The 56,844-nt window shown below is 71.0% G+C and carries 53 protein-coding genes and 1 pseudogene (1 of these 54 only partly in view); 28 read left to right on the plus strand and 26 right to left on the minus strand.

The features are described from left to right. The first annotated feature begins 65 nt into the window (after positions 1-65). The 3 genes from DEJ03_RS14965 (at position 66) to DEJ03_RS14975 (ending at position 3,317) form a co-directional block, all read left to right on the plus strand. The gene (locus DEJ03_RS14965) at positions 66-1,472 is read left to right on the plus strand and encodes an APC family permease (RefSeq protein ID WP_071405068.1); all 1,407 of its coding nucleotides are present in this window, start codon (positions 66-68) and stop codon (positions 1,470-1,472) included. Next, positions 1,469-2,398: an acetamidase/formamidase family protein gene (locus DEJ03_RS14970; RefSeq protein ID WP_110865231.1), complete on the plus strand. Its 930-nt coding sequence runs from the start codon at positions 1,469-1,471 to the stop codon at positions 2,396-2,398. The genes DEJ03_RS14965 and DEJ03_RS14970 overlap by 4 nt, the downstream gene beginning before the upstream one ends. Before the next feature lie 151 nt (positions 2,399-2,549). Continuing rightward, complete coding sequence (locus tag DEJ03_RS14975; RefSeq protein WP_084740901.1) at positions 2,550-3,317, plus strand: SGNH/GDSL hydrolase family protein; 768 nt, start codon at positions 2,550-2,552, stop codon at positions 3,315-3,317. 6 nt (positions 3,318-3,323) lie between these two features. Here DEJ03_RS14975 and DEJ03_RS14980 read toward each other — a convergent pair whose 3' ends face one another. The 4 genes and pseudogenes from DEJ03_RS14980 to DEJ03_RS14990 form a co-directional block, all read right to left on the minus strand. Next, positions 3,324-3,815: a GNAT family N-acetyltransferase gene (locus DEJ03_RS14980; RefSeq protein WP_110862263.1), complete on the minus strand. Its 492-nt coding sequence runs from the start codon at positions 3,813-3,815 to the stop codon at positions 3,324-3,326. Positions 3,816-3,819: 4 nt separating this feature from the next. Further along, positions 3,820-4,725, minus strand: a complete 906-nt coding sequence (locus tag DEJ03_RS14985) for an NtaA/DmoA family FMN-dependent monooxygenase (RefSeq protein WP_375342298.1) — start codon at positions 4,723-4,725, stop codon at positions 3,820-3,822. Beyond that, positions 4,707-5,204 (minus strand): annotated as a pseudogene (locus DEJ03_RS18390) (LLM class flavin-dependent oxidoreductase); the annotation flags it as partial. The pseudogene DEJ03_RS18390 and the gene DEJ03_RS14985, both read right to left, overlap by 19 nt. A 185-nt stretch (positions 5,205-5,389) precedes the next feature. Beyond that, positions 5,390-5,758 carry a VOC family protein gene (locus DEJ03_RS14990; RefSeq protein WP_110865232.1) on the minus strand — a complete coding sequence of 123 codons (369 nt, stop codon included), beginning with the start codon at positions 5,756-5,758 and terminating at the stop codon, positions 5,390-5,392. A 62-nt stretch (positions 5,759-5,820) separates the two neighbouring features. On the opposite strand from DEJ03_RS14990, the gene DEJ03_RS14995 reads away from it, so the two are divergent. Beyond that, entirely contained in the window at positions 5,821-6,273 is a 453-nt protein-coding gene (locus DEJ03_RS14995) for a MarR family winged helix-turn-helix transcriptional regulator (RefSeq protein WP_110865233.1), read from the plus strand. Here DEJ03_RS14995 and DEJ03_RS15000 read toward each other — a convergent pair. Continuing rightward, positions 6,261-6,830, minus strand: a complete 570-nt coding sequence (locus DEJ03_RS15000) for a uridine kinase (RefSeq protein WP_110865234.1) — start codon at positions 6,828-6,830, stop codon at positions 6,261-6,263. The genes DEJ03_RS14995 and DEJ03_RS15000 overlap by 13 nt on opposite strands. Positions 6,831-6,883: 53 nt before the next feature. On the opposite strand from DEJ03_RS15000, the gene DEJ03_RS15005 reads away from it, so the two are divergent. Next, on the plus strand, positions 6,884-7,339 hold the full coding sequence (locus DEJ03_RS15005) for a GNAT family N-acetyltransferase (protein ID WP_110865235.1): 456 nt from the start codon (positions 6,884-6,886) through the stop codon (positions 7,337-7,339). On the opposite strand, the gene DEJ03_RS15010 is transcribed toward DEJ03_RS15005, so the two are convergent. Continuing rightward, positions 7,293-7,868 (minus strand): TetR family transcriptional regulator, encoded by a 576-nt coding sequence (locus DEJ03_RS15010; protein WP_110865236.1) that lies wholly within the window; start codon positions 7,866-7,868, stop codon positions 7,293-7,295. The two genes, DEJ03_RS15005 and DEJ03_RS15010, sit on opposite strands and share 47 nt — an antisense overlap. A 95-nt stretch (positions 7,869-7,963) precedes the next feature. On the opposite strand from DEJ03_RS15010, the gene DEJ03_RS15015 reads away from it, so the two are divergent. Together DEJ03_RS15015 and DEJ03_RS15020 are read left to right on the plus strand one after the other, a co-directional pair. Continuing rightward, positions 7,964-9,016, plus strand: coding sequence for a zinc-binding alcohol dehydrogenase family protein (locus DEJ03_RS15015; protein ID WP_110865237.1), 1,053 nt, complete (start codon positions 7,964-7,966; stop codon positions 9,014-9,016). 18 nt (positions 9,017-9,034) lie between these two features. Next, positions 9,035-9,844, plus strand: coding sequence for a hypothetical protein (locus DEJ03_RS15020; protein WP_146237754.1), 810 nt, complete (start codon positions 9,035-9,037; stop codon positions 9,842-9,844). Positions 9,845-9,847: 3 nt separating this feature from the next. Here DEJ03_RS15020 and DEJ03_RS15025 read toward each other — a convergent pair whose 3' ends face one another. From DEJ03_RS15025 to DEJ03_RS17750, 8 genes are all read right to left on the minus strand, one after another. After that, entirely contained in the window at positions 9,848-10,324 is a 477-nt protein-coding gene (locus DEJ03_RS15025) for a GNAT family N-acetyltransferase (protein ID WP_110865239.1), read from the minus strand. 27 nt (positions 10,325-10,351) lie between these two features. Then, on the minus strand, positions 10,352-10,801 hold the full coding sequence (gene sufU, locus DEJ03_RS15030; protein ID WP_071405057.1) for a Fe-S cluster assembly sulfur transfer protein SufU: 450 nt from the start codon (positions 10,799-10,801) through the stop codon (positions 10,352-10,354). Continuing rightward, on the minus strand, positions 10,798-12,090 hold the full coding sequence (locus DEJ03_RS15035; RefSeq protein WP_110865240.1) for an aminotransferase class V-fold PLP-dependent enzyme: 1,293 nt from the start codon (positions 12,088-12,090) through the stop codon (positions 10,798-10,800). Before DEJ03_RS15035 ends, sufU begins: the two co-directional genes overlap by 4 nt. A 135-nt stretch (positions 12,091-12,225) precedes the next feature. Next, the gene (locus tag DEJ03_RS15040; protein ID WP_110865241.1) at positions 12,226-12,438 is read right to left on the minus strand and encodes an Rv0909 family putative TA system antitoxin; all 213 of its coding nucleotides are present in this window, start codon (positions 12,436-12,438) and stop codon (positions 12,226-12,228) included. A 95-nt stretch (positions 12,439-12,533) separates the two neighbouring features. Further along, positions 12,534-13,817 (minus strand): chloride channel protein, encoded by a 1,284-nt coding sequence (locus tag DEJ03_RS15045; protein ID WP_071405054.1) that lies wholly within the window; start codon positions 13,815-13,817, stop codon positions 12,534-12,536. A 100-nt stretch (positions 13,818-13,917) separates the two neighbouring features. Next, complete coding sequence (locus tag DEJ03_RS15050; RefSeq protein WP_110865242.1) at positions 13,918-16,029, minus strand: alpha-galactosidase; 2,112 nt, start codon at positions 16,027-16,029, stop codon at positions 13,918-13,920. A gap of 125 nt (positions 16,030-16,154) precedes the next feature. Next, positions 16,155-17,138, minus strand: coding sequence for a magnesium and cobalt transport protein CorA (locus tag DEJ03_RS15055; protein ID WP_110865243.1), 984 nt, complete (start codon positions 17,136-17,138; stop codon positions 16,155-16,157). 20 nt (positions 17,139-17,158) lie between these two features. Beyond that, positions 17,159-18,118 carry a hypothetical protein gene (locus tag DEJ03_RS17750; RefSeq protein WP_146237755.1) on the minus strand — a complete coding sequence of 320 codons (960 nt, stop codon included), beginning with the start codon at positions 18,116-18,118 and terminating at the stop codon, positions 17,159-17,161. A gap of 162 nt (positions 18,119-18,280) precedes the next feature. Between DEJ03_RS17750 and DEJ03_RS15060 the strand changes: the two genes are divergently transcribed. Then, complete coding sequence (locus tag DEJ03_RS15060) at positions 18,281-19,090, plus strand: tryptophan-rich sensory protein (RefSeq protein WP_027466234.1); 810 nt, start codon at positions 18,281-18,283, stop codon at positions 19,088-19,090. Between the two features lie 153 nt (positions 19,091-19,243). On the opposite strand, the gene ald is transcribed toward DEJ03_RS15060, so the two are convergent. The 3 genes from ald to DEJ03_RS15075 form a co-directional block, all read right to left on the minus strand. Further along, the gene (gene ald, locus DEJ03_RS15065; protein ID WP_110865244.1) at positions 19,244-20,344 is read right to left on the minus strand and encodes an alanine dehydrogenase; all 1,101 of its coding nucleotides are present in this window, start codon (positions 20,342-20,344) and stop codon (positions 19,244-19,246) included. 141 nt (positions 20,345-20,485) lie between these two features. Further along, entirely contained in the window at positions 20,486-21,445 is a 960-nt protein-coding gene (locus tag DEJ03_RS15070; protein ID WP_110865245.1) for an AraC family transcriptional regulator, read from the minus strand. Positions 21,446-21,493: 48 nt separating this feature from the next. Further along, the gene (locus DEJ03_RS15075) at positions 21,494-22,456 is read right to left on the minus strand and encodes a sugar-binding transcriptional regulator (RefSeq protein ID WP_258370857.1); all 963 of its coding nucleotides are present in this window, start codon (positions 22,454-22,456) and stop codon (positions 21,494-21,496) included. Between the two features lie 192 nt (positions 22,457-22,648). Between DEJ03_RS15075 and DEJ03_RS15080 the strand changes: the two genes are divergently transcribed. Beyond that, the gene (locus tag DEJ03_RS15080) at positions 22,649-24,382 is read left to right on the plus strand and encodes a glycerol-3-phosphate dehydrogenase/oxidase (protein WP_110865247.1); all 1,734 of its coding nucleotides are present in this window, start codon (positions 22,649-22,651) and stop codon (positions 24,380-24,382) included. A 112-nt stretch (positions 24,383-24,494) separates the two neighbouring features. Here the strand turns inward: DEJ03_RS15080 and DEJ03_RS15085 are convergent, their stop codons facing one another. Together DEJ03_RS15085 and ykgO are read right to left on the minus strand one after the other, a co-directional pair. Next, a complete protein-coding gene (locus DEJ03_RS15085) occupies positions 24,495-25,151 on the minus strand; it encodes a histidine phosphatase family protein (RefSeq protein ID WP_042538188.1) in 657 nt (218 codons plus the stop codon). Positions 25,152-25,179: 28 nt separating this feature from the next. Beyond that, complete coding sequence (gene ykgO, locus DEJ03_RS15090) at positions 25,180-25,302, minus strand: type B 50S ribosomal protein L36 (protein WP_017888460.1); 123 nt, start codon at positions 25,300-25,302, stop codon at positions 25,180-25,182. A 45-nt stretch (positions 25,303-25,347) separates the two neighbouring features. Here ykgO and DEJ03_RS15095 point away from each other — a divergent pair, with 45 nt between their 5' ends. Next, positions 25,348-26,376 (plus strand): GTP-binding protein, encoded by a 1,029-nt coding sequence (locus DEJ03_RS15095; protein WP_110865248.1) that lies wholly within the window; start codon positions 25,348-25,350, stop codon positions 26,374-26,376. 230 nt (positions 26,377-26,606) lie between these two features. Here the strand turns inward: DEJ03_RS15095 and DEJ03_RS15100 are convergent, their stop codons facing one another. Beyond that, on the minus strand, positions 26,607-28,139 hold the full coding sequence (locus DEJ03_RS15100) for an MFS transporter (protein ID WP_110865249.1): 1,533 nt from the start codon (positions 28,137-28,139) through the stop codon (positions 26,607-26,609). A 191-nt stretch (positions 28,140-28,330) separates the two neighbouring features. Here DEJ03_RS15100 and DEJ03_RS15105 point away from each other — a divergent pair, with 191 nt between their 5' ends. Next, entirely contained in the window at positions 28,331-28,855 is a 525-nt protein-coding gene (locus tag DEJ03_RS15105; RefSeq protein WP_110865250.1) for a DinB family protein, read from the plus strand. Between the two features lie 210 nt (positions 28,856-29,065). On the opposite strand, the gene DEJ03_RS15110 is transcribed toward DEJ03_RS15105, so the two are convergent. After that, positions 29,066-30,028, minus strand: coding sequence for a sugar-binding transcriptional regulator (locus tag DEJ03_RS15110; protein WP_110865251.1), 963 nt, complete (start codon positions 30,026-30,028; stop codon positions 29,066-29,068). A gap of 115 nt (positions 30,029-30,143) precedes the next feature. On the opposite strand from DEJ03_RS15110, the gene DEJ03_RS15115 reads away from it, so the two are divergent. From DEJ03_RS15115 to DEJ03_RS15130, 4 genes are all read left to right on the plus strand, one after another. Beyond that, entirely contained in the window at positions 30,144-30,626 is a 483-nt protein-coding gene (locus tag DEJ03_RS15115; protein WP_110865252.1) for a ribose-5-phosphate isomerase, read from the plus strand. 80 nt (positions 30,627-30,706) lie between these two features. Beyond that, on the plus strand, positions 30,707-31,783 hold the full coding sequence (locus DEJ03_RS15120; protein ID WP_181422748.1) for an outer membrane lipoprotein carrier protein LolA: 1,077 nt from the start codon (positions 30,707-30,709) through the stop codon (positions 31,781-31,783). Between the two features lie 38 nt (positions 31,784-31,821). Next, complete coding sequence (locus DEJ03_RS15125) at positions 31,822-32,799, plus strand: ABC transporter ATP-binding protein (RefSeq protein WP_110865290.1); 978 nt, start codon at positions 31,822-31,824, stop codon at positions 32,797-32,799. Next, positions 32,786-33,646 carry an ABC transporter permease gene (locus tag DEJ03_RS15130; RefSeq protein ID WP_027466217.1) on the plus strand — a complete coding sequence of 287 codons (861 nt, stop codon included), beginning with the start codon at positions 32,786-32,788 and terminating at the stop codon, positions 33,644-33,646. The genes DEJ03_RS15125 and DEJ03_RS15130 overlap by 14 nt, the downstream gene beginning before the upstream one ends. A 52-nt stretch (positions 33,647-33,698) precedes the next feature. Here the strand turns inward: DEJ03_RS15130 and DEJ03_RS15135 are convergent, their stop codons facing one another. The 4 genes from DEJ03_RS15135 to DEJ03_RS15150 all read right to left on the minus strand — a co-directional run bounded on the left by DEJ03_RS15135 (position 33,699) and on the right by DEJ03_RS15150 (position 37,681). After that, complete coding sequence (locus tag DEJ03_RS15135) at positions 33,699-34,760, minus strand: NADP-dependent oxidoreductase (RefSeq protein WP_051596869.1); 1,062 nt, start codon at positions 34,758-34,760, stop codon at positions 33,699-33,701. 178 nt (positions 34,761-34,938) lie between these two features. After that, positions 34,939-35,871 carry a metallophosphoesterase gene (locus tag DEJ03_RS15140; RefSeq protein WP_110865291.1) on the minus strand — a complete coding sequence of 311 codons (933 nt, stop codon included), beginning with the start codon at positions 35,869-35,871 and terminating at the stop codon, positions 34,939-34,941. Positions 35,872-35,987: 116 nt separating this feature from the next. Next, positions 35,988-36,329, minus strand: a complete 342-nt coding sequence (locus DEJ03_RS15145) for an L-rhamnose mutarotase (RefSeq protein ID WP_110865254.1) — start codon at positions 36,327-36,329, stop codon at positions 35,988-35,990. Further along, on the minus strand, positions 36,326-37,681 hold the full coding sequence (locus DEJ03_RS15150; protein WP_220034149.1) for an MFS transporter: 1,356 nt from the start codon (positions 37,679-37,681) through the stop codon (positions 36,326-36,328). Before DEJ03_RS15150 ends, DEJ03_RS15145 begins: the two co-directional genes overlap by 4 nt. 434 nt (positions 37,682-38,115) lie before the next feature. On the opposite strand from DEJ03_RS15150, the gene DEJ03_RS15155 reads away from it, so the two are divergent. The 11 genes from DEJ03_RS15155 (at position 38,116) to DEJ03_RS18275 (ending at position 54,176) form a co-directional block, all read left to right on the plus strand. After that, on the plus strand, positions 38,116-39,126 hold the full coding sequence (locus DEJ03_RS15155; protein ID WP_110865255.1) for a LacI family DNA-binding transcriptional regulator: 1,011 nt from the start codon (positions 38,116-38,118) through the stop codon (positions 39,124-39,126). A gap of 43 nt (positions 39,127-39,169) precedes the next feature. Continuing rightward, positions 39,170-40,273 (plus strand): LacI family DNA-binding transcriptional regulator, encoded by a 1,104-nt coding sequence (locus DEJ03_RS15160; RefSeq protein ID WP_110865256.1) that lies wholly within the window; start codon positions 39,170-39,172, stop codon positions 40,271-40,273. 584 nt (positions 40,274-40,857) lie between these two features. Next, positions 40,858-42,177, plus strand: a complete 1,320-nt coding sequence (locus DEJ03_RS15165; RefSeq protein WP_110865257.1) for an ABC transporter substrate-binding protein — start codon at positions 40,858-40,860, stop codon at positions 42,175-42,177. A gap of 5 nt (positions 42,178-42,182) precedes the next feature. Continuing rightward, entirely contained in the window at positions 42,183-43,115 is a 933-nt protein-coding gene (locus DEJ03_RS15170) for a carbohydrate ABC transporter permease (protein WP_258370860.1), read from the plus strand. A 101-nt stretch (positions 43,116-43,216) separates the two neighbouring features. Next, entirely contained in the window at positions 43,217-44,023 is an 807-nt protein-coding gene (locus DEJ03_RS15175) for a carbohydrate ABC transporter permease (RefSeq protein ID WP_071405118.1), read from the plus strand. A gap of 119 nt (positions 44,024-44,142) precedes the next feature. After that, positions 44,143-46,461 (plus strand): family 78 glycoside hydrolase catalytic domain, encoded by a 2,319-nt coding sequence (locus tag DEJ03_RS15180; RefSeq protein ID WP_110865259.1) that lies wholly within the window; start codon positions 44,143-44,145, stop codon positions 46,459-46,461. A gap of 373 nt (positions 46,462-46,834) precedes the next feature. After that, complete coding sequence (gene rhaI, locus DEJ03_RS15185; RefSeq protein ID WP_110865260.1) at positions 46,835-48,007, plus strand: L-rhamnose isomerase; 1,173 nt, start codon at positions 46,835-46,837, stop codon at positions 48,005-48,007. A 4-nt stretch (positions 48,008-48,011) separates the two neighbouring features. After that, positions 48,012-50,096, plus strand: a complete 2,085-nt coding sequence (locus DEJ03_RS15190; RefSeq protein ID WP_110865261.1) for a bifunctional aldolase/short-chain dehydrogenase — start codon at positions 48,012-48,014, stop codon at positions 50,094-50,096. Positions 50,097-50,130: 34 nt separating this feature from the next. Beyond that, positions 50,131-51,618 carry a rhamnulokinase family protein gene (locus tag DEJ03_RS15195; protein ID WP_110865262.1) on the plus strand — a complete coding sequence of 496 codons (1,488 nt, stop codon included), beginning with the start codon at positions 50,131-50,133 and terminating at the stop codon, positions 51,616-51,618. Continuing rightward, the gene (locus DEJ03_RS15200) at positions 51,615-52,940 is read left to right on the plus strand and encodes an alpha-hydroxy acid oxidase (RefSeq protein WP_181422749.1); all 1,326 of its coding nucleotides are present in this window, start codon (positions 51,615-51,617) and stop codon (positions 52,938-52,940) included. The genes DEJ03_RS15195 and DEJ03_RS15200 overlap by 4 nt, the downstream gene beginning before the upstream one ends. Before the next feature lie 291 nt (positions 52,941-53,231). After that, entirely contained in the window at positions 53,232-54,176 is a 945-nt protein-coding gene (locus DEJ03_RS18275; RefSeq protein WP_258370862.1) for a family 16 glycosylhydrolase, read from the plus strand. A 115-nt stretch (positions 54,177-54,291) separates the two neighbouring features. On the opposite strand, the gene DEJ03_RS15210 is transcribed toward DEJ03_RS18275, so the two are convergent. Next, on the minus strand, positions 54,292-54,654 hold the full coding sequence (locus DEJ03_RS15210) for a hypothetical protein (protein WP_110865263.1): 363 nt from the start codon (positions 54,652-54,654) through the stop codon (positions 54,292-54,294). Positions 54,655-54,849: 195 nt separating this feature from the next. On the opposite strand from DEJ03_RS15210, the gene DEJ03_RS15215 reads away from it, so the two are divergent. Further along, positions 54,850-56,391 carry an MFS transporter gene (locus tag DEJ03_RS15215; RefSeq protein ID WP_309146897.1) on the plus strand — a complete coding sequence of 514 codons (1,542 nt, stop codon included), beginning with the start codon at positions 54,850-54,852 and terminating at the stop codon, positions 56,389-56,391. Continuing rightward, on the plus strand, positions 56,384-56,844 hold the beginning of the coding sequence (locus tag DEJ03_RS15220; RefSeq protein ID WP_110865265.1) for an alpha/beta hydrolase. 520 nt of this gene lie beyond the right edge of the window; the window shows 461 of its 981 coding nt (coding positions 1-461); it begins with the start codon at positions 56,384-56,386; the stop codon falls past the right edge of the window. Before DEJ03_RS15215 ends, DEJ03_RS15220 begins: the two co-directional genes overlap by 8 nt.

Here is a 56,844-nt window from a genome sequence, read left to right on the forward strand (position 1 = left end):
CCTCCAGGCAAGCAGTCCCCACCCCCACCGCCGCACCCGTCCCTCCACCCGAAACGGAACCCGACATGTCGCAGCAGCACAGCGAGCTCTCCGCACAGCAGCAGCTCGAGGCCTACGGCTACAAGCAGGAGCTCAAGCGCTCAGTCAGCACCACCGACCTGCTCATCTACGGGCTGGTCTTCATGGTCCCGATCGCCCCGTGGGCGATCTTCGGGACCGTCTACAACGCCTCCAGCGGCATGGTGCCGCTGGTGTACCTCGTCGGCCTCGTCGCGATGATCTTCACCGCCCTGGCCTACGCGCAGATGGCGAAGTCGATCCCCCTCGCCGGCAGCGTGTTCTCGTACGTCGGCCGCGGCATCCACCCCACCGCCGGGTTCTTCGCCGGCTGGGCGATCCTGCTCGACTACCTGCTCGTCCCGACGCTGCTCTACGTGTTCGCCGCGGAGAGCATGGTCGGCATCTTCCCGGGCACGCCCCGCTGGCTGTGGGCGCTCGTGTTCGTCGCGATCAACACGGTCATCAACCTGGCCGGGGTGTCCTCGCTCAAGCTCGCCAACCGCATCTTCCTGCTCATCGAGCTCGTCTTCGTCGCGATCTTCGTCGTCATCGCCATCGTCGCGCTGACCGGTGGCACGATCCCCGACGCGTCCTTCGGCACCGAGCAGATCTGGGACCCTGCCAAGGTGTCGGCGCCGCTCATCGCCTCGGCCCTGTCGATCGCGGTGCTGAGCTTCCTGGGCTTCGACGGCATCTCGACGCTGTCCGAGGAGTCCACCGGCCGTCGTGGCGGAGCCGGCACGGCGATGATCCTGGCGCTCGTGATCGTGGCGTTCCTGTTCATCCTGCAGACCTGGCTCGCGTCCGCCCTGGCCGCGGGGCGGGACTCGTTCTCGGACAGCGAGGCCGGCAACGCCTTCTTCACCATCGTCGAGCAGGCTTCGTCGAGCGGGTGGGCGACCGCGTTCTTCGCCGTCAACGTGCTCGCCGTCGGCATCGCGAACGCCATGGCCGCACAGGCCGCGACGAGCCGCCTGCTGTTCTCGATGAGCCGCGACCGTCAGCTGCCCGCGTTCCTGCACAAGCTCAACGGGCGCCAGGTGCCGCAGAACGCGATCATCGTCGTCTCGGTGCTCTCCGCGATCCTGGTGCTGTTCTTCGTCGGGCAGATCGACACGATCTCGTCGCTCGTGAACTTCGGCGCGCTGTTCGGCTTCATGCTCCTGCACGTGTCCGTCTTCGTGCACCACGTCGTCAAGGGCAAGTCGCGCAACTGGCTGCTGCACCTGGTCGTGCCGCTGGTCGGGTTCCTGATCATCGGGTACGTCCTGCTCAACGCCGCGGTCGAGGCGAAGGTCGGCGGGATCATCTGGCTGATCGTCGGCGCGGCCGTGTTCCTGTACTACCGACGCACCGGCCGTTCCACCGAGGTCGGCTCCGAAGCAGAACCGACGACGGAGGACGCCCGATGACCCCGGACCACTTCCTGCCGAACACCCTCGGCCGCCCCGGGTTCTCGGCCGACCGGGAGCCCGTGCTGCGGGTCCGTCCCGGCACCGGCGAGACGATCGGCTTCGAGACCACCGACGCCGTCTACGCCGAACTCGACCAGCACCACGACATGGCGCAGCTGCAGGCACCGATCAACCCGGTGACCGGCCCGGTGTTCGTCGAGGGGGCGGAACCCGGCGACACCCTCGTGGTGACCATCCACGCCATCGAGCTGACCACGCACGGGTGGTCGGTGTCCCTGCCCGGCTCCGGGGCCCTGCAGCACGTGATGGGCGACCGGGTCTTCGCCCGCCGCTGCCCGATCTCGGACGACATGGTGCAGGTGTCCGACCGGCACCGGTTCCCCGTCCGGCCGATGATCGGGTGCATCGGCACGGCGCCGGCCGAGGGTGAGAACTCGACGATCATGCCGGCCTACCCGGAGGGCGGCAACATGGACGTCACCGAGGCCCGCCCCGGCTCGACGGTGTCCCTGCCCGTCCGGGTCCCCGGTGCGCTGCTGTCGATCGGCGACATCCACGCGCTCATGGCCGAGGGCGAGTCGTCGTTCGTCGCCATCGAGGCCCAGGGCACCGCGATCGTCTCCGTCGACCTGGTCAAGGGCGGTCCGGTGCTCCGCGCGCCCCGCATCGAGACCGCCGACGACTGGCTGTTCGTCGGCCTCGGCGACCCCGTGCAGGAGAGCGTCCGGCGCGGGTACGAGGATGCCTTCGCGTTCCTGGTCGACGAGCACGGCTGGACCGCCGAGGACGCCTACGCGGTGCTCAGCGCGGTCGGTGACTCGAAGCTCGGCGGGCCGACCGGCTCCACCGCCCCGGACCCGTTGCACCCCTTCGCCGCCGTCGGCGCGGTCACCCTGCACCGGGTGCCGAAGGCGGTGCTGTGAGGGTTCGCTGAGGGTGACGAGCCCTTCGTGAGCAGAAATGGTCGGGTGCCGAACGGTGACCCGACCATTTCTGCTCACGAAGCCCACCAAACCCACGAAGCTCGCGCCGCCCACCGGGAACCTGCACAGGCATGTGCACGATGATGGGCGCATGCACGACACCATCCGCTACGTCGCGATCGGCGACAGCTTCTCGGAGGGCATCGGCGACGCCGGACCCGCTCCGTTCCCCGGCTGGACCGGACGACTCGCGAGCGCGATGGCGGGAGCCTCGGACGCCCACGTCTCGTACGCGAACCTCGCGGTGCGCGGCCGACTGCTCGCCGGGGTCCTCGACGGTCAACTCGAGGCCGCCCTCGCGCTCGACCCGGCGCCGACCCTCATCACCTTCTGCGCCGGCGGCAACGACCTGCTGCGCCCGCGCTTCGAGGTGGACGCGCTGATCGGGCAGGTCGAGGCCGCCGCCGACCGCGTCGAGGCCACCGGGGCGCGCCTGGCACTCCTCAGCCCGGCCGACCCGAGCGCCCGCCTGCCCCTCGGTTCACTCATCAACCGCCGCGGTGACGCCTGGGCCGAGGCGCTCGGCACCCTCGCCCGACGCCGCGGTCTGCCGTTCGTCGACGTCTCCCGCGACCCGCACCTGCGCCGTGCGGAGTTCTGGTCGGACGACCGGCTGCACATGAACGCCACCGGGCACCAGCGCGTCGCGGACCTGGCGCTGCACGCGGTCCTGGACGGCCCCGCGCCGGTCGAGCCCGCGGACCCCGGTGCCGCCCGGACCCGCCTGGGCGAGGAACTCCGTTACTACCGCGAGTACGTCCTGCCGTGGGTCCAGCGCCGGATCACCCGCACGTCGTCGGGCGACGGGCGCTCGGCGACCTACCCGACGTGGACGCCGGTGCGCGGTCAGGACGCGTAGCCAGCGTCAGCCCGCGACGTACACGCGGGTGGTGACCCCGCTCAGCGCGTGCGCGAACTCGTCGCCCGTCGCCACGAAGCCGCCCGCCTCGTACAGCCGCACCGCCCGGTCGTTGTCGCCGAGCACGTGCAGCACCACGCGGGGGTGCCCGGCGGCCCGGGCGTCGTGCACCGCCTCGGACAGCAGCGACCGTCCGACCCCGCGGGCCTGCACCCCGGGGCGCACCGCGAGCAACGACAGGTAGGCGGCGTCCGCCGGGTCCGTCGACCGACCGGTACCCGGTGCCGTCACGAGCACGAAGCCGTCGACCGCACCGTCCGGGCCGGGAGCCACCAGCCAGGCGACGTGCTCCGCCGCGAACTTCTGCCGCGCGCGCTCCCGCACCGCCGGGTCCTCGGCGGCACCGTCACGGGCAGCCACGGCCGCGGCCCACAGGTCGATGCAGGTGTCGGTCTCGTCCGGGGTCGCGGGACGCACGACCACGGACGACTCGATCACCCGATCAGCCTACGACCGCCCGGCTCCCGATCCTGAACGACGCCCCACGGTGCTCGTCGGGCAGCCGGTCCCCACGGCCGTGCAGCTTCTGGCGCAGCGATCCCGGCTCGTACTCCTCCGGGTAGGCCCCACGGGCGCGGAGCTCCGGGATGACGAACTCGATGACGTCCTCCCACGTGCCCGGGGTCACCGCGTACGCCAGGTTGAAGCCGTCGACGTCGGTCAGCTCCTGGATCTCCTGCAGCCGGTCGGCGATCGTCGCTCCCCCGCCGACCGCCACCGGGCCGAGCCCGCCGATCGCCGTCTGCCGCGCCAGGTCACGGATCGTCCACTTCGACCCGTCCTCCCCCGTCGCTGCCGCGATGTTCGCCGCCGCCGACTGGATCGCGTTCGACTCGACGTCGCCGAGGGGCTGGTCCGGGTCCCACTGCGACAGGTCGACGCCCATCCAGCCGGAGTTGAGCACCAGCGCGCCGAGCTCCGACGCGTACGACAGGTAGTCCTCGTACTTCGCCTGGGCCAGCTCGTCGGTGGCGTCCGTGATCACGGTGAGCAGCGTGTAGACGCGGGCGGCGTACCGGTCGCGACCAGCTGCCTCCAGGGCGTCCCGGACCTTCGCGACGGTCGACGCGAGCTGCTCGACGGTCGGTGCGCCCACGAAGACCGCTTCCGCGTTCTCCGCGGCGAAGCGGATGCCGCGCGGTGACGCGCCCGCCTGGTAGATGACGGGCGTGCGCTGCACGGACGGTTCGGACAGGTGGATGCCGGGCACGTCGAAGTGCGTGCCGTGGTGCTCGATCGGGTGCACCTTCGCCGGGTCCGTGAAGACCCCGGCTTCGCGGTCGGCGACGACGGCGTCGTCCTCCCACGAGCCCTCCCACAGCTTGTATCCTCCCACGAGCCCTCCCACAGCTTGTAGAGGACCTCGAGGTACTCGTCCGCCACGTCGTACCGGTCGTCGTGCGACAGCTGGTCGGTCTGGCCCATGTTCCGGGCGGCGCTCGGCAGGTACCCGGTGACGACGTTCCAGCCGACCCGCCCCTTGGTCAGGTGGTCGAGCGTCGACATGCGTCGGGCGAACGGGTACGGGTGCTCGTACGCCGTGCCGGCCGTGATGCCGAAGCCCAGGTGCTCGGTCACCGACGCCATCGCCGACACGAGCAGGATCGGGTCGTTCACCGGCACCTGCGACCCGGTGCGGAGCGCGGCCTCGTTCGAGCCGCCGTACACGTCGTAGGTGCCCAGGACGTCGGCGATGAAGATGCCGTCGAACGCCCCGCCCTCGAGCGTCTTCGCCAGGTCCGTCCAGTAGGTCAGGTCGCGGTAGTCCCGCGACCGGTCGCGGGGGTGCCGCCACAGTCCGGAGGACTGGTGCGCGACGCAGTTCATGTCGAACGCGTTGAAGCGGATCTGCCGGTGCTCGCTGCTGGTGGTCACGGGTCGAGACGCTACGTCGGACACCTGCGACCGTCACGGATCGTGACGAAGCGTGACGGTCGGCTCCGGCACCGGCCTGGAGGCCCGCCCCGCGTCCGCCACGACGCCCGCGCCGGGCGCGTGGCCGGCTCCAGGGCTCAGGCGCGGTCGTGGAGCGTGACGTGGTAGCCGTCGGGGTCGGCGAACGTGAACGTCCGACCGAAGGGACCGTCGATCGGCGCCGAGACGATGCGGTGGCCGTCGGCGACCAGCGCGTCGTGGATCGCCTGCACGTCCGTTGCGTGCAGCCAGACCGCGGCGCCGACGCCGGGCTGCGCCACCGCGTCGAGGTCCGTGCCGGGCACCAGGTCGCGCAGGGCGAAGGCGATCGGCGTGGTCTCGAACACGACGGCGTGCGGCGGACCGGCCTGCGAGCGGACGAGGCCGAGGTAGCGCTCGTAGAACGCCTGCGAGGCGTCGAGGTTCCTGGTCTGCAGGGAGATGAAGTCGGGGCCTGTGACGGGCATGTGGTGCTCCTTGAGTACGTGTCAGTCTTCTGACACAGGACAAGCTATGTCAGACTGCTGACATGCGTCAAGACGACACCGGCATCCACCTCGAGACGTCGATCGGCTACCTGCTCAAGGAGACCGCGAGCGCCCTCCGGGCGTCGATGGAAGCCGTGCTGCGCCCGCTCGGCATGACGGTGACGCACTACTCCTGCCTCGAGCTGCTCGCGCAGCGCCCCGGCCTGTCGAACTCCGAACTCGCGCGAGGCACGTTCGTGACCCGGCAGTCGATGAACGTGTTGCTGCAGACCCTGGAGCGCGACGGCTTCGTCACCCGTGCCACCGAACCGTCGGTCGGCAAGGCACTCCCCACGCAGCTGACCGACAGCGGGCGGCGGAGTCTGGCGCAGGCGAGTGCGGCGATCCGTGGGGTCGAGCAGCGGATGCTCGCCGATCTGACCGCAGACCAGCAGACCGAGGCCCGTCAGATCCTGCGGAGCATGGTGACGTCGCTACGGCGTCAGGGCGCGTAGCGCACCGAGGCGGCGTCCTTCGGTGCGTACCGTTCCTCGAAGTCACGCTCGTTGGGGACCCACACGTCCCGCCAGAGCGCATCGTGCCTGCGCCCGAGCGCGCGGTCACGAGCCGTGCCCCGACACACCGCCGTGTCGAGGTCGACGTCACACCAGATGCTGACGTCGAGGTGCGGGAGCGCGTCGGGGTGGAAGAGTCCGATCAGGTCGACGACCAGGACGTCCGTCCGCGGCAGCGGCTCGGCCGGGCCGAGGGCTCGCACCGACCAGTCGAACCGCTGGAACGTGCTCGCACGACCGGCTCGATGCGGTTCGAGCACCGACGACACCAGACGGGGACGATCGACGCCGTCCCAGTCGGCCGACCGCTGATGGGACCGAACGGGGTCGAGGAAGTCGTCGCCGCGGATGCGGACCGCGCCGGGGAGCCCCTCGACGAGGGTGCGCGTCAGCGTCGACTTGCCGGATCCGCAGTAGCCGGAGACACCGACGACGATCGGTGCACGGGCCGAGGCGCGGCGGGACGCGACAAGGTCGATGACGCCGTCGCGGTCCATCGGGCAAGCGTACGAGGTCGATGACGGTGCACCGGAGTTCGTAGGCTGAGCGGATGGACGTCGCACTGCGGGACAGCACCACCAAGGACCTCGAGTGGCTCGTCGAGCTCCGGGCCGTGGTGCTGCGCGACGACCTGACACGCCTCGGGGTGTTCGACGAGACGCGCGTCCGACATCGCCTCCGCGACGCGTTCCAGCCGGAGCTGACCCGCATCGTCGTGGTCGACGACCGCGACGTCGGGTCGATCACCGTGCGGGTCGAGGACGACGTCCGCTGGGTCGAGCACTTCTACCTCGCGCCCGACGTCCAGGGGCGTGGAGTCGGTTCGACCGTGCTGCGCGCCGTCCTCGACGAGCCCCACGAGGGTCCCACGCGGCTCAACGTGCTGGTGGGCAGCCCGGCTCGCCGACTCTACGAACGACACGGCTTCGTGCTCGACACCGACGACGGCGTCGACGTGTTCATGACGCTGCGGGCCGCCGATCGAGCACCCCACGGAGTGCGCTGAGCTGCTCGTCGACCACGTCGGCCATCCGGCGCTCGGCCGGTCCGGTGAGCCAGGCCTCGAGGGCCAGGTGGAACAGCATCACGGTCGTCTCGGCGATCACCGCCGCCTCGGACGGATCGAGCCCGCGGTGGACGAAGGCCTCGCGCACCGCGTCCGTCAGGTCGGCGCGCTTCCGGGCGTCGCGCTCCCGGAGCGACGACTCGGACAGCACCAGCCGCCGCACCGAGCCGACCTCGCCGTGCCGCCCCTCGAACCGCTCGTCGGCGACGGTGCGGAGGCCGTGCACGACGATGTCGAGCGGGTCGATCCCGGCCGGTGCACCCTCGATGGCGGCCCGGGCGAGGTCGGGGATCTCGTCACCGGCGAAGATCACCTCGCGCTTGTCGGCGAAGTACCGGAAGAAGGTGCGGGTCGTCAGGCTGGCCCGTGCGGTGATCTGCGGCACGGTCGTCGCCTGGTAGCCCTGCTCGGCGAAGAGCTCGAACGCCGCACGCTCGAGTCGCCCTCGGGCATCCGGAGACCAACGCATGTGTCAACAGTAGTGGTGATGACACGTCGTGTCATGGTTGACTGGGCGATGACACGTCGTGTCATGACTCACTTCGAGCAAGAGATCGGGACACCATGTCGCCATCGGGCAACGCAGCACTCTGGACCACGTCGACCGGGCGGTTCACCGTCGGGCCCGCACCGGTCCCCCAGCCCGGCCCCGGTGAACTCGTCGTCCGCGCCGAGGCGGTCGCCGTCAACCCGGTCGACGCCGTCGGCGGGCTCTTCCGGCACCTGGTGTTCCCGAAGCTGCGGTTCCCCGCGGTCCTCGGGTCGGACGTCGCCGGCACGGTCGTCGCGATCGGCCCGGACGTCGAGCGCTTCCGCGTGGGCGACCGGGTCGTCGGGCACGCCGCGGGGCAGGAACAGCACCGGAACAGTGCTGCCGAAGGGGCCTTCCAGCACCTGGTCCTGCTGCTCGACCGTGTGACGACCCCGGTTCCGGATACCCTGCCCGCCGAGCAGGCGGCGGTCCTGCCACTCGCCGTCTCGACCGCCGCGGCAGGTCTCTTCGAGCCGGATCAGCTCGCGCTGTCGCTCCCGACGGCCGACACGTCCGAGCGCCCCGGGGTCGTCCTGGTGTGGGGCGCGTCCACGAGCGTCGGCGCCAACGCCGTCCAGCTCGCCCGGGCCGCCGGCTACGCCGTGATCGGCACCGCATCGCCGAAGAACCACGGGTTCGTGCAGGACCTCGGGGCCGAGGCCGTGTTCGACTACCGCGACGACGGTGCCGAACGCCGCATCCTCGAGGCACTCGCCGACCGGGAGCTCGCCGGCACCCTCGCCTTCGGCCAGGGCTCGCTGACCCGCACGCTCCCGATCGTCCGGGCAGCCACCGGCTCCGGTCGACTCGCGTCGGCGTACCCGACACCGGTGACGACGATCCGGGCGCGGCTCGAGCGCCGACACGGGGTCCACGTCACCGCGATCTGGGGCGGCCGCCCGACGGAGTCCGAGGTCGGCCCCGCGATCTACCGCGATTTCCTGCCCGAGGCGCTCCGCACCGGGCGGTACCGTGCCACCCCGACCGCGTCCGTCGTCGGATCGGGACTCGCCGCGATCCCGGATGCCCTCGCCGAGCTCCGCGCCGGTGTCTCCGCCCGGAAGCTCGTCGTCACGCTTCCCTGAGCAGGTAGCGTCAGCGACGTGACCGATGCCCACGAGCAAGACGAGACGTTCGAGATCATGATGTCGGGCGGTGGCACACCACGGGGACACCTGCAGGACCCGAGCGCCGTCACGCTGCACCTGGACCCGCGGCTCCTCGGCGACACCGCCAGGGGCAAGGAGATGTTCGCCCGGGCCATCGAGCAGCAGCACACCGCACTCTCCGACTACGCCACCGCCATCGCGGCCGCCGACGGTGACGTGACCGCCCCGGCGGTGCAGGACGCCGCGACCGCACTGCACCAGGCGCTCCAGTTCCTGCCGATCGCCCACACCGTATACACGGGCGTCGGCTTCCCCACCGCCCGCGTCGGGGACGACCCCCGCCCGCCCGCGCTGCGACCGGAACGCGGCGAGCGCGGCCTCGGCGTCCACCCGGACATGTTCACCGCGATCCACGGGGACACCTCGCAGCGCTGGGAGCTCGCGTGCGAAGAGGACCTCCCCCTCTCCGTCGAGATCACACTGGCGACCGATCCGGACGAGAACGTGCGGTCCGCCTTCCTCATGGGGACGAGGTCACGAACCGTCGTCCTGCTCATGGAACAGCGAGAGACCGACCCGGAGATGCTCGAACAGCTCGCCCAGCAGAGCTACGCGAGCCCCGAACGGAAGTTCCCCGTGCCGCTCGCCGACCTCGTTCCCCGAGAGCTGGACGGCCTCTACGAGTTCCTCGGTCTCGACGACGACACCGTCGCGCTCGCGAAGTCCCGCTGGGCACGGGCGCAGGAACGCGGCGAGCGCATCACCGTCGGCGACGCGCTCCGCGAGATCGGCGCCATCGCCTGATCGTTACCCCGCAGTGAGCGACTTCGCGTACCAGCGGTCGGAGTACGGATCGTCGTTGAACGGCGCCACCTGGACGAAGCCGAGCCGCTCGTAGAGCGCACAGGCCTCGGCGAGCTCGGCTCGCGTGTCCAGCCGCAGCGACGTGATCCCGCGTCCCCTGCAGACGTCCTCGACGTGGCGCAGGAGCGCCGAACCGACGCCTCGGCCGCGGTGCTCCGGCAGCGTGAACACCTTCGTCAGCTCGCCGACGGCACCGACGAAGCGCACGCCGGCGCAGGCGACAGCGGCTTCCCCGTCCCTCGCGATGACGAACACCCCGGAGTCCCCCTGCAGGTCGTCGTACGGCTCCTCGTCGAGCACCAGGTCGACCTCGGCCGTCGTCGCCGCCCGCCCGTACCACCGCGACGCGACCTCCGTCAGGTAGGCCCGCACGATCGCGTCGGCCCGGCCCGCGCCGGGTCGCTCCGTCTCGATGATCATCGCGCCCCTTGCGTGGCCGCAGCCGGCTCAGCGGGAAGCGGTCGCCTCGCGCGCGGCTGCTTCCGCCGCGACCCAGGCGAGCATGCCGCACTTGACGCGCATGACGAACTTGGAGACGCCGTGGAAGGCGACGAGGTCCTCGAGGACGTCCTCGTCGGGCTCACCGACACCGCGCGAGCGCATCATGGTGCGGAACTCCTCGGTCAGTGCGAGGAACTCGGGCACCGTGCGGCCGACGGCCATGTCGGTGAGGACCGATGCCGAGGCCATCGAGATCGAGCAGCCGTCACCCTGCCAGGCGAGCCCGGCGATGCGGTCGGTGCCGGGTTCGAGCCGCAGGCTGACCGTGATCTCGTCGCCGCACGTGGGGTTCCGCTCGAAGTGCGAGGCATCCGCGTCGGGCATCGCACCGTCGCCGTGCCGCGCCTTCGCGTGGTCGAGGATGACCTGCTGGTACAGGCTGTCGAGGGCGTTCACGCGGTGGCTCCGAAGTAGTCGCGGACCTCGGCGACGGCTGCGAGGAACCGGTCGACGTCGTGCTCGGTCGTGTACACGTACGTGCTCGCCCGGCTCGTCGCGACGAGGCCGAGGCGGCGGTGCAGGGGCTGGGCGCAGTGGTGGCCGGAACGCACGGCGATGCCCTGCGCGTCGAGGTACTGCGAGACGTCGTGGGCGTGCACGCCGTCGACGTCGAACGCGACCAGGCCGGAGCGCGGGACACCGGCGGGCGGACCGACCAGGCGGATGCCGGGCACGGCGGCGAGACCGTCGAGCATCCGGCGGGCGAGGTGCTCCTCGTGGGCGCGGACGCGTTCCATGCCGATGCCCTGCAGGTAGCGGACGGCCTCGGCGAGGGCGACCGCCTGGGACACGGGCTGCGTGCCGGCCTCGAACCGCTCGGGCGCCGGCATGAACTCGGAGCCCTCCATCGTCACGGTGGTGATCATCGAGCCACCGGTGCGGAACGGCGGCAGGGCGTCGAGCAGCTCGGCACGGCCCCAGAGCACGCCGATGCCGTTCGGGCCGAGCATCTTGTGCCCGGAGAACGCGGCGAAGTCGACCCCGAGCTGCCGCACGTCGAGGGGACGGTGCGGTGCGGACTGGCAGGCGTCGAGCACCACGAGGGCGCCGCGGGCGTGGGCGAGACCGACGACCTGCTCGACGGGGGCGATCATCCCGGTGACGTTCGAGACGTGCGAGAACGCGACGACCTTCGTGCGGTCGGTGATCAGGGCCGCGGCGTCGTCGGCGGTCCAGGTGCCGTCGTCGGCGACCGGGATCCAACGGAGGGTCGCTCCGGTCAGTGCGGCGAGCTCCTGCCACGGCACGAGGTTGGCGTGGTGTTCGGCCTCGGTGACGAGGATCTCGTCACCGGTGCCCAGGCGGAAGCGCTCGGCGTCGACACCGCCGCGGCCACGGCTGGCGTTGGCCATGCCGTAGGCGACGAGGTTGAGGGCGTCGGTGGCGTTCGCGGTCCACACGACCTCGGTCGGGGCGGCGGCACCGATGAAGCCGGCAACGGTGGCGCGGGCGTCCTCGTAGGCGTCGGTGCTGAGCGCCGCGAGCGTGTGGGCCCCGCGGTGGACGGCGGCGTTGTCGTGCTCGAGGAACCGGCGCTCGGCGTCGAGGACCTGGCGCGGGCGTTCAGCCGTCGCCCCGGAGTCCAGGTACGCCAACGGCTGCCCGTTCACGTCCTGCGCGAGGATCGGGAAGTCCCGCTTGATCGCCTCGACCTCGGTCTCGGTGAGCGGCTGGTTCGGCGCCACGACTGTCACGTCTCGTCCTCCTGGTGCTGCTGTCCGGAGCAACCCGTCCATGGTGTCCGTTGTTCCCGACCACGTCCAGTCGGCACGGCGACGGCCCAGGACCACGCCGGGTCCTGGGCCGTTGCACGTCGTTCGCTACTCGTTGCCGATCTTCTTGTCCGCTGCGTCGCGGGCACCGTCGATCTTGTCGTCGTACTTGCCGCCCGTGGCCTTCTTGACCGCGTCGGCCACACCGCCGAGCACCTTGTCGCTGACGCCCTCGGCCTTCTCGCTCCGCAGGGCGTCCTGGACCTTGCCGTCCTTCAGGAACTCCTGGGCCTTCTTCGTGATGTCGTCGAACCCCGCCATCGGCTGCTCCTCGTGTCGGTGCGGAGCCCGTCGCTCCGTCCTGGCGCCGACAGTAGGCCGCCGGGCAGCCGTCCGTACCGGAACGCTCGGGGTCTTCACACCATCTGGGCGCTGCGACGGCGCGCGAGCACGTACCCGACGGCGACGGCACCGGAGACCGCGAGCAACGAGGGCACGAGGATGTCCGTGCCCTGCTGGGTGAACTCGACGACGAGCACCAGGGCGGTGAACGGCGCCCGCATGGTGGTCGCGAGGAAGGCCGCGGCACCGACGAACGCGAAGGCCGCCAGGCTCGGACCGTCGGCTGGCCACAGCAGCAGCCACGCCCCGCCGAGTCCACCGCCGATAGCCGAACCGATCGCGATCGACGGGGTCAGCGTGCCACCGACCGCACCCGCGCCGATGGTGGCCGAGGTGGTCACGGTCCGCAGGACGCCGAGCAGCAGCAGGAGCACGATCGGCGAGAGGCCGGCGAACGAGGCGTCGTCGAGCGTGGTGTTCATCGCGACGAGGCCGAGCGCCCGACCGTTGCCGAGGATCTCCGGGAACGGGATCGCGATGAGCCCCACCATCGCGAAGACCACCGGCAGCACGACGAGCAGGTGCCAGCCCTTCGGCGCGATGCCCTGCAGCCGGTTGGTCAGCTTGACGAACCCGACCCCGGCGAGTCCCAGCACGGGCCCAACGACGATCGCCCAGACGAGCAGCGACGGCGACAGGTGCATCGCGGGCACGTGGTAGAGCACCTCGTCCGGGATCACGAGCCGGGCGGTGATGGCGGCGACCGCACTCGTGGCGAAGGCGGGCAGGGCGGTCGCGAAGCTGATCTCCCCGAGCAGGACCTCGACCGCGAACAGCGCACCACCGAGGGGTACGTCGTACACGGCGGCGAGGCCGGCCGCAGCACCGCAGGCGACGAGGATCTTCGTCTCGCGCGCGGTCAGCCCCGCACGACGGGTGACGAGTTGGGCGAGCCAGGCCCCGACCTCACGCGGCGCGACCTCTTTGCCGATGGACGCGCCGAGCCCCACGGCCAGGATCTGGATGCCGGCGTTGGCGAGCGTCGCCAGGGCCGGCATCCGCTTGCCGTCGACGGCCGCGGTGACCGAGACGATCGAGCGCCCCCACCGACGGAGCGCCCACCAGGCGAACCCGGTCAGGACCCCGGCCGCGGTGAGCGCGAGGAACCGGTTCAGGCCCGACGATGCGTCGGCGGCCTCGAGGTGCCCGCCGAACCCGTACCCGAAGGCGACGAACTGGATGAGCTGGAGCGCGAGCCAGACCGCGATGCCGGCGATGCCGCCGGAGACGCCCACCAGGGCGGTGACGACGGCGAGCTTGAGGGCCCAGACCGGGGTCGCGTGTCCGGAGTGCGGCATGACCGGAAGCCTAACGGGCTGGACGCACCCGATGACGGACCGCGACGGGCCCGCCCGACGCGGGACGGGCCTCCAGGGCGGGCGCCCCGTCCACCCGCCGTCAGACGGCCGTCACCCGGAACGGCACCACGCAGTCGGCCGGCATGAGCGGCGGCTGCAGGCCGACGGTGCCGAGCACCCGGCCGCTGAACACCCGCGGTCCGGACCACCAGTCCGGTCGCACCAGGTCGTGGCCGTCGCCGATGACCACCGGGTCGACGCGGTACGCCGTGTCGGGCTCGAGGTCGCGGAAGGTGACCCGACCGGTGGCGGAGACCTCGGAGCGGCCGATGCCGGCGAGGAAGAAGACGGCCTGCTGCCGGTCCGGCGCGACCGTGCCGTACACGAGCCGTGCGTCGTCGACCTCGTCGGAGCGCACCAGGTCGCCGCCGTGCAGGAGCGGGCGGAGCTCGCGGTAGAGCGCGATCCACTCGGTGAGTGCGGCGGACTCGTCGGCGGTCGCGCCGGCCAGGTCCCACTCGATGCCGAGGTGTCCGACCAGGGCGGTGCCGGCACGGAAGGCGAGGTCGTGGACGCGACCGGTCGTGTGGTTCCGGCCGCTCGCGATGTGGGAGCCGAGCAGCTCCGGCGGCAGGAGCTGCTGCGTCCACCGGTGCATCTGCTGGCGCTCGAGCGGGTCGATGTCGTCGGACACCCACACCCGCGCGGTGTGCTCGATGACGCCGAGGTCGATCCGACCGCCACCCGACGAACACGACTCGATCTCCAGCGACGGGAAGCGCTCGCCGAGCGTCGCCATCAACCGGTACGCGGCGAGGGTCTGCTCGTGGACCGCTGCGCCACCGCCCGGGAACCCCGCCTCGACGAGGTCGCGGTTGTGGTCCCACTTCACGGCGTCGACCGCGTACTCGCCGATGATCGCCGTCATCCGTTCGAGCACGTGGTCGAAGGCCTCGGGGATCGCCAGGTTCAGCACCTGCTGGTCGCGGGAACGCGCGGGCAGCCGACCGTCGGCCTGCAGGATCCACTCCGGGTGGGCGCGGGCGAGGTCGCTGTCCTCGTTCACCATCTCGGGTTCGAACCACAGGCCGAACTCCATGCCGAGCGCACGGACGCGGTCGACCAGGGGGCCGAGTCCGTCCGGCCAGACGCCCTCGTCGACGTACCAGTCACCGAGGCCGGCGTGGTCGTCGCGGCGGCCACGGAACCAGCCGTCGTCGAGCACGTAGCGTTCGACGCCGAGGGCCGCGGCACGCTCGGCGAGGTCGACGAGACGGGCCAGGTCGTGGTCGAAGTACACGGCCTCCCACACGTTGATCGTCATCGGGCGGGGCGTCGTCGGGTGCTGCGGGCGGCTGCGGAGCCAGCGGTGGAACCGTCGGGCCTGGTCGTCGAGGCCGTCCCCGTGGGCGAAGTACACCCACGGCCCCTCGTACGTGGCGCCGGTGCCGAGCCGGACCTCGCCGGGCAGCAGGAGTTCGCCGCCGCCGATGACCTGGCGGCCCGTGGCGAGCCGTTCGGCGTGGTGCCGGTGGTTGCCGCTCCAGGCGGTGTGGACGCCCCAGACCTGACCGTGGGCGAAGCCGAACCCCGGCTCCCCCACCGTCAGCACGGTCGCTGCGTCGGTGCCGGTGCGGCCCTTCCGGCCCTCGCGCTGGTGGGTCCCCACGACGAGTTCGCGGCGCTGCGGGGTCCGCTCCTTGCCCCAGCGGCCGGCGAAGTCCAGGATCTCGCGGGCCCCCGACGGGATCGGCATCGCGAGCGTCAGGTCGTCGACGGTGTAGGCGCCGTCGGCGGTGTTCGTCACGCCCGCGCGGGCCCGCACGAGCCCGGAGCCGAGCATCTCGATGGTGACCCGGACGGTGAGCCCGGCGACGGTGTCCTCGGCGTCGGCCGTGACCGCGGAGTCGGTGACCGCGAGCGACGTCACGGTGAACGCCGGCGACCAGTCGGCGCCGTCACGGTGCCCGGCGAGCCCCGGACGACCGCTCCAGCCCCGGTGTGGCTCGGGCAGCACCGACAGGCGGACCGGGTCGTCCATCTCGTTCGGGGACACCGGGGTGACGTCGGCGTCGGCGAGGGCCGTCAGCGCGTCGGTGTCGAGCGGGCCGAGTGCCGCTCCCCAGTGCACGACGGCGGGGAGCGCGTCGTCGCGGCAGTCCAGGACGAGCGAGACGCCACCGGCGGTCAGGTGGACGAGTTCGTGCGGCATGCGTGCTCCAGTCGGCGTCGTTGCACGTCAGAGCTTTCCGGTCCGGGGCCGTCCGCTGCAAATCCTGCTGCGGCGCGGCTCCGGTTGCGGCTCAGCCCAGGCTGCGGCGCGGCTCCGGTTGCGGCTCAGAACCAGCGCTTGACCTTGAACACCACGTACAGGATCGCGGCGAACAGGACCATCGCGACGATCGACAGCGGGTACCCCCACGTCCAGCCGAGTTCGGGCATGTGCGTGAAGTTCATCCCGTAGATCGCGGCGATGAGCGTCGGCGCGAACAGGATCGCCGCCCAGCCGGAGATCCTCTTCGTGTCGTCGTTCTGCTTCTGCGCCGCCAGGGTCGAATCGACGGTCAGGGCGTTCTGCAGCAGCTGCCGGAACGTGTCGAGGCGTTCCACCACCCGGATCGCGTGGTCGAGGACGTCGCGGAACCGCCGCTGCATCTCGATCGGCAGGTGGTACTTCTCGGCGCCGCGGTGCAGGTTCTCGATCATGTAGACCAAGGGACGCGCCGCTCGCTGGAAGTCGACGACCTCGCCGAACAGCTCGTACACGCGCCGGGACACCCCGGCCTCGCCCGAGAACAGCTGGTCCTCGATCTGGTTGATGTCCTCTTCGAGGCCGTCGATCACCGGCACGTAGCCGTCGACGATGGAGTCCATCAGCGCCCAGAGCTGCGCCTGCGGGCCGACGGTCACCAGCCCCGGCTTGCCGCTCAACCGCTGCAGCGCCTTGGGAACGGTCTGCTTGCCGCGGGGGTCGGCCTTCACGACGGCGAGGAAGAAGGTCTCACCGACGAAGGCGTGCACCTCGCCGAACGCCACCTCTTCCTGCTGGTCGTTGTACAGCGCCGGCTTGAGCACCACGAACAGCGTCGAGCCGTAGCGCTCGAGCTTCGGTCGCTGGTGCCCCTCGGCGGAGTCCTCGACGGCGAGTTCGTGCAGCTCGAGGGCGACCGCGACGTCGCCGAGTTCCTCGGCGTCAGGCTGGTGCAGGACGAGGCATGCGCTGGCACCCTGCTCGTCGAGCATCCGGAAGGTGTCGTCGAGGGACGGACTCGCGATCGGTGCGATCCGGTCGATGTACACGGTGTTCAGTTCGACGCTCACGCGCCCACCGTACGCATGCCTCAAGGCAGGCGTTTCCCCGCCATCTCGACAAGCTGCGCGACAAGCTTGCCGTCCACACCCGTGGAACGTACAGCACCTGGGGGAGCACCAAGAATTCGCGTACCTAGAATCTCGTACAATCGAGCTTCAGCAGCAGCATCTTGAATAGGATCAACAAATGCCCGGAACGATCGCAGCTGCACTTCGATACTCTTAGACCAATTACCCACTCGCCGGTGATTTGCTGACTGCGCAGCGAGAAAGGTGCCGACACCCCCGAGAGCCAGGACCTGAAGGGAATGACGCACAATCCCCGCCGCATCGACCGAGGCGTATGGAACGAAGATTGCCACTGAGCCAGCAAGACTCAACGCAATGAGGGTGGCCCACCGAAACCTATCCGCCGCCTGGAGTTCCGAATTGGCGTAATCTGCAAAATGCTCGGATAAGGAATGCCGCCCAGATTCCCCGGCAGCGTCCGCCGCTACTGAGGCGGACGCTCCGGCGCGTCGCTCGCTCTCAGCCGTGCGTGCGAGGGATTCCCGAGCGAGCCGGACCGCACTCTTCATCTGAGCGTCTTGTTTGTAACCGTTTGCCAAGGCCGTGAAATAGCTCTTGAAATCATAGAGGGTCGCATCATTTTCAGCCACCAGGGGAAGCAACGCTTGCTGCACTTCCGTCACGAACGTACCGTAGAGGTCATCCAACACGACCACGTCTTCGCGCAGTCCTCCGACGTCTCCGCTTGTGACAGTTTCAAGTATCTTCTCGAGCACGGCACCAAAAGTCGATTTAGCACGTTCCATCACCTCGATCTGGAGCGGCGCGGACCCGTCCCCGAGCTTGCTGGCAAGGGCTTCAACCCGGCTCAGAGCAGCATCGATTTCTAGACTCAACTCGAAATCCAGAACGCTATTAAATTCTCGAAGCGCCGCCTTGATCACTTGAACTTGGGCCATCATATTTAATTCACTGTCCATTACACCCTCCACGGACAGTATGGCGGACGTCGGGGAGAGAGCACCGCGGTTGTGTCCCTCCGTCAATTTCGGCCTCGTGATCGCGACGTCATCGCCAGCCGACATCCGGCGGGGACTGCGGGTAGGTTCTGTTTCATCAGCATGCTGACGAAAGGGACTGTCATGAAGAGGATCTGGAAGCGCATCGCGGTGGCCGTGAGCGCGGTCGTCGCCGTCATCGGCGCGTACGTGGGGTCGGGCGCTGCCGGTGGCACGCCCATCCAGGACGCCGCCGGTGGCGCCCTGTCGGCGTCCTCCACCGCGATCGCCCCGGACGGCCCGGCCTTCTCGATCTGGAGTGTCGTCTACGCCGGGCTCATCGGCTACGCGGTCCTGCAGCTCTTCCGCACCGCGAACGACGAGCGGCACGAGCGGCTGGTGGTGCCGGCGGTGCTCTCCCTGCTGCTCAACGCCGCGTGGATCCTGTCGGTGCAGTTCGGGTTCCTGTGGGCGAGCGAGCCGATCATCGTCGCCTTGCTCGTCGTGCTGATCTGGACGTTCACGATCCTGCGCCGGACCCCGTCCCGCGGCGTCGTCGAGGCGATCCTGACCGACGGCACGTTCGGGCTGTACCTGGGGTGGGTCTGCGTCGCGACGGCCGCGAACACCGCTGCGGTGCTGACGGCGGCGGGCTTCCGGGGCTTCGGACTCGGGCAGGACCCGTGGGGCGTGGTCGTCGCCGCGGTGGCCGGGCTCGTCGGGGTCCTCATCGCGCTGTGGGGCCGGGGACGCCTGGCGCCCATGGCCTCGGTCGCGTGGGGTCTGGCGTGGGTCGCCGTGGCCCGGTTCGAGGGACCGCTCGTCTCCGTGCCGACAGCGGTCGCGGCCGTGGTGGCTGCGGCGGCCGTGGTCGTCGTGACCGTGGTGGTGCGTGCCCGCGCCGGCTGGGTCGGCGGGCGTGCCGGTCGGGCGGCGGCCCCGGTGGCGGCCTGACGCGCGGCTACCTGCGCGTCAGGCCCGCGAAAGCGACAGTTCCCGCGGCCTCGCACCCGTCCGGGCCGCGAAAGCGACAGTTCCCCGCCGATGTTCGGCGGGGAACTGTCGCTTTCGCGAAGTGGGCGGCCGGACAGCCCGACGCCCCCGGCCTCAGCGCGCGGACGCCACCAGGCCGTGCGCGGCGGCAACGGCGACGTTCGTGACCCGGCCGGCGTGCACGTTCAGGCCGGCGGCGAGTGCGGGGTCGGCCTCGAGTGCGGCCTCCCAGCCACGGTCGGCGATCGCGACGGCGTACGGCAGCGTGGCGTTCGTCAGCGAGATCGTGCTCGTGCGCGGAACGGCGCCGGGCATGTTCGCCACGCAGTAGTACACGGTGTCGTGCACGGCGAACGTGGGGTCGTCGTGGGTGGTCGGGTGGGAGCCCTCGAAGCAGCCGCCCTGGTCGATCGCGATGTCGACCAGCACCGAGCCCGGCCGCATGTCGGCGACCATCGCGTCGGTGACGAGCTTCGGTGCGGACGCCCCGGGGATGAGCACGGAGCCGATCACCAGGTCGGCGTCGCGCAGGGCCTCGGCGATGGCGTGCGCCGACGAGCGCAGGGTCGTGACGCGGCCGTCGAACCGGGCGTCCAGGGCCCGGAGGCGCGGCAGGCTGATGTCGAACACGGTGACGTCGGCACCCATGCCGAGCGCCATCGTCGCGGCGTGCTCCCCCGCGACGCCGCCGCCGATGACGACCACGCGGCCCTTCGGCGTGCCGGGGACCCCGCCGAGCAGCAGCCCGCGCCCGCCGTTCGTGCGCATCAGGTGGAACGCGCCGACCTGGGCGGACAGTCGCCCGGCGACCTCGGACATCGGCGACAGCAGGGGCAGCGAGCGGTCCGGCAGCTGCACGGTCTCGTAGGCGATCGCCGTCGCGCCCGAGTCGATGAGGGCATCGGTCAGCGGCCGGTCGGCGGCGAGGTGCAGGTACGTGAAGAGCACCTGGCCCGGCCGGATCATCGGGTACTCCGACGCGACCGGTTCCTTCACCTTGAGGATCAGCTCGGCGCGCTCCCACACCTCGGCCGCGGTGTCGACGATCGTGGCGCCGGCGGTGCGGTACTCGTCGTCGGTGAAGGCCGAACCGGACCCGGCACCGGCCTGCACCAGCACCTGGTGGCCGTGCGACCCGAGCTCGGCGACACCGGCGGGCGTGGCCGCGACGCGGTACTCGTTGTTCTTGATCTCGGTGGGGACGCCGATGCGCATGCTGACTCCTTCGTGGGCGGTGCGTTCGTCCCGTCCATTGAGCACCGGATTCGCCCACAGCAGCGCTCAGCCGAACATCCGGACAGCCGCAGCGCGATCCGTGTCATCAGATTCGGCGGAGCGGTTCGCAGCAGCAGTCGGTCAGTGCCCGCGCAGCGACTCGCTCGGCAGCTCCCCGAAACGGCTGCGGTAGGTCGCCGAGAAGCGTCCGAGGTGCCCGAAGCCCCAGGTCCGCGCGATCTCGGCCACCGTCGTCTCGTCCAGGCCACTGCCGACCAGGTCGGTCCGGGCACCGTCGAGTCGGACGCCGCGCAGGAGTTCCCCCGGCGTCTGGTCGAGGTGCCGACGGAGGGACTGCTGCAGCCCGCGCGGGCTGAGCCCCGCCGCCGCCGCGATGTCCGGGGTACCGATCGCTTCGCGCGCGTGCTCGTGCACGAACTCGAGCGCCCGGCGCAGGCGGTCGTGCTCCGGGCCGCTGCCGGACACCGTCGCGCGCCACTTGTTGCGCTGCGGGAACGCCCGGATCGCCGCGGTCGCGAAGGCCTCGGCGATGTCGTGCTGCAGCATCGGGCTCATCGACCGGTCGACGTCGAGCCACGTGGCCGAGTACTTCCGCACCACCGACCGCCACAGCGCGATGCCGTCGGCCGTCGGGCGGCGCATCGGCTCGAAGGCGAAGTCGTCGTCGCCGGCCACGGCTCGGACGAAGTCGCGGTCCAGGTGGACCAGGTTCAGGGCGATGTCGCGGTGGTGCAGCGCGTACGGCTCGGCGAAGGGCAGGACGACGGGCACCCCGGCCTCGAGCTCGTACGTCTCGCCGCCCGAGGTGATCCGGCTCGAGCCGCTCCGCATCCAGGCGACCAGGAACTCGTCGTCGACCTGGCTCTCGCTCCGCAGGTCGACCATGAACCGTGACGAGCGCAGGGACATCCGCTCGTCACCGACGCCGGCGAAGTCCCAGTGGGCGTTCTCGTGGGTGCGGCGGACCAGTGGTGCACGGAAGTCGTAGTCGCCCGTGAAGAACGCGAGCGCCTGGTCGACGTCGCTGCCGACCATCCGCCGGAAGTACCGCTGACCGGGCTGTTCGAGAGAAAGCACCATGGTCGAGAACCTAGGACCGACCACCGACAAAGTGCGTCAGGTCCTGACTCAGGGCTGCAGGATCGCCTGCCCCACGCTCTCGTCCAGGATCAGGTCCGTGATGAGCCCGGCGGCCAGCGCGCCCCGCAGCGACGCCGCCTTCGACCGCCCGGCGACGACGCAGACCCGCCGCGGCGCGCGCTTGATCGTGTCGAGGTCCGGAGCGCCGGCGCGGGTGTTCACCCCGATGTCTTTCCAGGAGCCGTCGGCCCGGTAGAACACCGTCGAGACGTCCCCGACGACCCCGGCCTGCGTGAGCTCGTCGCGGTCCTCGGGGTCGAGGTACCCGCCGGAGTACACGTGCGAGGGCACCGGGGCCTGCGGGGCACCGACACCGAACACGACGAGGTCCATCCGCTCGTGCAGGTCGAGCACACGGCGGATCGAGCGCTCCCGGAACAGCGCTTCCTTCGTCGCGGGGTCGTCGAAGAACGCCGGCACCGGGAACTGCTGCACGAACGCGCCGTAGGCCTCGCCGAACCGGCGCAGGATCTCGGACGCGTAGACGATGCCGGTGGTGCGGGTGTTCGCGGCGCCGTTGATCTGCACGATCGTCGAGCCGTGGGTGGTCTTCGGCACCAGGTAGCGGCTGACCGCACTCACGGTCGAACCCCACGAGATCCCGATCACCATGTTCGACTCGACGTACTGCGTCAGGATCCGGGCGGCGGACAGGGCCACCCGCTCGAGCCGGTCGACGTCGCTCGTGTGGTCCGGCACCGGGACGACGTGCGCGTGCACCCCGAAGCGGGAGCGGATGCTCCGGCTCAGCGCGGCGGCCTGGTCCAGGGGCGAACGGATCTGGATGTCGACGAGCCCGGTGTCCCTGGCGTACTTCAGCAGCCGCGACACCGACGAGCGCGAGGTGCCGAGTTCGTCGGCGATCGCGTCCATCGTCAGGTCCTGCAGGTAGTACAGGTGGGCGGCGCGCAGCGCCTGCTGCGTGCGCATGGGCTGAGCCGCATCGCTCATGGTGCTCCGATCTGTCGAACGCAACCATGCACGGACGTGCAGGGCCTCTGCAACCCCTGCCGCGCCTCCTGACCGCCGCGTCGGGCCTGGACGACACGTGTGCTGCACGTTCGTGCACGCGAGTTGCCCGCCCTGTCGAACGAGCGCACGATCGATCCTGACCCCACGAACAGACGAAGGAAGCGACGAACCATGTCGAAGAAGACACAGCCCCGGAACACGGTGACCGCCCTCACCGAGCGCCCGAACGCGCAGGTCCTCGTCGTCGGCGGCGGCATCAACGGCATCGCGACGTTCCGCGACCTGGCGCTCCAGGGCGTCGACGTCGCCCTGGTCGAGCGTGGCGACTACGCCTCCGGCGCCTCCGCGGCCTCGAGCCACATGATCCACGGCGGCATCCGTTACCTGGAGAACGGCGAGTTCCGCCTGGTGCGCGAGAGCGTGCAGGAGCGCAACGGCCTGATCCGCATCGCCCCGCACTACGTCAAGCCGCTGCAGACGACCATGCCGATCTTCTCGACGTTCTCCGGCATCATGAACGCCCCGCTGCGCATGCTGACGCACAAGCAGCGCTCCACCAAGGAGCGCGGCGCGATGCTCATCAAGATCGGCATGACGATCTACGACTCCTTCTCGCGTGACGGCGGCTCCGTCCCGAAGCACGTCTTCCGCACCAAGAAGGCCGCGCTCGAGGACATGCCCGCCCTCAACAAGGACCTGAAGTACACGGGCACCTACTACGACGCGAGCGTGCACGAGCCCGAGCGCCTGGCCCTCGACGTCCTGAAGGACGGCCTGGCGGCGGGAGCCGACAAGGCACGCGCGGTCAACTACGTCGAGGCAGCCGGCACCCGCGACGGCGGCGTCCTGCTGCGCGACCGCGAGACCGGCGACGAGTTCGTCTTCGCGGCCGACGTCGTGATCAACGCCTCCGGCCCCTGGACCGACCTGACGAACGAGGCGTTCGGCGGCGAGACGAAGTTCATGGGCGGCACGAAGGGCTCGCACATCGTCGTCCACAACGACGAGCTGCTCGAGGCCACCAAGGGCCGCGAGCTGTTCTTCGAGAACGACGACGGCCGCATCGTCCTCATCTACCCGCTCAAGGGCCGGGTCCTCATCGGCACGACCGACATCGACGCCGACCCCGCGAAGCCGGTCACGACGACCGACGAGGAGATTGACTACTTCTTCGGGCTCGTCAAGCACGTGTTCCCGCAGATCGACGTCACCCGCGACCACATCGTCTACAGCTACTCCGGCATCCGTCCGCTCCCCCGCCACGAGGACACCGCCCCCGGCTTCGTGTCCCGTGACTACCGGATCGTGGACACCCAGATCGCCGGCCTGCCGAAGTCGACCGTGCTGTCGCTCGTCGGTGGCAAGTGGACGACCTTCCGTGCCCTCGCTGCACACCTGTCCACCGAGGCGACGACCAAGCTCGGCATGAGCCGCAAGGTCGACACCACGGGCATGCCGATCGGCGGTGGCAAGGAGTTCCCGACCACGGACGCCCAGCGCGCCCTGTGGATCAAGTCACACCGCGACGGCCTGGACGAGTCCCTCGTCGAGGGGCTGCTCGAGCGCTACGGCACCCGTGCCGCCGAGGTCGTGGACGTCCTGACCGACGGCCCGGTCGAGCCGCTCGAGTCCGACCCGTCGCTCACCCGCGCCGAGGTCGCGTACTTCGCCCGCCACGAGCAGGCCGTTCACCTGGTGGACGTCGTCCTGCGCCGCACGAACCTGGCGTTCGTCGGCGGGGTCACGATCGACCTGCTCGACGAGCTGGCCGACGTGCTCGCCGGTGCGCTCGGCTGGACGACCGAGGAGCGCGCGGACGAGGTCCAGCGCACGCTCGACGTGCTGCGTGAGTCGCACGGCGTGATCGTGCCGCTGACGTCCGCATCGGCGTCGCAGCTCGCGTAGTCGACGCAAGGACACGACGGACGGGAGGCCCGGTACCAGCTGGTACCGGGCCTCCCGTCCGTTCGTGGTCGCGTTCGCGAGCCGTTGGTCGCGTCGACGACCGCTGGTCGCGTCAGAAACGCTCGCCGGTGGGGTCGAGCGCCGTGCGGTCGATGAGCTGGTCGCCGCCGACCGGCTCACCTTCCCAGTCGACCAGGCGCCAGCCGTCGGCGAACGACCCCTCGAGCTCGACGATGCCGGTGTTCTCCAGGTGACGCTTCGTGCCGAAGTGGTCCGGGGTGTTCTGCGCAGCTGCGCTCGCCCACGTGCGGATCGCGGCACCGTGGCTGACGGCGGCGGCGACGGCGACCCCGGTGGCCTCGATCTGCCGGACGGCGTCGTCGTAGCGCTCGAAGAACTCGACGCCGCTCTCGGCACCGGGCATCCGGGTCGTGCGGTCACCGCCGGACCAGCCGTGCACGGTGGAGATGTAGGTCTGCACGGACACCTTGTCGCTCTTGCCCTGGGTGTCGCCCGCCTCGATCTCGCGCAGGCCCGGCAGCACCACGGGCTCGAGGCCGAGCGAGGTCGCCAGGGGCGCCGCGGTGATCTGCGTGCGGACCATCGACGACACGAACAGTCGCTCGATCCCGCGGTCGGCGAGCGCTGCGGGCAGGGCGTCGGCCTGCTGCTGCCCGAGCTCGGTCAGCCCCGGTCCGGGCACCACGGCATCGAGGATGCCGTGCACGTTCGCGGGGGTCTGGCCGTGGCGGATGAGCAGCAGTCGCATGCCGCCACCCTACGGACCGCCGCTGACGTCAGCCCTGCCGGGTGTTCCAGCGGGGGTTCTTCTTGTTGATGACGTAGACGCGACCCCGGCGTCGGACCACCTGCGAGCCGGGGATCTTCTTCAGGGCCTTGAGGGAGTTGCGGACCTTCACGACGAGCCTCCTTGTTGATAACGGTTTTCAGTTACAGTAGCGGACATGCGTGCTGCTGCCATCACCCTCGTCACCGCCCTGCACCAGGTCGACGCCGACCGCGTCGCCGCCCGGATCTCGGACGGACACCGGATGCACGTCGCCGGGAGTGCCTTTGCCACCGCCCGCGCCGTGGCCGACCGCGCCGACCAGCTCGACCGGGTTTGCGGGCCCGACGCGCGCCACGGGCTCGTCGTCACCCTGCACCCGGGAGCCGATGCCCGAGCGGTCGGCATGCTGCTCGCCAACGCGGCACGGTCCGAGACCGGCGACGACCGGGTGCTGCGGCACGTCGTCGGGGTGTTGCGGGCCGACGACGTCGCGCACCTGCTGTGGTCGGACGTCGACGACGCGTTCGTGGCCGCGGACCGGATGGCCGCACTCGTCGAGTACGCGACGGTGATCGCCCTCGACCGCATCGAGCCGCTGTCCGGCCGTCGGCGACGGGCGCTCGTGTCACTGCTGCACCGGATGGCACCCCAGGCCGTGATCGTCGCCCTGCCCGCGATCCGGAGCGCCGCCGACCTGCCGGCGTCGAACGGTGGAGCCGCGCGGGTGCTCGCCACCGGTGCCGGCTGGATGCGGGCGCTGTCGAGCGGCGCGGACACCGGGCGCGAAGCCCGCGACGCCCTGGTCTCGATGCGCTACCGGGAGCCGCTGCCGTTCCACCCCGGACGACTGTCGTCCGTCATCGCCGAGGACCTGTCCGCCGGCGTGAACGGCCGCGTGCTGCGGTCGCGGGGGTTCTTCCGCCTGGCGTCCCGGCCGGACCACGTCGGCTCGTGGTCGAGCTTCGGGTCGATGCTCGCGCTCGACCCCACCGCGAACCCGTCGTGGGACGCCGACGCCCCGATCGGGCAGGCGCTGTGGTTCGTCGGCGAGCAGCTCGACGTCCGGGCGATCGAGCGGGCGCTCGACGGGGCGCTGCTCACGCCGTCGGAGCTGCTCGCCGGGCCGGACGTGTGGCGCGGCTGGCCGGACCCGTTCCCGGTGTGGCCCGCGGTGGACCCGGCGTCGGAGCACCGGCACGAGTGAGGGGGCGCGTGCGCGGGCGGCTGCGCACTCGTCTTGCGACAGAGCGCGAGTCGATCGACGCGTGCATCGTCGCCTCATGCGCAAACATCCGCTCCGTGCGCATGTTGCGACAGAACGCGCGTCGATCGACGCGTGGATCGTCGCAGTGTGCGCACGCACGGACGGGAGGCGCGGTGCGGGTCGGACCCGCACCGCGCCTCCCGTCCGTGGTCACGTCGACAACCGCAGCGTCACCGCACCGGCGACGCCTCCCGCGCTGCAGCCTCGCGCGCAGCGGCGGCCGCCGCGTCCTGCGCCGCGAACGGCAGGTCACCGAGGTCCAGGTGCGGGTTCGTGTCCTGCGTGAGCACGAGTTCCTTCGCCTCGTCCTCGGTCTCCACCGCCGGCATCGACCCGGGCAGCGGGCGCTGCGAGGACTCCTTCATGCAGAAGACACCGATCGCGCCGACGACGCTCATCGCCATCAGGAAGTACGCCGGGGCGAGCTCGTCACCCGTCGCGGTGAGCAGCGCCTGCACGATCAGGGGCGTGGTCCCACCGAACACCGCGATCGCGATGTTGTAGGCGAAGCCCATGCCGCCGTACCGCGTCGAGGTCGGGAACAGCGCCGGCAGCGACGCGGCCTGGTTCGACACCCACAGCGCGGTCATGAGCGCGAGCAGCCCGAGGCCGGCGAGCGTCGACCACTGCGCCCCGTGCCCGATGAGCATGAACGCCGGCACGACGAGCACGACGGTGGTGGCGGCACCGATCCACATCACGACGCGGCGGCCGAGGCGGTCGGAGAGCTTGCCGGTCAGCGGGAGCATCACCGCGAGCAGCAGGAGCACCGGGATCGTCAGCAGCGTGCCGTCGATGGCGGAGTACCCGAGCGAGTCGGTCAGGTACGTCGGCATGTACGAGGTCAGCGCGTAGCCGACGGTGTTCGACGCGGCGACGAGCATGATCGCGATGACGATCGGGCGCCAGTGCTGGCGGACCATCGCGACGACGTTGGCCGGACGCTCACCGTCGAAGGACGCACGGGACTCGGTCGCGGCCTCCTGCGCGGCCTGGGTCGCTTGGAACACCGGCGACTCCTCGATGCGCAGACGGAAGTAGATGGCCACGACGCCGATCACACCGGCAGCGAGGAACGGGAACCGCCAGCCGTAGGCGGTCATCGCCTCGTCGCCGAGGGTGAGCTGCAGCACCGACACCACCGTGGCACCGAGCGCGAAGCCCAGGTAGCTGCCGAAGTCCAGGATGCTCGCGAAGAACCCACGACGGCGGTCCGGGGCGTACTCCGTGACGAACGTCGTCGCCCCGGCGTACTCACCACCGGTCGAGAAGCCCTGCGCGAGCTTCAGCACGACGAGGAGGATCGGGCCGAAGACGCCGATCGTCGCGTACGCGGGGAGCGCCCCGATCAGGAACGTCGACGCCGCCATCATGATCAGCGTCGTCGCGAGCACCTTCTGACGGCCGATCTTGTCGCCGAGGCGTCCGAACACGATGCCGCCCAGGGGCCGCGCGATGTACGTCGCCGCGAAGACACCGAGGCTGAACAGGATCTGCACCGAGGGTTCGGCCGTCGGCAGGAAGACCTTCCCCATCGTCACGGCCAGGTAGCCGTACACACCGACGTCGTACCACTCCATGGTGTTGCCGACGACCATGCCGCTGACGGCTCGTCGCATCATGCTCTTGTCGACCACGGTGACGTCGCTCTCGCGCAGCCGTCGGTGTGGTCGGGTGTGGGTACTGCTGGGGTCGGAACCCATGCCTTGCTCCTCGAGAAGATCGGTGGGCCGTCGGGAACCGGCCCAGAACAGCGAGCGACGTTACCGAGCAACCGAAATGTCATTGGCCGGTGATTCTCAGGGAACGGCGTGTCACCCGAACGGGGGTCGCCGCCGATCCGCACCAGTCCGGCGAACCCGGAAGCTGAGTAACGAGGCCGTAACATCGGCCCATGGCGATCGAACCCGAGACGAAGAACTGGACGTGGGTCATCGAGTCCGCGTGTCCCGAGTGCGGCTACGACGGCAGCGCGGTGACCGTCCGCGACGTGCCGGGCATCATCGACGAGAACACGGCCGGGTGGCCCGGAGTCCTCACGCGCGACGACGTCCGCGACCGCCCGGACGACCACACGTGGTCCCCGCTCGAGTACAGCGCCCACGTGCGGGACGTGCACCGGAAGATGGCGGAGCGCCTCGAGCTGATGCTCACCGAGGACGCCCCGACGTTCCCGAACTGGGACCAGGACGCCACCGCCGTCGAGGACCGCTACGGCGAGCAGGACCCCGCGGTCGTCGCTCGGGAACTGCGGGAGTCGGCAGACCGCGCGGCCCGGGCCTTCGCAGCGGTGCCCGACGAGGTGCTCGAGCGCACCGGGCTCCGGTCCGACGGCAGCGCCTTCACCGTCGCGACGCTCGCCACCTACTACGCGCACGACCCGGTGCACCACCTGTGGGACGTGCGGCGCACGCTCTAGGCGTGGGGACCGCCGGCCTGGAGGCGCGGTGCGGCCCCGCCCCGCGCCTCCAGGCCGCCTGCGGTCACCCCCCGAAACCGGGCATACCGACCGGACTCGGGCGTCCCTACCGAAATCGGGCGTACCTGCCACGAAGAAACGACCAGGTATGCCCGAAAGCACCATCCATCGCACGCGTGATGGGAAGGATCGGGCACCGAGCCGGAGCGCTCAGGCGAGTGCGTCGAGCACGGCGCGCGCCGTCGCGGCGTCCGTCACCAGCTCGTTGACCAGCCCGCCCCGCACCGCGGCCACGATGCTCGTGACCTTGGCGCTGCCCACGGCGACCCCGACCGCGTGCGGCACGGTCGACAGGATCTCGCGCGAGGTCCGCACCATCCGGTCGCTGCCGGGGAACTCGATCGGCGAGCCGTCCGCGGCGTAGAAGTTCAGGCAGACATCGCCCGCGGCACGGTCGAACGCGACGTCCTCGACCGGGATGCCCCGGGCCAAGGCGTCCCGCGTGTGGGTCGGCGCCCCGATGCCGAGGATCGCGCCCTTCGCCCGGCTCCACAGGCCGACGACGTGCTGGAACGCCGGGTCCTCGTCGAGGGTGGACCGCATCACCGGGGACGGCAGCGCCTGGGCGAACAGGAACGCCGGGATCGCGCCGGAGTGCTCCGCGGCATTCCGGGTGATCTCGTTCGTCTGGAACCACGGCATCGGGTCGGCCTGCCCGCCCACCGTCGGCACGAGCTGCACCCCGGGCATGGTCGGCATGCCGGAGCGTGCGACGTCGTACACGGTGCGGCCGGACGACATCAGGACGGCGTCGCCGGGGACGAGTCCCATGCCCTCGACCGCGGCGGCCAGTGGTGCGGCCAGGTCGGCGCCGAGCGTGGCGGCGTGGGTGACCGCGGCGAGGTGGACCGCGCGGAGCCCGAGCACGACCTGCAGCCGTTCGGCGAGCGCCACGGTCTCGTCCTGGAACGGGTCGACGACCTCGATGCGGACGAGTCCCGCCTTGCGGGCCTCGGCGACGAGCCGCGAGACGGTCGGCCGTGAGACACCGAGGCGCGAGGCGATCTCGACCTGCGTGGCGTCCTCGAGGTAGTACATCCGCGCCGCCTGGTAGACGGTGTCCAGCGGGAACCGGGTGCGGGCTCCGTCCGGGGTGGGGGTCTCGGCCGACATGGTGCGATGCTACCGCCACGCACATCGCAGAAATTGTGTGCTGGACAGATGTCCACGGCCGTCGCAGACTGGTTCGGGAGCGCCCGGAACCTCGGGGCGCGGGAGGAGCACAGACATGACGTACCGTCTCGTGATCGGGTCCGACGACGCCGGGTTCGACTACAAGGAGATCATCAAGGCCGACCTGCTCGCCGACGAGCGGGTGTCCGACGTGCGGGACGTCGGCGTCGACGCGGACGGCCACACCGCGTACCCGCACGTCGCCGTCGACGCCGCACGACTGGTGGCGAACGGCGAGGTTGACCGGGCGATCCTGATCTGCGGCACCGGACTGGGCGTGGCGATCAGCGCCAACAAGGTGCCGGGCATCCGCGCCGTCACCGCGCACGACTCCTACAGCGTGGAGCGCTCGGTCCTGTCGAACGACGCCCAGGTCCTCTGCATGGGGCAGCGGGTCGTCGGCATCGAGCTCGCGCGTCGTCTGGCGAAGGAGTGGCTCGGCTACGAGTTCGACCGTTCAAGTGCCAGCGCCGAGAAGGTCAACGCCATCTGCGAGTATGACGGCAGTGCGCCCGCCGGTGTCGACGCCCAGGCGTAGTCCCCCGCGCAACGCCCAGCTGCCTGTCGGGGGCCGGACGTACCGTACCGACGACTCCAATGCTCCACGAGGGGAACCCGATGAAGAAGTCAGCCTGGCTGCCAGCCGTCATCGCACCGGTCGTCGTCGCCGGCGCCGTTGCCGCGCCGATGATCGCGAACGCCGCGAACGACCCGATCGCGGGGACGAACCCCAGCGCGGCGGCCGTCATCGCCAGCATCGCGAAGTCGTCGGACGCCCAGTACTCGGGGAAGCTCTCGCAGACGAGCGCACTCGGGCTCCCCGAACTGCCCACCGGGTCCGGCGGCTCCTCGCTCGAGGGCGACGCCTCCGACGTGCTCGGGCTGCTCACCGCATCGCACACCGCCCGGGTCTACGTCGACGGCCCCGACAAGCAGCGCGTCCAGCTGACGCAGCAGCTCGCCGAGCAGGACGTCGTCCGCAACGGCTCGGACGTCTGGACCTGGGACTCGAAGGAACGCACGGCCACGCACGTGACCTTGCCGAGCGACACCGCGAAGGACCCGCAGGGCGGCACGACCACCCCGGCCGACATCGCGAAGCAGGCCATCGACGCGATCACCCCGACCACCACTGTGTCGAAGCCGACCGAGGTCAGCGTCGCCGGACACGACGCCTGGCAGATCACCCTCACGCCGAAGTCGTCCGACACCCTCGTCGCAGCCGTCCGGTTGGCCGTCGACCAGCAGACCGGTCTCCCGCTCCGTGCGAGCGTCCAGGCCGCCGGCGCGGACGACCCCGCGGTGCAGGTCGGGTTCACGAGCCTCGACTACGGCGCCCCGGCAGCCCGGCTCTTCGACTTCACCCCGCCGTCGAACGCGAAGGTGACCGAGAAGGACCTGTCCGAGGCCGGATCACACGCGAAGGGCGAGCACGGCGACCACCGTGGCACCCCGAACGGTGACGAGCCGACCTTCACTGGCACGGGCTGGAGCACCATCGCCGAGCTCCCCGCCGGCACCGTCGACCGGTCCGGGCTCGAGGGCGAGGCTTCCGGCCTGCTCGACCAGCTGACGAAGCCCGTCGACGGCGGCCGTGCCGTGCAGACGTCGCTCGTCTCGGTCTACCTGACCGACGACGGCCGCGTGCTCGCGGGTGCCGTGCCGGTCGCCTCCCTGGTCGACGCCGCGAAGTGAGCGCGGACGACCACGAGGTGCGCACAGCCGGCCACGCGGTGAGCTCAGCCGACCACCAGGCGAGCACGGCCGGACCGGGACCCGACCTGGCGATCCGCACCACGGGCCTCCAGAAGGTGTTCCGCAAGCAGCGTGCGGTCGACGGGATCGACCTGGCGGTGCCGCGCGGCGCGGTGTTCGGGTTCCTCGGGCCGAACGGTTCCGGCAAGACCACCACGATCCGGATGCTGCTCGGGCTCTCGAGCGCGAGCGGCGGCACCATCGAGCTGCTCGGCGAACCGATGCCGAAGGCGCTGCACGAGGTGCTGCCCCGCGTCGGCGCGCTCGTCGAGGGGCCGGCCTTCTACCCGTACCTGTCCGGCCGGGCGAACCTGCAGCGCTTCGACGCCGCCGACCCCACGTCGGACCCGCGCACCCGCAAGGCCCGCGTGGCCGGTGCCCTCGACCGCGTCGGGCTGACCCACGCGGCGGACAAGAAGGCGCACGCGTACTCCCTCGGCATGAAGCAGCGACTCGGGCTCGCGAACGCCCTGCTGTCCCCGCGTGACCTGCTGGTGCTCGACGAGCCGACGAACGGCCTCGACCCCCAGGGCACGCGCGAGGTCCGCAACCTCATCCGCTCCCTGGCCGACGACGGCACCACGGTGTTCGTGTCGAGCCACCTGCTGGCCGAGATCGAACAGGTCTGCACGCACGCAGCCGTCATGCGGACGGGCAAGATCGTCGCACAGGGCCCCCTCGACGAGCTGCGCGCAGCCGGGGCCCGGACCGTGACCGTGCGGACGCCCGACGTCGGGCAGGCCGGTGCTGTCCTCACCCGGCTCGGGCTCACCCCGCGGCACGACGGCGGGGCCGACGTACTGGTGGCCGACCTGCCGAACGAGCTGCTGCCCGAGACGATCACCGCGGAACTCGTGCGCGCTGACGTCCGAGTGCGCGGCCTGACGGTGGGCGGCGGCACGCTCGAGGACCTGTTCGTCGCACTCACCGGAGAGGGATTCGATGTCGCAGCCTGACGCGGCCGTGCGCGACCTGCCCGTCCGCCGCCGGCAGCGCCCGTTCGCGCTGCTCGGTTCCGAACTCGCGCTGGTGTTCCGGCGTCGCCGCACCTGGGCGATGCTCGGGGCACTCGCGCTCGTGCCGATCCTGATCGCGGTCGCCGTGAAGCTCACGACCGACGGTGACGACGGCGGGCCGGCGTTCCTCGGCGACATCACCAACAACGGCCTGTTCGTGGCGTTCACCGCACTGACGGTGTCGATCCCGCTGTTCCTCCCGCTGACCGTCGGCGTGGTCGCCGGCGACACGGTCGCGGGCGAGGCCAGCCACGGCACCATCCGCTACCTGCTCGTCGCGCCGACGGGCCGCGTGCGGTTCATCCTGGTGAAGTTCGCCGGTGCCGTCGCGTTCTGCCTGGCCGCCACCCTGCTGGTGGTGCTGGTCGGTGCGGCGATCGGTGCCGTGCTGTTCCCGATCGGCCCGGTCACGCTGCTGTCCGGCACCCAGGTGGGCGGCTGGTCGTACGCCGGCCGTGCCCTGCTGCTCGCGCTGTACGTCGCGATGTCGATGCTCGGGCTCGTGGCGATCGGCATGTTCACCTCGACGCTGACGAACGTGCCGGTCGGGGCGATGGCCGCGACGGTCGTGCTCGCCGGGGCGTCGCAGGTGCTCGACCAGCTCCCCCAGCTCGACTGGTTGCACCCGTTCCTGTTCTCGCACCAGTGGCTCGGCTTCGGCGACCTGCTGCGCGACCCGATCTCGTTCGACTCGTTCGGTTCGAACGCGGTGCTGCAGCTCGGGTACGTCGTGGTGTTCGGGGCGCTGGCGTACAGCCGGTTCGCCTCGAAGGACATCCTGAGCTGACACGGCAGGGGCCCGGCACGAAGGTGCCGGGCCCCTGCGACGGGCAGCTCGTTCAGCTCGCGGGCGACGCCGATCCGCCGGCCATCGTCTCCGTGTCGGTCCCCCGAGCGTCGGCGTACCGGTCGCGCAGGTCACGGGCCTTCTCGGAGCGGTACCAGTCGAGCCGCGCCCCGGTCTCCACCGTCTGCATCCCGATCACGACCTTGCCGCGGGACTTCATCTCGGCCAGGTCCTCGTACGCCTCGACGATGTACTCGAACGGGTAGAAGCCCGAGATCAGGACCTGCACGCGACGGTCCTGCACGGCCTTCGCCAGCAGGGTGAGCAGCTCGCGCGTCTCCTCGTCCTCGGCGGGTGCGCGGAGGAACCGGACCTCGATGTCCCGGCGCTCCTCCGACGAGACGAACCGCTCCTGGCCGACGCCGAGGCGTTCGGCCAGCAGCTCGGCGTTGCTCTCGCCGTGGTTGTCGATGAACGCGGTGATCGGCCGGCCGTCGGCGATGTCGCGGATGCGATCTTCCTCGCCTTCGCCGTATGCGACGGGCAGCGTGCCGATCTGCCGCAGGTAATCGTGGTTGCGAGGGCTGCCGAGGGCGATCACGGTCGCGCCGGCGTCGTGCGCCAGCTGGCACTCGATGTGTCCGACGCCACCGGCTGCGGCCGAGATCACGACGGTGTCCTGCGGTCCGAGCCGGAGCGACCGGACGACCGACACCGCGGTGCAGCCCGCCAGGTACAGGCCGCCGGCGACCTCCCACCCGACGTGCTCCGGCTTCTTGATGACGGCGCCGCGCGGCACCGCGATCCACGTGGCGTGGGCGCCGCCGGTCGGCGCGTGCCCCATCACCTCGTCGCCGATGCGGAGGTCCTTCACGCCGTCGCCCCGCGCGCGCACGATGCCGGCGAAGTCGACGCCCTGGTGTGCGGGGAACTCGAGGTCGACGTGGTCGCGGAGCTTCCCCTCGCGCAGGAACCGCTCGATGTGGTTCAGGCCCGCGGCCACGATCTCGACGACGATCTCGCCCGGTCCGGCCTCGGGCTTCTGCTGGGGGACGAGCTCGACGACATCGAAGTCGCCGTACCGGTCGTACTGCACTGCACTGCCGACTCGCATGGGTGCTCCTTCGCTCCAGGTGTGCGTCCGTGCTACTCGGTGTTCCCGCACGCAACCCGAAGACGTGGGGTACCGCGGCTGTGGACGTGCCCAGACGACGGACTGGAGGCCCGTGGCGGTGCCGCCTCGGGCCTCCCGTCCGCCGTCACGCACGTCCACCGCGCGTGGGGACCCGGGCTCAGTGCTTGCCTGCGGCCGCGATGACGGCGCGGACCGTCTCGGGGTCGAGGCGGAACGCCCGCGGGTCGGCGTCGCCCCGTGGCACGCGGACCGGTGTCGACCAGACGGAGCCGTCCGCGGCGACGTCGACGACGAGAGCGCCGCTGTCGACGACGGCCGATTCCTCGTTGTACGGGCCGACGACGTCGGTGTCGTTCGCGACACCGGGGGCGACGAGGACCGGGACGCCGGCGAGCGACCCGGCGAAGTGGTGGTGGTAGTGGCCGGCGAGGACGACCCGCACGTCGGAACCGCGGATGACGTCGGCGAGCGCCTCGGGGTTCTGCAGGCGGAGGGCCTCGTGCAGCTCGGTCGGGGCGGGCAGCGGCGGGTGGTGCAGGACGACGACGGTGCCGTGCGGGGCGTCGTCCGGGCCGCTGTGGGCGTCTTCGGCGAGGGCCGTGCGCAGGTGCTCGAGCGCCGTGTCGCTGAGCTCGCCGTACCCGGCACCCGGGACGCTCGTGTCGACGGTCACGATCCGTCGACCCGCGACGACCGACTGCCCGGAGACCGGCACCGTCGGCGGCAGGTACTCCAGCGTGTGCATCAGCGCCGTTCCGCCCTCGCCCAGGACGTGCCCGTTCGCCAGGACCTGCCGGAAGCCCTCGCGCAGGTCGTGGTTGCCGGGCACCGCGACCACGGCCGCACCGTGCCGTTCCGCCCAGCCGCCGACGCGGTCCCGCACGATCGCGTAGGACTCCGGGCTGCCGTCCTCGGAGACGTCGCCCGAGACCACCACCAGCCCGATGCCGGGCACCGCGTCGACGTGGGCGAGCAGCCGTTCGAGGGCGGCCGTGGTGTCGACCGCGCCCTGGTGCAGGGCTCCGTCGCCGGTCAGGTGGGTGTCGGAGAGGTGGAGGATGCGGAGGGTCCCGGCTGCTGGCGGCTGCATGCGTCCACGGTAGCCACGGCTCCCGTCAGTCCGGTGCTGCGGGCGCTCGGTGAGCAGGAATGGTCGGGTCGCGCCAGCGGACCCGACCATTCCTGCTCACGAAGTCCACGGCCCCGTCAGTCCGGTGCGGCCGCAAGCTGGTCCTCCAGGTTGAACACCTCGGGCAGCACCCGCGCCGTCTGGTCGGCGCGCCCGGTGGCCCCGGCGAAGAGGTCCTGCATGTGCGCCTCCCACGCCGTGGCCACCTCGGACGCGGCGAGCGCGGCGTCCGCATCGGCCACCGAGTCCGTCTCGTAGTACCCGATGAGCAGTCCGTCGTCGTCGAGGAACAGCGAGTAGTTCCGCCGCCCCGCCGCCGCGATCGCCCGGAGCATCGCCGGCCACACGGCGGCGTGCTGCTCACGGTAGGCGTCGAGCAGCTCGACCTGCACCTGCAGCCGGAAGCAGACGCGGGTCACCGTCCGGCCTGTTCGCGGCGCCGCTGCTCGGCGTCGTGGACGCTGCGCTCGTCGGCGGTGCGGACCGTCCCGGTGACCGTGGTGACGGTGCCGTAGCGCTCGGCCTCGATCGCCTCGAGGGTCTTGCCCTGCGTCCTCGGTGCCCAGATCGTGCCGACCAGGAACGACAGCGCGAGGAGCCCGAGGATCAGGCCGCCGAGCGCCCGCAGCCCGATGTCCGACAGCAGCAGCGGGAACCAGATGCTCAACAGTCCGACCATCACGCGGGCGGCCAGGAACAGCACGCCCTGGGCGCTGGCGCGGTACCGGGTGGCGAAGAGCTCGCTCGTCCACAGGCCGTAGAACGCCTGCGCGCCGATGCCCGACGAGATGCCCCACGCCACGGCGAAGAACAGCAGGGTGCCGAGGTTGGCGGGCGCGTAGATGAGCACGGCCCACGCGATGATCGCCAGCACGGCACCGGCGGCGTAGAGCGCGCGGCGGCTGACCCGGTCGGCGTACCGCATGAAGCCGAAGTACGTCGCGGCCACGGTGCAGCCCCAGACCAGGATCTGCAGTCCGTACTGCTCGGTGACGCTCGTGACCCCGGTCGCCGCGTACACCCGGGGCTGGAAGATGCCGGCCTGCCCGGCGACGGTGTTCCAGAGCGCGTAGACGCCGAACAGGAACAGCATCGCGGTCAGGTTCTTCCGGCGGCCGAACAGCTGCGTGATCCCGTGGAAGAAGTTCGCCGTGCCGGTGGCCGCGCGCTCGTCCTTCCAGATCACCGACTCGGGCAGCCCACGGCGGAGCCACCACACGATCGCGGCGACGACGAAGAGGTGGGCGAAGATGAGGCGGCTGCCGAGCAGGCCGAGTGGGGCCGCAGCGATCGCCAGGGCGAACCCGACCATGGGCCCGATCGACCAGGCGAGCTGTGCCGTGCCGACGTGGGCCGCGCGCTTGTCCGCGGGGGCCTGCTCGGCGATGTAGGTCCAGCTCGCCGGCACACCCGCACCGACGGCGATGCCGGTCAGGATGAAGCCGACCAGGAGCATGCCGTAGCTGCCGGCGAACACCGCGAGCAGGATGCCGAGCATGTAGAGGAGCAGGTCGTACGTGTAGATGAACTTGCGGCCGTACCGGTCGCACAGCGGTCCGCCGACGATCGCGCCGAGGGCGGCACCGAAGGCGTTCGCGGACAGGCTCGCGAGCAGGCCGACCTCGAGGTCGCCGATCCGGAACTCGGCCTGCCACAGGCTCAAGCTCGTGGCGATCGCGATGATCGACCCCGACTCGATGTAGTTCGACATGGCCACCGAGACGGTGGCCTTCCAGCCCGTGGTGTTCCGGGCTCCGATGCGGACCGCCATTGGTCCTCCGTTCGCGTGTTCGTCGGTGAATCGTTTCAACGGGACGACGAGGACGATAGCGCTCCGGTGTGCGCGCTGGCAAGAGCGGGTTCGCCGGGCACCAGCCGCGTACCTCGCACCGTGCGCGGGGTCGCCCGACCCGTGCGAGATTGCGCCCGCACCGTGCGAGGGGGCGTTCGCCCCGTGCGAGGTTGCGCACTCGGTGCGAGCCTTTCCACCCCGCACCGAGTGCGGAACCTCGCACCAGCCGCACGGCTCGCACCGGCCGCGCGCCTCGCACCAGCCTCACGCCTCGCACCGTGCGCGGGCAGTCGACGCGACCACCCCACGGACGGGAGGCCCGGTACCGGCTCGCCCCGTGCCTCCCGTCCGCGTTTTCCACAGATCACGGCGCGGGCCGACCGCGCGGACCGCGCCGATGCCAGGATGGCCACATGGCGGTCAGTGTGCGAGAGGTGGCAGCGCTCGCGGGCGTGTCCCTCGGCACGGTGTCGAACGTGCTGAACCGCCCCGACAAGGTCGCTCCCGGCACGGTGGAACGCGTGCAGTCGGCGATCGCGACGCTCGGGTTCGTCCGCAACGACTCGGCGCGCCAGCTCCGGGCCGGGCGCAGCTCCACCGTCGGCCTCATCGTGCTCGACGGCGGCAACCCGTTCTTCACCGACGTCGCCCGGGGTGCCGAGGACGCCGCGATGGACAACGGCCTCGCGGTGCTGATCGGCAACTCCGACGAGTCGACCGACCGTGAACGCACCTACGTCGACCTGTTCGAGGAACGCCGTGTCGCCGGACTCCTGATCTCCCCAGCCGGCGACGACCTGTCCCGCCTCGCGCGGCTGCGTGATCAGGGCACCGCCGTGGTGCTGGTGGACCGCCGCGCCGACGACGAGCACTTCGCCTCGGTCTCCGTCGACGACGTCGCCGGCGGCCGCATCGCGGTCGAGCACCTCGCGGCGATCGGCCGCACCCACATCGCCTTCGTCGGCGGGCCGTTCGGCATCCGCCAGGTCGCCGACCGGCACGCCGGGGCACTCGCCGCCGCCCAGGCCGCGGGCATCCGGCTCGAAACCCTGCCGACCACCTCGCTGTCCGTGCTCGAAGGGCGCCGCATCGGCGAAGCGATCCAGGCCCGCCCGGCCGCCGAACGCCCGGATGCCGTCTTCGCCGCCAACGACCTGCTCGCAGTCGGGCTCGAACAGGCCTTCATCATGCGCGGCACCATCGCGGTGCCCGAGCAGATCGCCATCGTCGGCTACGACGACATCGCGTTCGCCGAGTCCGCCGTGGTCCCGCTGACGTCGGTACGGCAGCCGGCGCAGGACCTCGGCCGCCGCGCGATCGAACTCCTGACGAAGCAGGTCGAGCAGGGGCAGGACATCGACCTCGAGCACGTGGAGTTCACACCGGAGCTCGTGGTGCGGCAGTCCTCCGTCGCCGACGCCTAGGGCCCGGTCCGGACACGGCTCCCCCGCCGCCTACGATCGGAGCATGGTGCATGTCCCCCGGCGCGACGGTCCGCCGAGCGTGCACCACGTCGCAGCCCGGGCCGGCGTCTCGCTCGCCACGGTCTCGAACGTCCTGAACCACCCCGAGCGGGTCGCCGACGCGACCGCCGCACGCGTGCGGGACGCGATCGGCGCACTCGGGTACACGCCGAACCGCAACGCCCGGGCCTTGGTGTCCGGCAGCACGCGCGCGATCGGTCTGGTCGTGATGTCGCTGCGGAACTCCCTGTTCAGCGACATGGTCAACGGCGCGCAGCTGGCCGCCCGGGAACGCGGCTTCACCCTGCTGATCGACAGCAGCGAGGACGACCTGCAGGCGCAGGGCGAACACCTCGCCTACCTCGAGAGCGCCCGGGTGTCGGGGATCCTGCTCGCCTCGATGACGGAGTCCCGCGACCAGGTCGAGGTCGCGCGGCGTCACGGCCGACCCGTCGTGTACGTCAACTACGAACCGACCGAGCTCGACGCGTGCGCGGTGGTCGTGGACAACGAGCAGGCCGGGTTCCTGGCGACCGAGCACCTGATCGACCGCGGCTGCCGACGCATCGGGTTCGTGAGCGCCCGTCCGGACCTGCAGCCCGTCGACCGCCGACGGGCCGGCGTGCTGCGGGCCGTCGCGGCGCACCCCGGGGTCGTACTCGTCGACGTCGACGCCGGGGACATCGACCCGCCCGGAGGCACCGACGCCGGGCTCCGCATCGCCCGGATGCCCGAGGACGAACGCCCCGACGGGGTACTGGGTGTGACCGACCTGCTCGCGATGGCCGTCGTCTCCGAACTCCGGGCCGCCGGGATCCGCGTCCCCGAGGACATCCCCGTGTCGGGCTGCGACCACAACTCCGTGGCGTGGGGTGGTGCGGTGCCGCTGACCTCGGTGACGATGCACGGCTCGGAGATGGGTGCGGCGGCGGTGGAACTGCTGCTCGAGGAGCTCACCGACCCGATGCACGTACACCGGACCGTCGTGCTCGGCAGTGAGCTGGTGCCGCGAGAGAGCACGCTCGGTCGCGAGGGCGCGGCCGCAGCAGCCGCCGCCGCAGCCGTCGCGGGCACCACGCCGAGCGACCCGAGGCGCACCGAGGCCTGACCGGCGGCGGACCAACCCGCGAAAGCGACACATCCGCGGGTCGTCGCTGCGTCCGGTCCGCCAGAGCGACAGATCGGCGCGAACGTTCGGCGGCACACTGTCGCTTTCGCGGACAGTGGGCAGCGGGCCGCGGCAGCGGGCTGCGGGCAGCGGGCAGCGGGCAGCAGGCAGCGGACTGCGGGCCGGGCCGGCGCGCACGAGGAGACTCGGCCCGCGGACGCGACCGGGCGCCGGACGGGAGGCGCGGGGCGGGGCCGGCACGGGCCTCCCGGCCGGCGGGCGGCGCGACCACCGCACGGTGCAGCACCGCGCGTCGGCTCGGTGCGAGATTCCGCACTCCGTGCGAGCCCGCGCGCCCGTCACCGAGTGTTGAACCTCGCACCGAACGACGAACAAGCGAACGAGCGAGCGAGCCTGCGGCATCGCGTAACGAAATCGGCACAGCGATTGACACGCTTCAATCCTCGTGGTTCCATCCTGATTGAAACGTTCTAAAACGCAGTAACCGGACCCCGCGACGGCGCGGGATCCGGGTCCGTTTCACCCGGGGTACCCCAGCCCCGGGCCTTACGAGGAGGTAAGGAATGTCAGTTCGTTCCGTGACCAAGCGCGCGATCGCCATCGGCGGCGCGACGGTCCTGATCGGCGGGCTCGCAGCGTGCTCGTCCGGCGGCTCCGCCGACGAAGGCGGCGGCAAGGTCGAGATCACCTACCAGGCCGACAACGCCCCGGCCACCGCGGCCACCGCGAAGCCGCTCATCGAAGCCTTCGAGAAGGCCAACCCCGACATCACCGTCAAGTTCGACACCCGGCCCCAGGGCACCGACGGCGACAACCTGATCAAGACCCGCCTGTCGACCGGCGAGGCCGCCGACGTCTTCAACTACAACTCCGGCTCGCTCATGCAGGCACTCAACCCGGACAACACCCTGGTGGACCTGTCCGACGAGAAGTGGGCGAGCGACGTCGACCCGCAGTTCACCAAGGTCGTCAGCACCGACAAGGGCATGTACGGCGCCCCGTTCGGCACGAGCTTCGGCGGTGCGGTGCTCTACAACACGAAGGTCTACGACGACCTCGGCCTGAAGGTCCCGACCACCTGGGACGAGTTCATCAGCAACAGCGAGAAGATCAAGGACGCCGGCGACGTCGCCCCGATCATCCAGACCTACGGCGACACCTGGACCAGTCAGCTCTTCGTCCTCGGCGACTTCGCGAACATCACCGCGCAGGACGACAAGTGGGCGGACGACTACACCGCCAACAAGGAGTCCTACGCCGACGAACCCGCTCTCGCCGGGTTCGAGCACCTCGCCGAGGGCAAGGACAAGGACCTCTACAACGAGGACTACGCCTCGGCCACGCAGGCGAACGGCCTGAAGATGCTGGCCGACGGCACCGGCGCGCAGTACCCGATGCTCACGAACGCGATCTCGGCGATCCAGCAGGACTCCCCCGACGCCGTCGAGGACATCGGCGCGTTCGCCCTGCCGGCCGAGGACGCCGCGGACACGAACCTGACGATCTGGGAGCCGAACGGCCTGTACATCCCGAAGACGACCACGGGCGACAAGCTGGCCGCGGCGAAGAAGTTCGTCGCCTTCGCGAACTCCACCGAGGGCTGCCAGGTGCAGAACGACACCGGCACCCCCGCCGGCCCGTACGTCATCTCGACCTGCTCGCTGCCGGACGACGTGCCCCCGATGATCGACGACCTGCAGCAGTACCTGGACGACGGCAAGGCCAGCCCCGCGCTCGAGTTCCTGTCCCCGATCAAGGGCCCGAACCTCGAGAAGATCTGCGTGCAGGTCGGCTCGGGCATCACCACCGCGAGCAAGGGCGCCGACCAGTACGACGACGACGTCGTCCAGCAGGCACAGCAGCTCGGCATCAAGGGCTGGTGATCGGCGTGACCGCGACCCTCACGACGGCGGTGGCCCCGCCGCAGACACGCAAGGCCGGCCGCCCCGGACCAGCGCGCAAGCGGATGCGCTCGTTCTACCCCGCGTGGTTCTTCATCCCCGCGATCGCGCTGTACGTCGTGTTCTTCGCGGTCCCGACCTTCGCCGGGTTCTACTTCTCACTCACCCGCTGGACGCTGTTCGACCAGACCTTCATCGGCTTCGACAACTTCGTCCGGTTCTTCCAGGACCCGCAGCTCGTCTCCGGGTTCGTGCACACCTTCCAGTACGGCTTCGTGACGAGCGCGGCGAAGGTGGTCCTCGGACTCGCCCTCGCCCTGCTCCTCACGTCGCCCGTGCTGGGGCGCGGCTACCTGCGGGCGGTCGTGTTCTTCCCGGTGCTCGTGTCGACCATCGGCATCGGCATCACGTTCAAGGCGTTGATGGACCCGTTCCACGGGATCATCAACGGCGCGCTGGGTTCGGTCGGCCTGCCCACCCCCGGGTGGCTGACCGACCCGGCGCTCGCCCTGTGGAGCGTCGCCGCGGTGGACGTCTGGAAGGGCGTCGGCATCGCGACGCTCATCTTCATCGCCGGCATCGTGGCGATCCCGCAGGAGTACTTCGAGGCGGCGCGGGTCGACGGCGCGAGCGCGTGGTCGATCTTCCGGAACATCACCTTGCCGCTGTCCCGCCCCGCGATGGGCACGGTCATCATCCTGTCGCTCATCGGCGGCCTGCGGTCGTTCGACCTGATCTGGGCGATGACCGGCGGCGGGCCGGGGTTCACGAGCGACGTGATCGCGAGCGTGATCTACAAGCAGTACCAGGCGGGGTTCTACGGCCTGTCCACCGCCGGCAACGTGGTCCTGTTCGTCGTCGTCACCGCGATCATGGTGCCGATCTCGTGGCTCCTCAACCGCAAGGAGGCGGACCTGTGACCGCCGTCACCACCCCCGGAACCGGCCACGCCCCGGCACCGGGCAGCCGCCGCCCGACACCGGCGAGCCGGTCCCGCCACCCGGGCCGCGCCCGCCGGTGGATCATCGGCTCGATCGCCATCGTCGTCAGCTTCGTCGTCTTCCTGGTGCCGTTCGTGTTCGTCCTGCTCCAGGCCGCGAAGAACCCCGCCGAGGCGAACCAGCTCGGCTTCAGCCTGCCGACCGACTGGCAGCTGTGGCAGAACCTGCAGGCGGTGTTCCAGAGCGGTGACGGCGGGATCCTCCGCGCGTTCTGGAACAGCGCCCTGCTCACCGTCGGCAGCGTCACCGTCATGGTCGTGTTCTCCGCGATGGTCGGGTACGTCCTGCAGCGGCGGCCGAGCCGGTGGAACGCCCTGATCAACTTCTTCGTGCTGGCGGGGCTCATCGTGCCGCCGGCGATCGTGCCGACCATCTGGGTGCTGCAGGGGCTCAACCTGTTCAAGACCATGGGCGGGATGATCCTCATCGAGGCGACCTTCGGCCTGTCGTTCTGCATCCTGCTGTTCCGGGCGTTCGTCGCGACGATCCCGAAGGAACTCGACGAGGCCGCCGTGCTCGACGGCGCCGGCCCGATCCGCCTGTTCTTCGGGGTGGTGCTGCCGCTGCTCAAGCCCGTGATCATCACGGTCGTGCTCGTGCAGTCGGTGACGGTGTTCAACGACTTCACCAACCCGCTGTACTTCCTGCCGGGGTCCGAGAACGCGACGGTGCAGCAGACGCTCTACGCGTTCCAGAGCCAGTCGGTCAGCCAGCTGAACCTGCTGTTCACCGACGTGCTGCTCATCACGATCCCGCCGCTGATCCTCTACGTCTTCTTCAACCGTCAGATCGTCGCCGGCATGACCAGCGGCGCCGTCAAGGGCTGACCGCCCACCCCGGCCTGGAGGCGCGACCCGCCTCCGCCACACCGCCCACCCGGGCGGACGGCCGGGCCCACGACCCCCGCACCGGTCGACGACGACCGGTCGCGTGAAAGGACCACCACATGACCACCTGGACCGCACCGTTCATCGCGGCCGACACCGACCTCGGCAGCGCCCCGATCCTGCGTCGGGAGTTCCCCCTCGACGACGGCCACGGCGCCGTCACCGCCGCCACCCTCGACGTCAGCGCCCTCGGCGTCGTCGAGGCCTGGCTCGGCGGGCAGCGTGTCTCCGACCACCTGCTCGAACCGGGGTGGACGAGCTACGAGTGGCGCATCCGCGTCGTCTCGCACGACGTCACCGAGCACCTGTCCGACACGCTCCCCGGCCAGCCGGCCGTGCTCGCGCTCGTCGTCGGCAACGGCTGGGCCGCCGGACGACTGGCCTGGGGCGGCGGTGGCGGCTGGTACACCGACGAGCGGGCCGGGTTCGCCGAGCTCCGGATCACCTTCGCCGACGGGCACGAGCAGCACGTCACGACCGACACCGACTGGCAGGCCCTGTCGAGCGCGATCACCGCGGACCAGCTCTACGACGGGCAGGACATCGACGCCCGACTCCGCGACGGCTCGTTCCTGACGCCCGGCGAGGTCACCGTGCCGAGCGTCGAGGGGCACCAGGGACGGACGAGCACGGTGCACACGGTCGACATCGGCGAGCGCGAACTCGTCGCCGACACGGTGCCGCCGGTGCGCCCGCTGGCCGAGATCGCCCCGGTGGCGATCTGGACGAGCCCGTCGGGAGCGACCCTGCTCGACTTCGGCGTGAACCTGGTCGGGTGGCTCCGCGTCACCGCGACCGGCCCGGCCGGCACCGTGCTCACCCTGCAGCACGCCGAGGTGCTCGAGCACGACGAGCTCGGCACCCGCCCACTGCGCACCGCGAAGGCGACGGACCACTTCACCCTGCGCGGTGACGACGAGCCCGAGACGTTCGAGCCCCGGTTCACGTTCCACGGGTTCCGGTACGCGCAGGTCGACGGCTGGCCGGGCACCCACGACGAACTCCGTGCCGCGGTCACCGCCGTGCAGGTCGGGTCGGACCTCACCCGCACCGGCACGTTCGCGTCGAGCCACGAGCTGCTGAACACCTTCCACGACAACGTCGTCCGGGGCATGCAGGGCAACTTCCTGAGCGTGCCGACGGACTGCCCGCAGCGCGACGAGCGACTCGGCTGGACGGGTGACATCGCCGCGTTCGCCCCGACGGCCTCGTACCTGTTCGACACGCGGACGTTCCTGGCCGACTGGCTGCGCGACGTCTGGCTCGAGCAGCAGCACGCCGACGGGGTCATCCCGTTCGTGGTGCCGGACGTGCTGAAGTACTCCCCCGCCGAGGACTTCGGCAAGCCCGACGCGACCGCCGTCTGGTCGGACGCCGGCGTCTGGGTGCCGTGGACGCTGTACCAGGCGTACGGCAACACCGCGGTGCTCGAGGAGCAGTTCGACTCGATGGCCGCACACCTGCGCCGGGTCCGTGACCACCTGTCACCGGAGGACCTGTGGGACACCGTGTTCCAGTTCGGCGACTGGCTCGACCCGGACGCCCCGCCCGAGGCCCCGGCCGACGCGAAGGCCGACAAGGGCGTCGTCGCGACGATCTGCGCCTACCGGTCCGCGACGATCGTGGCGGACGCGGCGGAGTTGTTGGGCGGTCACGAGGCGGAAGCAGCGGAGTTCCGGGAACTCGCCACGCGCCTCCAGGCCGGGTTCCGCACCCACTACCTGCAGGACGACGGGCGGATCCTGTCGGACGCGACCACGGTGTACACACTGGCGATCGTGTTCGGGATCCTGTCCGAGCAGGAGCAGGCCGTGGCCGGCGAGCGTCTCGCCGAGCTGGTCGAGGCGTCCGGGTACCGGATCTCGACGGGCTTCGCCGGGACCCCGTTCATCACCGACGCGCTGACGCAGACGGGCCACCTGGAGGACGCCTACCGGCTGCTGCTGCAGACGGAGTGCCCGTCGTGGCTGTACCCGGTGACGATGGGCGCGACGACGGTGTGGGAGCGGTGGGACTCGATGCTGCCGGACGGCACGATCAACCCGGGTGAGATGACCTCGTTCAACCACTACGCACTCGGTGCCGTGGCGGACTGGATGCACCGGGTGGTGGGTGGCCTGTCGCCGCTGTCGCCGGGGTACGAGTCGGTGCTCATCGCCCCGCAGCCGGGCGGTGGGCTGACGTGGGCGGAGACCTCGCTCGACACCGTGCACGGGCACGTCGCGGTGCGGTGGGAGCTCGTCGACGGGGAGTTGCGCGTCCGGGCGACCGTGCCCGAGGGCGTCTCGGCCGTGGTGCGTCTGCCGGGTGCCCCCGAGCAGCGCGTCGCCGCGGGCGCCCACGACCTGCGCGCGCCCGCTGCCGTCCCCGCGGCGTAGGGCGTCTGACGGGCGGAAGGTGGGCCGGTCACGGTGGGTGCGCGGGACGCCTGGCGGCGTTCGCCCGGCATCGCGCCCCCGGGCGGGCTTCGCGCCCCGACTCTTCGGGGCGCAAAGACCGCAACGGGGCGCACAGCCCGCCAGCGCAGCCGCCCCCTCGCTCCGCGAGCAATCCGCCCGTCCCACGCCCGTCCCACGCCCGTCCCACGCCCGTCCCGTATCGCGCCCCCGTACGCGCATCGCGCCCCGACTCTCCGGGGCGCGCTGACCGCAACGGGGTGCGCGACGCAACACCACCCACCACACGGTTGCGGCAGCCCGCCGCGCGCCGTACTGTATGAAACGATTCAATCGCACACGAGGAAGTGACACGATGACATCGACCCCGAGCTTCGCCGGCATCGCCGACCAGCTGGCACGACAGCAGATCGAGCTCCCCAGCTGGGCCTTCGGCAACTCCGGCACCCGCTTCAAGGTGTTCAGCACGCCGGGCACCCCGCGCGACCCCTACGAGAAGATCGCCGACGCCGCCCAGGTGCAGGAGTACACCGGCCTGGCGCCCACCGTCGCACTGCACATCCCGTGGGACCTGGTGGACGACTTCGCCGACCTCAAGCGCCACGCCGAGGAGCACGGGGTCTCGCTCGGCACCGTCAACTCGAACACGTTCCAGGACGACGACTTCAAGTTCGGCGCCCTGACCCACGTCGACGAGACGATCCGGCAGAAGGCGATCGACCACCACCTACGCTGCATCGACGTGATGGACGCCACCGGCAGCCGCGACCTGAAGATCTGGCTCGCCGAGGGCTCGAACTACCCCGGTCAAGAGGACATGCGCTCCCGCCAGGACCGCCTACACGAGTCGCTCAGCACGATCTACGACCGCCTCGGTGCCGACCAGCGGCTCGTGCTCGAGTACAAGTTCTTCGAGCCGTCGTTCTACCACACGGATGTTCCCGACTGGGGCACCAGCTACGTGCAGACGGCGGCACTCGGGCCGAAGGCGATGGTCTGCCTCGACACCGGCCACCACGCCCCCGGCACGAACATCGAGTTCATCGTGATGCAGCTCCTGCGCCTCGGCAAGCTCGGTTCCTTCGACTTCAACTCGCGCTTCTACGCCGACGACGACCTGATCGTGGGCGCCGCGGACCCGTTCCAGCTGTTCCGGATCCTGGTCGAGGTCATCCGCGGCGGCGGCTACGACAACCCCGACGTGGCGTTCATGCTCGACCAGTGCCACAACATCGAGGACAAGATCCCCGGCCAGATCCGCTCGGTGCTCAACGTGCAGGAGATGACGGCCCGCGCGCTGCTCCTCGACCGCGTCGCACTGACCGCCGCACAAGAGGCGCACGACGTCCTCGGTGCCAACGAGGTCTTCATGGACGCGTACCAGACCGACGTCCGGAAGGACCTCGCCGAGTGGCGCGAGTCCCGCGGGCTGCCGGCGAACCCGATGCGCGCGTACCTGGATTCGGGCTACCAGCAGTCCATCGCCGAGGACCGCGTCGGCGGCGTCCAGGCCGGCTGGGGCGCGTAGGAACATGACGAACACAGTGGAGGCACGGGTGGACCCCGCAACGCACGGAACCGACGCAGACACCACGATCAGTGCGCTCATCACGCGCTCGAACGCGCTCGGCTCGGATCCGCGGATCACGAACTACGCGGGCGGCAACACCTCCGCCAAGGGCACCGACACCGACCCCGTCACGGGCGAACCGGTCGAGCTGCTCTGGGTGAAGGGCTCCGGGGGCGACCTCGGCACGCTCACCCCGGCGGGCCTCGCGGTCCTGCGCGTCGACCGCGTCCGAGCCCTCCAGGACGTCTACCCCGGGGTGGAGCGCGAGGACGAGATGGTCGCCGCGTTCGACTACACGCTGCACGGCAAGGGTGGTGCCGCGACGTCGATCGACACCGCCATGCACGCCCTCGTCGACGCCGCCCACGTCGACCACCTGCACCCCGACGCCGGCATCGCGATCGCCACGGCGGCGGACGGTCCGGCCCTGACCGAGCGGATCTTCGGCGACCGGGTCGTCTGGGTGCCCTGGCGCCGGCCCGGGTTCCAGCTCGGGCTCGACATCGCAGGCGTCAAGCGTGACCACCCGCAGGCGATCGGCACGATCCTGGGCGGCCACGGCATCACCGCGTGGGGGGACACGAGCGACGAGGCGCAAGGCAACTCGCGCTGGATCATCGACACCGCCGAGCAGTACCTCGCGGAGCACGGCAAGGCGGACCCGTTCGGCGGTGTCCGAGCGGGGTTCGAAGCACTGCCGACCGACGAACGTCGCGCACGCGCCGCAGCCCTCGCCCCGACGATCCGCGGCATCGCCGGGCACGACAAGCCGGTCGTCGGGCACTTCACCGACAGCGACGTCGTGCTCGAGTTCCTGGCGAGCGAGCGCGCCGAAGCACTCGTGGCCCTCGGCACCAGCTGCCCGGACCACTTCCTGCGCACCAAGGTCAAGCCGCTCATCCTCGACCTGCCGGCCTCGACGAGCGTCGACGAGCAGACCGCCCGCCTCCACGGACTGCACGAGCAGTACCGCGCGGACTACCAGGCGTACTACGACCGGCACCGGACGCCGGACTCCCCCGCGATCCGCGGCGCCGACCCGCTCATCGTGCTGGTGCCCGGCGTCGGGATGTTCTCGTACGGCAAGGACGCCCAGACCGCCCGCGTCGCCGGCGAGTTCACCGTCAACGCCATCAACGTGATGCGCGGTGCCGAGTCCGTCAGCACCTACGCCCCCATCGACGAGGCCGAGAAGTTCCGGATCGAGTACTGGGCCCTCGAAGAGGCGAAGCTGCAGCGGATGCCCGCACCGAAGAAGCTCGCGACGCGCATCGCCCTGGTCACCGGAGCCGCATCGGGCATCGGCAAGGCGATCGCGAAGCGCCTGGCGGCCGAGGGTGCCGCCGTCGTCATCGCCGACCTCGACCTCGAGAAGGCCACCGCTGCGGCGGCCGAGATCGGCGGCCGCGACCAGGCCATCGGCGTCGCCGCGAACGTGACGGACGCCGCCGCGATCGACCAGGCGATCCAGCAGACGCTGCTGCACTTCGGCGGCCTCGACCTCGTCGTGAACAACGCGGGGCTGTCGCTGTCCAAGAGCCTGCTCGAGACCACCGAGCAGGACTGGGACCTGCAGCACGACGTGATGGCGAAGGGTTCGTTCCTGGTGTCGAAGGCCGCGGCGAAGGTGCTCATCGAGCAGGGCCTGGGCGGCGACATCGTCTACATCTCGTCGAAGAACTCGGTGTTCGCCGGGCCGAACAACATCGCGTACTCCGCCACGAAGGCCGACCAGGCCCACCAGGTGCGGTTGCTCGCAGCCGAGCTCGGTGAGTACGGCGTCCGCGTCAACGGCATCAACCCCGACGGGGTCGTGCGCGGCTCCGGCATCTTCGCGAGCGGCTGGGGCGCCAACCGCGCCAAGACGTACGGCATCGAGGAGCAGGACCTCGGCAAGTTCTACGCGCAGCGCACGATCCTGAAGCGCGAGGTCGTGCCCGAGAACGTCGCGAACGCCGTCTACGCCATCTGCACCGACGACTTCTCGCACACCACCGGCCTGCACGTGCCCGTCGACGCCGGTGTCGCCGCGGCCTTCCTGCGGTAGCGACGACCGACGAACACCGAGCAGGAGCAGGAACATGCACACCAGCGGCAGCGTCGCCGCGGTCGACCTCGGGGCCACCAGCGGCCGGGTGATCGTCGGCCACGTCGACCCCGACGGAGTCCGGATGGACCACGTCGTACGGTTCCCGAACGGCCCTGTCACCCTGCACGAGGGCGCCGCCGACACCGGCCGCGACGCCCTGCACTGGGACGTCGTCGAGCTGTACCGGCAGGTGACCGAGGGGCTCCGGCGCGCGTTCGCCGAGCACCCCGCGATCGCCAGCATCGGGATCGACTCGTGGGCGGTCGACTACGGCCTGCTCCGCGACGGCCGACTGCTCGGGCTGCCGTCGCACTACCGCGACGACCGGCACCAGGGCGGTGTCCTCCCCGTGCACGACCGGATGGACGCCACCGAGCTGTACGCCCGGAACGGCCTGCAGCACCTGCCGTTCAACACCCTGTTCCAGTGGGCTGCCGACCCGTCGCTGCAGCTCGCGCAGCGTGCGCTGCTGGTCCCCGACCTGCTCGGGTACTGGCTGACGGGGGTCGAGGCGGCCGAGCGCACGAACGCCTCGACGACCGGGGCACTGAACGCGACCACCCGTGGGTGGGACCCGGCGGTGCGGGCTGCTGCGGGCCTCCCGGCCGGGCTGCTGCCCACGCTGCGCGACCCGGGCGACCGACTCGGCCCCCTGCTTCCGTCCGTCGCCGAGCTCGTCGGCGGCCAGGCCGACGTGACCCTGGTCGGCTCGCACGACACGGCGAGCGCCGTCGTCGCGGTGCCCGCGACGGAGCCGGACTTCGCCTACATCTCGTCGGGCACGTGGTCGCTCGTCGGCGTCGAGCTCGACGCACCCGTCCTGTCGGACGCGGCACGACGCGCGAACTGCACGAACGAGGGCGGTGTCGACGGCCGCGTCCGGTTCCTGAAGAACGTGTCCGGACTGTGGCTGCTGTCGGAGAGCGTCCGCACCTGGGAGCGCGGTGGCGACCACGTCGACCTGGAGGCCCTGCTCGCCTCCGCCGCGGCCGTCACCGCCCCGGTCCCCGTCTTCGACCCCGCGGACGAGTCGTTCACGGCACCCGGCGACATGCCGGCGCGGATCGCCGCGTGGTGCGCGGCGCACGGGCTGAGCGCCCCCGCAACCCGTGCGGAGTTCGTCCGGAGCATCCTCGAGTCACTCGCGACGGCGTACGCCGAGACCCTGCGCACCATCGCCGACGTGACCGGCAAGACCATCCGGGTCGTGCACGTCGTGGGCGGCGGCTCGCAGAACCGGCTGCTCTGCCAGCTGACCGCGGACCGCACCGGCCTGCCGGTCGTGGCCGGACCGGTCGAAGCGACCGCACTCGGCAACGTGCTGGTGCAGGCGCGCGCCGCTGGACTCGCGCGCCTCGGAGGGGCTTCACTGGAGGCACTCCGCAGCATCGTCGCACGGAGCGTCGAGCCCGTGCGGTACACCCCGTCGGCGTCGTCGCGCGCCGATCCCGATCGATCCCCCGTCAGGAGCCACGCATGACCACGACCGACGACCAGCACCGGATCGACCCCGCGACCGGGGCACCGGCGCCCGCGACCGGCTCCGCGTCCGCCGCTCGCACGCGGGTCAAGCGGCAGCTGCCGACGGTGCGGGACCTCGCCCCGCTCATGCAGTTCAAGAAGCCTTCGCTGCCGGGTCGGCGTCAGCGCCTCGAACAGGCCTTGACGATCTGGGACCTCCGCGACATCGCCGCCCGCCGCACCCCGAAGGCCGCGTTCGACTACACCGAGGGTGCGGCCGAGGCGGAGATCTCACTGGCCCGCGCCCGGCAGGCGTTCGAGGACATCGAGTTCACCCCGGCGATCCTGCGGGACGTGTCGCGGGTGGACACCTCGCGTCGGGTGCTCGGGGCGCCGGTGTCGTACCCGTTCGGCATCGCGCCGACGGGCTTCACGCGGATGATGCAGACCGAGGGCGAGCGGGCCGGTGCCCGGGCCGCCGGACGTGCAGGCATCCCGTTCTCGCTCTCCACGATGGGCACCACCGCGATCGAGGACGTCCGCGACGCCAACCCGCACGGGCGCAACTGGTTCCAGCTGTACATGTGGAAGGACCGCGAGAAGTCGATGGCGCTGGTCTCCCGCGCCCAGCAGGCCGGGTTCGACACCCTGCTCGTCACGGTGGACGTGCCCGTCGCGGGTGCACGGCTGCGGGACAAGCGGAACGGGTTCTCGATCCCGCCGCAGCTGAGTGCGCGGACCGTGGTGAACGCGATCCCGCGGCCGTGGTGGTGGTTCGACTTCCTGACCACCGAACCGCTGGCGTTCGCGTCGCTCGACCGCTGGTCCGGCACCGTCGGCGAGCTGCTCGACCACATGTTCGACCCGACCGTCACCTACGAGGACCTCGCCTGGATCCGTGACCAGTGGCAGGGCAAGATCGTCGTGAAGGGCGTGCAGTCCCTGGCGGACGCCAAGCGTCTGGCGGACCTCGGGGTCGACGGCATCACGCTGTCGAACCACGGTGGCCGGCAGCTGGACCGCGCCCCGGTTCCCTTCCACCTGCTGCCCTCCGTGGTCAAGGAGGTCGGGAAGGACACCGAGGTGCACCTCGACACGGGCATCATGTCCGGCGCCGACATCGTCGCCGCGGTGGCCCTCGGCGCGAGATTCACGATGGTCGGCCGTGCCTACCTGTACGGGTTGATGGCCGGCGGCGAGGCCGGGGTGGACCGGATGATCCAGATCCTGTCCGAGCAGATCGAGCGGACCATGCGGCTGCTCGGGGTGGCCTCGCTCGACGAGCTCGAGCCGGGGCACGTGACGCAGCTGCAGCGGTTGCAGCCGATCCCCCGGGCCTGAGCGGTCGGCTCCCCGTTCGTTGCATCGTGCACGTTCGGGCGTCGGACACCGGGCGTTCGTCGGTCGATTTCCGTGACGCCCCCCGAACGGGTCACAAATGATGCAAGATGTCCGTGGACGTGTCAACGAAACCCTCGGCATCCGGCCGGCTGGTGCGTCCGTCCCTCCCCGCATCCTGCGCCCGAGCATCCACGAGGAGCCCGACATCTCGACCCGAAGCACGTGCACGCCCTCGCGCGGCACGACCTCACGCACCACGCCCACGCCCCCGGTCACCCGAGGGGGCAACCGTTGATCCGGCACCGCGCGATCCTGGCGGTCGCGACCGCCGGCGCCCTGGTCCTCGGTGTCCCCACCGCCGCCTCCGCCCGCACCTGGTGGGGCTGGGACGGCGAGCGCCGCTGGCACAACGCCCCGGTGAACCCCACCCCGACGCCGGCCCCGGACGAGACGGAGATCCCGGCCCCCACCGACGAGTGGACCCCGGACACGGAGCCCGAGCAGGACTCCGCGCCGATCGAGGACTCGGCCCCTGTCGCCGAGCCCGCGCCCGACGCAGAGGCCGAGCCCGAGGCCGCGCCCGAGGCGGAGGCCTCCCCCGCGGACCTGTCCGCGATCGCACCGGACGCCTCGTTCGTCGAGGACTTCACCACGAACGCCGTCACCGGCCTCGTCCAGTCGCTGTACCCGCAGTCGTGGCAGCCCTACCCCGACGGCACCTCGGGCATCTACGCGCCGAGCAAGACCGTGTCGGTGCACGACGGCGTGATGGACGTCGCCCTCGGCACCGGCGCCGGAGCGGCCGGCACCTTCGGCTCCTCCGACGGCGCCTGGGACCACGTCGGCGGCTCGTTCTCGGTCCGCGCGAAGGCGACCGGCGGCGACGGCAACGGCGCGGCCTTCATGCTGTGGCCGACGTCGAACGTGTGGGCCGACGGCGAGATCGACTTCCCCGAGGGCAACTTCGAGGACAGCCCCTCGGTGTTCCACCACTCGATGACCCCGGGCAAGGAGGCCGAGCGCGTCCAGCTCGGCACCGGCGTCTCGTGGCGTGACTGGCACACCTACAAGGTCGACTGGGTCCCCGGTGAGTCCGTCACGTACAGCGTCGACGGCAAGGTCCTCGGCACCGTGACGCACGACGTGCCGACGACCCCGCACCGCTTCATGTTCCAGGTCGGCAACTGGGGCGAGCAGGGCAACCTGCTCATCGACTGGGTCTCGACGACCGAGTAGCGTCCGCAGCTCCACCCGAGACGGACGGGAGGCCCGGTGCCAGCTGGCACCGGGCCTCCCGTCCGTCCGCGTGGTCGCGTCTGCTGGCCGCAGCGCGCCCTGCGGAGCCTGTGGGCTAGTGCTTCTCGTCGACGAGCGCGATGAAGCGGCTGCCGATGCCCTCGACCTCACGCCGCGTCAGGCCGGCGGTGGGCTCGGGCGCCTGGTAAGGGGCGTGGTAGTCGCACATCAGGTAGTCCCACTCGGGCCACCACTTCTTCGGGCGTGCCTCTTCGTCGAAGCCGCAGACCACGCACTCCAGGCGCGTCCAGACCTTCTTGGTGCCGGTGCGGTTGGCGCGGGACTGCACGAGCCAGGCGGGCGGGGCCTGCTCGATCGCGTCGAGCTCCGCTTCGCTCAGGCGCGACGGGATGCCGTGGCGGGTCGCCATCTCGAGGGGGATGTCGAGCCGGACGGCGGCTTCGCGGCGGGAGAGCATCCGTCCAGGGTAGGTCCTGCCACTTCCCACCTCGAACTGCGACGGCAGCAACCGGGACGTCCGCCGCGGACTTTCCTCGAGTGGGCAGTCCGTGTATGGTCTCGATCACTGAGGTAAAAGGCGCCGCGATCTGCGACGCACCAGCACGCGGCATCGAACGAGTCGCCACTTCTTCCTTCGAAGGAGTGCGCCATCGTGTCCCCCAGTCCCGCTCGCACCACCGGGCACGTGCCCGCCGGTGGTTCTTCTCCTCGTCTGCGCGACGCCTGGATCGCCCTCGCCGGGCTGTCCGCGGTGTTCCTGTTCGAGATGCTCGACAACTCCGTGCTCAACGTCGCCCTGCCGACGATCGGCCGCGATCTGGGCTCGTCGACGACGGGCCTGCAGTGGGTCTCAGGTGCCTACTCGGTCGCCTTCGGAGGGCTGATGCTGCTCTTCGGCGCCGTCGCCGACCGCACCGGACGCCGCCGGGTCATGCTCGCCGGGCTCGTCCTGCTGGCCCTCGCGAGCCTGGCCACGGCGGTGGTCACGTCGACCGAGCAACTGATCGCCGTGCGCGTCGCGATGGGCGTCGCCGCGGCGATGACGACACCCGGGTCGATGGCGCTGGCGTTCCGCCTCTTCGACGACGAAGGCCTGCGGGTGCGGGCACTCACCGTCATCTCGACGGCCGGGCTCGTGGGACTGGCCATCGGGCCGACCGTCGGCGGGTTCGTGCTCGCCGTCGCCCCGTGGCAGGTGCTGCTGCTGGCCGACGTGCCCATCGCGGTCCTCGCACTCGTCGGCATCCGGCTCGGTGTCGCCCGCGACGAGGATTCAGGGCTCCATCGTGATCCGGTCGACGTGGTCGGAGCGCTGCTCGGTACCGTGACCACGGCCGGAGCGCTCGTGGCGCCGACGATCCTGGTCGAGTCCGGAGCCGCTGGCTGGTGGGGGTGGGCCGTCCTCGCGCTCGCCGTCACCTGCGCGGTGGGGTTCGTCGCCCGCGAGCGGACCGCGCGGCACCCGCTGATCGACCTGCACCTGCTCGCCCGACCACTCGTCTCGAGCGGCCTCGCGTTCAAGGCCGCGTCGGGTCTGGCCGTCGCGGGACTGTCGTACCTCGTGACCCTGCAGCTGCAGTTCGCCTGGGGCTGGCCGCCGGCGCTGGCCGCCGTCGGGACGTTGCCGCAGGTGGTGGTGCTGCTCGTCGGCGGCCGCTTCGTCGGGCCGTTCGTGCAGCGGGTCGGCCTGGGCCGCGCCGCCTGGATGAGCGCCGTCTCGGTCGTCTCCGGTCTCGCGGTCTTCGGCGCCCTGAGCCGGTACGGGTACCCGTGGGTGCTCGTCGCGCTCGTGCTCGTCGCCGCCAGCATGCGGGTCGTCGGCGTCGTCGCCGGCGCGTCCGTCCTCACGGGGCTGCCCGCGGACCGCACCTCGGTCGGAGCGGCGCTCGTCGACACCTCGAGCGAGCTCGCGGGTGGTGCCGCCGTCGCCGCGGCGGGGACCATCGTCGCCGCCTTCGTCGCCGGGAGCATCGCCACCACCGCCTGGACCACCGCCCGGCTCGAGGGCTTCCGGGACGCCCTCACCGTCGCCGGCCTCGGCCTCGCCGTGGTCGCAGCACTGCTCGTCGTGGTCGGCATGCTCCGAGCCCGGCCCGCCGTCGAACCAGAGGACGCGGCCTCGTCCCAACCTGCCGACCACACCCCTGCACACACCGACCCGACCACCATCACCGAGGAGACCTCCCGTGTCTGACACCATCGCCCTCCCCCGCCCGCCGTTCGATCCCGAGTTCGTGCCCTTCCTCACCGCCATGGACGCGCGAGGCCGCTTCCACCTCACGGCGCATATGCTGCCGCAGATGCGACAACTGGACATGACCGAGGCGCAGCTCGACGAAGGACTGCGTGCTCGCGGCCTCGAGCGGAGCAGCATCACGATCCCGGGGCACCGCGGTGACCCGATCGACCTCGCCGTGATCCAACGCACCGGCCGCACCGGCACGGCTGCCCTGGCCTACGCGATCCACGGCGGCGGCATGATGTTCGGCCACCACCTCGGCAACCTCGACTCCTACGACGAGTGGCTGCTGGTGCACGACGTCGTCCTGGTCAGCCCCGACTACCGCCTGGCGCCGGAACACCCGGACCCGTACCCGGTCGAGGACTGCTACGCCGGTCTCGTCTGGGCATCTGAGCACGCCGACGA

This window comes from Curtobacterium sp. MCLR17_043 (assembly GCF_003224215.1).
In the GTDB taxonomy this organism is placed as follows: Bacteria; Actinomycetota; Actinomycetes; order Actinomycetales; family Microbacteriaceae; genus Curtobacterium; species Curtobacterium flaccumfaciens.

Bases quoted from the DNA above. Each gene is read 5' to 3' on its own strand.
- DEJ03_RS14970 (WP_110865231.1), top strand. From the start codon at position 1,469: ATGACCCCGGACCACTTCCTGCCGAACACCCTCGGCCGCCCCGGGTTC.
- DEJ03_RS14975 (WP_084740901.1), top strand. From the start codon at position 2,550: ATGCACGACACCATCCGCTACGTCGCGATCGGCGACAGCTTCTCGGAG.
- DEJ03_RS15150 (WP_220034149.1), bottom strand. From the start codon at position 37,681: ATGGCGGTCCGCATCGGAGCCCGGAACACCACGGGCTGGAAGGCCACC.
- DEJ03_RS14965 (WP_071405068.1), top strand. From the start codon at position 66: ATGTCGCAGCAGCACAGCGAGCTCTCCGCACAGCAGCAGCTCGAGGCC.
- DEJ03_RS15180 (WP_110865259.1), top strand. From the start codon at position 44,143: ATGACCACCTGGACCGCACCGTTCATCGCGGCCGACACCGACCTCGGC.
- DEJ03_RS15045 (WP_071405054.1), bottom strand. From the start codon at position 13,817: ATGCCGCACTCCGGACACGCGACCCCGGTCTGGGCCCTCAAGCTCGCC.
- DEJ03_RS15210 (WP_110865263.1), bottom strand. From the start codon at position 54,654: ATGCTCTCCCGCCGCGAAGCCGCCGTCCGGCTCGACATCCCCCTCGAG.
- DEJ03_RS15135 (WP_051596869.1), bottom strand. From the start codon at position 34,760: ATGCGAGTCGGCAGTGCAGTGCAGTACGACCGGTACGGCGACTTCGAT.
- DEJ03_RS15060 (WP_027466234.1), top strand. From the start codon at position 18,281: ATGAAGAGGATCTGGAAGCGCATCGCGGTGGCCGTGAGCGCGGTCGTC.
- DEJ03_RS15120 (WP_181422748.1), top strand. From the start codon at position 30,707: ATGAAGAAGTCAGCCTGGCTGCCAGCCGTCATCGCACCGGTCGTCGTC.
- DEJ03_RS15070 (WP_110865245.1), bottom strand. From the start codon at position 21,445: ATGGTGCTTTCTCTCGAACAGCCCGGTCAGCGGTACTTCCGGCGGATG.
- DEJ03_RS14995 (WP_110865233.1), top strand. From the start codon at position 5,821: ATGCGTCAAGACGACACCGGCATCCACCTCGAGACGTCGATCGGCTAC.
- DEJ03_RS15050 (WP_110865242.1), bottom strand. From the start codon at position 16,029: ATGCCGCACGAACTCGTCCACCTGACCGCCGGTGGCGTCTCGCTCGTC.
- DEJ03_RS15110 (WP_110865251.1), bottom strand. From the start codon at position 30,028: ATGTCGGCCGAGACCCCCACCCCGGACGGAGCCCGCACCCGGTTCCCG.
- rhaI (WP_110865260.1), top strand. From the start codon at position 46,835: ATGACATCGACCCCGAGCTTCGCCGGCATCGCCGACCAGCTGGCACGA.
- DEJ03_RS17750 (WP_146237755.1), bottom strand. From the start codon at position 18,118: ATGGACAGTGAATTAAATATGATGGCCCAAGTTCAAGTGATCAAGGCG.
- DEJ03_RS14990 (WP_110865232.1), bottom strand. From the start codon at position 5,758: ATGCCCGTCACAGGCCCCGACTTCATCTCCCTGCAGACCAGGAACCTC.
- DEJ03_RS15000 (WP_110865234.1), bottom strand. From the start codon at position 6,830: ATGGACCGCGACGGCGTCATCGACCTTGTCGCGTCCCGCCGCGCCTCG.
- DEJ03_RS15095 (WP_110865248.1), top strand. From the start codon at position 25,348: ATGCGTGCTGCTGCCATCACCCTCGTCACCGCCCTGCACCAGGTCGAC.
- DEJ03_RS15015 (WP_110865237.1), top strand. From the start codon at position 7,964: ATGTCGCCATCGGGCAACGCAGCACTCTGGACCACGTCGACCGGGCGG.
- DEJ03_RS15155 (WP_110865255.1), top strand. From the start codon at position 38,116: ATGGCGGTCAGTGTGCGAGAGGTGGCAGCGCTCGCGGGCGTGTCCCTC.
- DEJ03_RS15100 (WP_110865249.1), bottom strand. From the start codon at position 28,139: ATGGGTTCCGACCCCAGCAGTACCCACACCCGACCACACCGACGGCTG.
- DEJ03_RS15085 (WP_042538188.1), bottom strand. From the start codon at position 25,151: ATGCGACTGCTGCTCATCCGCCACGGCCAGACCCCCGCGAACGTGCAC.
- DEJ03_RS15165 (WP_110865257.1), top strand. From the start codon at position 40,858: ATGTCAGTTCGTTCCGTGACCAAGCGCGCGATCGCCATCGGCGGCGCG.
- DEJ03_RS15190 (WP_110865261.1), top strand. From the start codon at position 48,012: ATGACGAACACAGTGGAGGCACGGGTGGACCCCGCAACGCACGGAACC.
- ald (WP_110865244.1), bottom strand. From the start codon at position 20,344: ATGCGCATCGGCGTCCCCACCGAGATCAAGAACAACGAGTACCGCGTC.
- DEJ03_RS15010 (WP_110865236.1), bottom strand. From the start codon at position 7,868: ATGCGTTGGTCTCCGGATGCCCGAGGGCGACTCGAGCGTGCGGCGTTC.
- DEJ03_RS15115 (WP_110865252.1), top strand. From the start codon at position 30,144: ATGACGTACCGTCTCGTGATCGGGTCCGACGACGCCGGGTTCGACTAC.
- DEJ03_RS15105 (WP_110865250.1), top strand. From the start codon at position 28,331: ATGGCGATCGAACCCGAGACGAAGAACTGGACGTGGGTCATCGAGTCC.
- DEJ03_RS15140 (WP_110865291.1), bottom strand. From the start codon at position 35,871: ATGCAGCCGCCAGCAGCCGGGACCCTCCGCATCCTCCACCTCTCCGAC.
- DEJ03_RS15075 (WP_258370857.1), bottom strand. From the start codon at position 22,456: ATGAGCGATGCGGCTCAGCCCATGCGCACGCAGCAGGCGCTGCGCGCC.
- DEJ03_RS15025 (WP_110865239.1), bottom strand. From the start codon at position 10,324: ATGATCATCGAGACGGAGCGACCCGGCGCGGGCCGGGCCGACGCGATC.
- DEJ03_RS15080 (WP_110865247.1), top strand. From the start codon at position 22,649: ATGTCGAAGAAGACACAGCCCCGGAACACGGTGACCGCCCTCACCGAG.
- DEJ03_RS15195 (WP_110865262.1), top strand. From the start codon at position 50,131: ATGCACACCAGCGGCAGCGTCGCCGCGGTCGACCTCGGGGCCACCAGC.
- DEJ03_RS15040 (WP_110865241.1), bottom strand. From the start codon at position 12,438: ATGGCGGGGTTCGACGACATCACGAAGAAGGCCCAGGAGTTCCTGAAG.
- DEJ03_RS15005 (WP_110865235.1), top strand. From the start codon at position 6,884: ATGGACGTCGCACTGCGGGACAGCACCACCAAGGACCTCGAGTGGCTC.
- DEJ03_RS15200 (WP_181422749.1), top strand. From the start codon at position 51,615: ATGACCACGACCGACGACCAGCACCGGATCGACCCCGCGACCGGGGCA.
- DEJ03_RS15160 (WP_110865256.1), top strand. From the start codon at position 39,170: ATGGTGCATGTCCCCCGGCGCGACGGTCCGCCGAGCGTGCACCACGTC.
- DEJ03_RS15130 (WP_027466217.1), top strand. From the start codon at position 32,786: ATGTCGCAGCCTGACGCGGCCGTGCGCGACCTGCCCGTCCGCCGCCGG.